The sequence below is a fragment of the Pedobacter sp. 22226 genome (assembly GCF_052045455.1).
In the GTDB taxonomy this organism is placed as follows: Bacteria; Bacteroidota; Bacteroidia; order Sphingobacteriales; family Sphingobacteriaceae; genus Pedobacter; species Pedobacter jeongneungensis.
Window position 1 is genome coordinate 57,672 of the sequence record NZ_JBQEPB010000003.1, and the last position, 57,671, is coordinate 115,342.

56 protein-coding genes and 1 tRNA gene (2 of these 57 cut by a window edge) are annotated in these 57,671 nt (G+C 39.0%); 10 read left to right on the forward strand and 47 right to left on the reverse strand.

Annotation, left to right across the window (positions count from 1 at the left end; genetic code table 11):
- The 5 genes from ACTJKC_RS07170 to ACTJKC_RS07190 all read right to left on the reverse strand — a co-directional run.
- On the reverse strand, nucleotides 1–536 hold the 5' end (the start) of the coding sequence (locus ACTJKC_RS07170; protein ID WP_440790871.1) for a peptidase domain-containing ABC transporter. 1,576 nt of this gene lie to the left of the window's left edge; only the first 536 of its 2,112 coding nucleotides appear in the window; it begins with the start codon at nucleotides 534–536; its stop codon lies off the left edge, out of view.
- A 6-nt stretch (nucleotides 537–542) separates the two neighbouring features.
- A complete protein-coding gene (locus tag ACTJKC_RS07175; protein WP_440790872.1) occupies nucleotides 543–1,700 on the reverse strand; it encodes an HlyD family secretion protein in 1,158 nt (385 codons plus the stop codon).
- 63 nt (nucleotides 1,701–1,763) lie between these two features.
- A complete protein-coding gene (locus tag ACTJKC_RS07180; RefSeq protein ID WP_440790873.1) occupies nucleotides 1,764–1,970 on the reverse strand; it encodes a bacteriocin in 207 nt (68 codons plus the stop codon).
- 304 nt (nucleotides 1,971–2,274) lie between these two features.
- Entirely contained in the window at nucleotides 2,275–2,808 is a 534-nt protein-coding gene (locus tag ACTJKC_RS07185) for a biopolymer transporter ExbD (RefSeq protein WP_440790874.1), read from the reverse strand.
- Nucleotides 2,809–3,028: 220 nt separating this feature from the next.
- Entirely contained in the window at nucleotides 3,029–3,559 is a 531-nt protein-coding gene (locus ACTJKC_RS07190; protein WP_440790875.1) for a superoxide dismutase family protein, read from the reverse strand.
- A gap of 118 nt (nucleotides 3,560–3,677) precedes the next feature.
- On the opposite strand from ACTJKC_RS07190, the gene ACTJKC_RS07195 reads away from it, so the two are divergent.
- Both ACTJKC_RS07195 and ACTJKC_RS07200 read left to right on the forward strand, forming a co-directional pair.
- A complete protein-coding gene (locus ACTJKC_RS07195; RefSeq protein ID WP_025141885.1) occupies nucleotides 3,678–4,025 on the forward strand; it encodes a hypothetical protein in 348 nt (115 codons plus the stop codon).
- A 118-nt stretch (nucleotides 4,026–4,143) separates the two neighbouring features.
- Nucleotides 4,144–4,995 (forward strand): EamA family transporter, encoded by an 852-nt coding sequence (locus ACTJKC_RS07200; RefSeq protein ID WP_440790876.1) that lies wholly within the window; start codon nucleotides 4,144–4,146, stop codon nucleotides 4,993–4,995.
- On the opposite strand, the gene ACTJKC_RS07205 is transcribed toward ACTJKC_RS07200, so the two are convergent.
- Together ACTJKC_RS07205 and ACTJKC_RS07210 are read right to left on the reverse strand one after the other, a co-directional pair.
- Complete coding sequence (locus ACTJKC_RS07205) at nucleotides 4,996–5,280, reverse strand: putative quinol monooxygenase (protein ID WP_440790877.1); 285 nt, start codon at nucleotides 5,278–5,280, stop codon at nucleotides 4,996–4,998. It abuts the gene before it with no gap.
- On the reverse strand, nucleotides 5,252–5,881 hold the full coding sequence (locus ACTJKC_RS07210; RefSeq protein WP_440790878.1) for an NAD(P)H-dependent oxidoreductase: 630 nt from the start codon (nucleotides 5,879–5,881) through the stop codon (nucleotides 5,252–5,254). The genes ACTJKC_RS07205 and ACTJKC_RS07210 overlap by 29 nt, the downstream gene beginning before the upstream one ends.
- 99 nt (nucleotides 5,882–5,980) lie before the next feature.
- On the opposite strand from ACTJKC_RS07210, the gene ACTJKC_RS07215 reads away from it, so the two are divergent.
- Both ACTJKC_RS07215 and ACTJKC_RS07220 read left to right on the forward strand, forming a co-directional pair.
- The gene (locus tag ACTJKC_RS07215; protein ID WP_440790879.1) at nucleotides 5,981–6,883 is read left to right on the forward strand and encodes a LysR family transcriptional regulator; all 903 of its coding nucleotides are present in this window, start codon (nucleotides 5,981–5,983) and stop codon (nucleotides 6,881–6,883) included.
- Nucleotides 6,884–6,981: 98 nt separating this feature from the next.
- A complete protein-coding gene (locus tag ACTJKC_RS07220; protein ID WP_440790880.1) occupies nucleotides 6,982–9,477 on the forward strand; it encodes a PAS domain S-box protein in 2,496 nt (831 codons plus the stop codon).
- Nucleotides 9,478–9,701: 224 nt separating this feature from the next.
- Here ACTJKC_RS07220 and ACTJKC_RS07225 read toward each other — a convergent pair whose 3' ends face one another.
- Together ACTJKC_RS07225 and hutH are read right to left on the reverse strand one after the other, a co-directional pair.
- The gene (locus ACTJKC_RS07225; protein WP_440790881.1) at nucleotides 9,702–11,708 is read right to left on the reverse strand and encodes a urocanate hydratase; all 2,007 of its coding nucleotides are present in this window, start codon (nucleotides 11,706–11,708) and stop codon (nucleotides 9,702–9,704) included.
- Nucleotides 11,709–11,727: 19 nt separating this feature from the next.
- Nucleotides 11,728–13,263, reverse strand: coding sequence for a histidine ammonia-lyase (gene hutH / locus ACTJKC_RS07230; protein WP_440790882.1), 1,536 nt, complete (start codon nucleotides 13,261–13,263; stop codon nucleotides 11,728–11,730).
- Nucleotides 13,264–13,339: 76 nt separating this feature from the next.
- Between hutH and ACTJKC_RS07235 the strand changes: the two genes are divergently transcribed.
- Entirely contained in the window at nucleotides 13,340–14,233 is an 894-nt protein-coding gene (locus ACTJKC_RS07235) for a LysR family transcriptional regulator (RefSeq protein WP_440790883.1), read from the forward strand.
- A gap of 41 nt (nucleotides 14,234–14,274) precedes the next feature.
- Here the strand turns inward: ACTJKC_RS07235 and ACTJKC_RS07240 are convergent, their stop codons facing one another.
- From ACTJKC_RS07240 to ACTJKC_RS07380, 29 genes are all read right to left on the reverse strand, one after another.
- Entirely contained in the window at nucleotides 14,275–14,817 is a 543-nt protein-coding gene (locus tag ACTJKC_RS07240; protein ID WP_440790884.1) for a DUF4259 domain-containing protein, read from the reverse strand.
- Nucleotides 14,771–15,418 (reverse strand): hypothetical protein, encoded by a 648-nt coding sequence (locus tag ACTJKC_RS07245; protein WP_440790885.1) that lies wholly within the window; start codon nucleotides 15,416–15,418, stop codon nucleotides 14,771–14,773. Before ACTJKC_RS07245 ends, ACTJKC_RS07240 begins: the two co-directional genes overlap by 47 nt.
- Before the next feature lies 1 nt (nucleotide 15,419).
- Nucleotides 15,420–17,381 carry a polymorphic toxin-type HINT domain-containing protein gene (locus tag ACTJKC_RS07250; RefSeq protein WP_440790886.1) on the reverse strand — a complete coding sequence of 654 codons (1,962 nt, stop codon included), beginning with the start codon at nucleotides 17,379–17,381 and terminating at the stop codon, nucleotides 15,420–15,422.
- Between the two features lie 6 nt (nucleotides 17,382–17,387).
- Nucleotides 17,388–19,226, reverse strand: a complete 1,839-nt coding sequence (locus ACTJKC_RS07255; RefSeq protein ID WP_440790887.1) for a type VI secretion system Vgr family protein — start codon at nucleotides 19,224–19,226, stop codon at nucleotides 17,388–17,390.
- A 34-nt stretch (nucleotides 19,227–19,260) separates the two neighbouring features.
- Complete coding sequence (locus ACTJKC_RS07260; protein ID WP_440790888.1) at nucleotides 19,261–19,722, reverse strand: hypothetical protein; 462 nt, start codon at nucleotides 19,720–19,722, stop codon at nucleotides 19,261–19,263.
- A gap of 46 nt (nucleotides 19,723–19,768) precedes the next feature.
- Nucleotides 19,769–20,629, reverse strand: coding sequence for a hypothetical protein (locus ACTJKC_RS07265; protein WP_440790889.1), 861 nt, complete (start codon nucleotides 20,627–20,629; stop codon nucleotides 19,769–19,771).
- Nucleotides 20,630–20,687: 58 nt separating this feature from the next.
- Nucleotides 20,688–21,083: a type VI secretion system tube protein TssD gene (tssD, locus tag ACTJKC_RS07270; protein ID WP_344852381.1), complete on the reverse strand. Its 396-nt coding sequence runs from the start codon at nucleotides 21,081–21,083 to the stop codon at nucleotides 20,688–20,690.
- A 122-nt stretch (nucleotides 21,084–21,205) separates the two neighbouring features.
- Nucleotides 21,206–21,601: a type VI secretion system tube protein TssD gene (gene tssD / locus ACTJKC_RS07275; protein WP_440790890.1), complete on the reverse strand. Its 396-nt coding sequence runs from the start codon at nucleotides 21,599–21,601 to the stop codon at nucleotides 21,206–21,208.
- A 420-nt stretch (nucleotides 21,602–22,021) separates the two neighbouring features.
- A complete protein-coding gene (locus ACTJKC_RS07280; protein ID WP_440790891.1) occupies nucleotides 22,022–22,333 on the reverse strand; it encodes a hypothetical protein in 312 nt (103 codons plus the stop codon).
- A gap of 90 nt (nucleotides 22,334–22,423) precedes the next feature.
- A complete protein-coding gene (locus ACTJKC_RS07285) occupies nucleotides 22,424–22,696 on the reverse strand; it encodes a hypothetical protein (RefSeq protein ID WP_440790892.1) in 273 nt (90 codons plus the stop codon).
- Between the two features lie 128 nt (nucleotides 22,697–22,824).
- Nucleotides 22,825–23,493: a hypothetical protein gene (locus ACTJKC_RS07290; protein ID WP_440790893.1), complete on the reverse strand. Its 669-nt coding sequence runs from the start codon at nucleotides 23,491–23,493 to the stop codon at nucleotides 22,825–22,827.
- Between the two features lie 70 nt (nucleotides 23,494–23,563).
- A complete protein-coding gene (locus ACTJKC_RS07295; protein WP_344852385.1) occupies nucleotides 23,564–24,427 on the reverse strand; it encodes a hypothetical protein in 864 nt (287 codons plus the stop codon).
- Between the two features lie 84 nt (nucleotides 24,428–24,511).
- Nucleotides 24,512–27,187: a hypothetical protein gene (locus ACTJKC_RS07300; RefSeq protein ID WP_344852386.1), complete on the reverse strand. Its 2,676-nt coding sequence runs from the start codon at nucleotides 27,185–27,187 to the stop codon at nucleotides 24,512–24,514.
- Between the two features lie 2 nt (nucleotides 27,188–27,189).
- Entirely contained in the window at nucleotides 27,190–27,675 is a 486-nt protein-coding gene (locus ACTJKC_RS07305; protein ID WP_440790894.1) for a DUF4280 domain-containing protein, read from the reverse strand.
- A 16-nt stretch (nucleotides 27,676–27,691) separates the two neighbouring features.
- The gene (locus tag ACTJKC_RS07310) at nucleotides 27,692–28,675 is read right to left on the reverse strand and encodes a hypothetical protein (protein ID WP_440790895.1); all 984 of its coding nucleotides are present in this window, start codon (nucleotides 28,673–28,675) and stop codon (nucleotides 27,692–27,694) included.
- A gap of 11 nt (nucleotides 28,676–28,686) precedes the next feature.
- The gene (locus tag ACTJKC_RS07315; RefSeq protein ID WP_440790896.1) at nucleotides 28,687–30,060 is read right to left on the reverse strand and encodes a T6SS phospholipase effector Tle1-like catalytic domain-containing protein; all 1,374 of its coding nucleotides are present in this window, start codon (nucleotides 30,058–30,060) and stop codon (nucleotides 28,687–28,689) included.
- Nucleotide 30,061: 1 nt separating this feature from the next.
- Complete coding sequence (locus tag ACTJKC_RS07320; protein ID WP_440790897.1) at nucleotides 30,062–31,102, reverse strand: DUF2931 family protein; 1,041 nt, start codon at nucleotides 31,100–31,102, stop codon at nucleotides 30,062–30,064.
- Nucleotides 31,099–31,272 (reverse strand): hypothetical protein, encoded by a 174-nt coding sequence (locus tag ACTJKC_RS07325; RefSeq protein WP_187592523.1) that lies wholly within the window; start codon nucleotides 31,270–31,272, stop codon nucleotides 31,099–31,101. The genes ACTJKC_RS07320 and ACTJKC_RS07325 overlap by 4 nt, the downstream gene beginning before the upstream one ends.
- Before the next feature lie 2 nt (nucleotides 31,273–31,274).
- The gene (locus ACTJKC_RS07330) at nucleotides 31,275–33,113 is read right to left on the reverse strand and encodes a type VI secretion system Vgr family protein (RefSeq protein WP_440790898.1); all 1,839 of its coding nucleotides are present in this window, start codon (nucleotides 33,111–33,113) and stop codon (nucleotides 31,275–31,277) included.
- Between the two features lie 353 nt (nucleotides 33,114–33,466).
- Complete coding sequence (tssD, locus tag ACTJKC_RS07335) at nucleotides 33,467–33,862, reverse strand: type VI secretion system tube protein TssD (RefSeq protein WP_344852392.1); 396 nt, start codon at nucleotides 33,860–33,862, stop codon at nucleotides 33,467–33,469.
- A 114-nt stretch (nucleotides 33,863–33,976) separates the two neighbouring features.
- A complete protein-coding gene (tssD, locus tag ACTJKC_RS07340) occupies nucleotides 33,977–34,372 on the reverse strand; it encodes a type VI secretion system tube protein TssD (protein WP_025141859.1) in 396 nt (131 codons plus the stop codon).
- A 343-nt stretch (nucleotides 34,373–34,715) separates the two neighbouring features.
- Complete coding sequence (locus ACTJKC_RS07345) at nucleotides 34,716–35,288, reverse strand: NAD(P)H-dependent oxidoreductase (RefSeq protein ID WP_440790899.1); 573 nt, start codon at nucleotides 35,286–35,288, stop codon at nucleotides 34,716–34,718.
- Between the two features lie 122 nt (nucleotides 35,289–35,410).
- The gene (locus tag ACTJKC_RS07350) at nucleotides 35,411–36,799 is read right to left on the reverse strand and encodes a DUF5458 family protein (protein ID WP_344852394.1); all 1,389 of its coding nucleotides are present in this window, start codon (nucleotides 36,797–36,799) and stop codon (nucleotides 35,411–35,413) included.
- Between the two features lie 18 nt (nucleotides 36,800–36,817).
- The gene (locus tag ACTJKC_RS07355; protein ID WP_344852395.1) at nucleotides 36,818–37,264 is read right to left on the reverse strand and encodes a hypothetical protein; all 447 of its coding nucleotides are present in this window, start codon (nucleotides 37,262–37,264) and stop codon (nucleotides 36,818–36,820) included.
- Nucleotides 37,265–37,320: 56 nt separating this feature from the next.
- A complete protein-coding gene (locus ACTJKC_RS07360) occupies nucleotides 37,321–39,837 on the reverse strand; it encodes an ATP-dependent Clp protease ATP-binding subunit (RefSeq protein ID WP_440790900.1) in 2,517 nt (838 codons plus the stop codon).
- Nucleotides 39,838–39,842: 5 nt separating this feature from the next.
- The gene (gene tssR, locus ACTJKC_RS07365; RefSeq protein ID WP_440790901.1) at nucleotides 39,843–42,218 is read right to left on the reverse strand and encodes a type VI secretion system protein TssR domain-containing protein; all 2,376 of its coding nucleotides are present in this window, start codon (nucleotides 42,216–42,218) and stop codon (nucleotides 39,843–39,845) included.
- Nucleotides 42,219–42,254: 36 nt separating this feature from the next.
- Nucleotides 42,255–43,232, reverse strand: a complete 978-nt coding sequence (locus ACTJKC_RS07370) for a PKD domain-containing protein (protein WP_440790902.1) — start codon at nucleotides 43,230–43,232, stop codon at nucleotides 42,255–42,257.
- A 35-nt stretch (nucleotides 43,233–43,267) separates the two neighbouring features.
- Nucleotides 43,268–43,753 carry a type VI secretion system TssO gene (gene tssO / locus ACTJKC_RS07375; protein WP_025141852.1) on the reverse strand — a complete coding sequence of 162 codons (486 nt, stop codon included), beginning with the start codon at nucleotides 43,751–43,753 and terminating at the stop codon, nucleotides 43,268–43,270.
- A gap of 10 nt (nucleotides 43,754–43,763) precedes the next feature.
- The gene (locus ACTJKC_RS07380; RefSeq protein ID WP_344852399.1) at nucleotides 43,764–44,285 is read right to left on the reverse strand and encodes a type VI secretion system TssO; all 522 of its coding nucleotides are present in this window, start codon (nucleotides 44,283–44,285) and stop codon (nucleotides 43,764–43,766) included.
- Nucleotides 44,286–44,464: 179 nt separating this feature from the next.
- On the opposite strand from ACTJKC_RS07380, the gene ACTJKC_RS07385 reads away from it, so the two are divergent.
- On the forward strand, nucleotides 44,465–44,899 hold the full coding sequence (locus ACTJKC_RS07385) for a GPW/gp25 family protein (RefSeq protein WP_025141850.1): 435 nt from the start codon (nucleotides 44,465–44,467) through the stop codon (nucleotides 44,897–44,899).
- Between the two features lie 26 nt (nucleotides 44,900–44,925).
- A complete protein-coding gene (locus tag ACTJKC_RS07390) occupies nucleotides 44,926–46,791 on the forward strand; it encodes a hypothetical protein (protein ID WP_344852400.1) in 1,866 nt (621 codons plus the stop codon).
- A gap of 134 nt (nucleotides 46,792–46,925) precedes the next feature.
- Here the strand turns inward: ACTJKC_RS07390 and ACTJKC_RS07395 are convergent, their stop codons facing one another.
- Nucleotides 46,926–47,864 carry a type VI secretion system baseplate subunit TssG gene (locus ACTJKC_RS07395; RefSeq protein WP_344852401.1) on the reverse strand — a complete coding sequence of 313 codons (939 nt, stop codon included), beginning with the start codon at nucleotides 47,862–47,864 and terminating at the stop codon, nucleotides 46,926–46,928.
- Nucleotides 47,865–47,980: 116 nt separating this feature from the next.
- On the opposite strand from ACTJKC_RS07395, the gene ACTJKC_RS07400 reads away from it, so the two are divergent.
- On the forward strand, nucleotides 47,981–48,874 hold the full coding sequence (locus ACTJKC_RS07400) for a TssN family type VI secretion system protein (protein WP_440790903.1): 894 nt from the start codon (nucleotides 47,981–47,983) through the stop codon (nucleotides 48,872–48,874).
- A gap of 21 nt (nucleotides 48,875–48,895) precedes the next feature.
- Nucleotides 48,896–50,035, forward strand: coding sequence for a hypothetical protein (locus ACTJKC_RS07405; RefSeq protein WP_440790904.1), 1,140 nt, complete (start codon nucleotides 48,896–48,898; stop codon nucleotides 50,033–50,035).
- 83 nt (nucleotides 50,036–50,118) lie between these two features.
- Here ACTJKC_RS07405 and ACTJKC_RS07410 read toward each other — a convergent pair whose 3' ends face one another.
- Together ACTJKC_RS07410 and ACTJKC_RS07415 are read right to left on the reverse strand one after the other, a co-directional pair.
- Entirely contained in the window at nucleotides 50,119–51,792 is a 1,674-nt protein-coding gene (locus tag ACTJKC_RS07410) for an alkaline phosphatase family protein (RefSeq protein ID WP_440790905.1), read from the reverse strand.
- A 199-nt stretch (nucleotides 51,793–51,991) separates the two neighbouring features.
- Entirely contained in the window at nucleotides 51,992–53,575 is a 1,584-nt protein-coding gene (locus ACTJKC_RS07415; protein WP_440790906.1) for a Na+/H+ antiporter, read from the reverse strand.
- 325 nt (nucleotides 53,576–53,900) lie between these two features.
- On the opposite strand from ACTJKC_RS07415, the gene ACTJKC_RS07420 reads away from it, so the two are divergent.
- Nucleotides 53,901–54,461 (forward strand): GIN domain-containing protein, encoded by a 561-nt coding sequence (locus ACTJKC_RS07420; RefSeq protein WP_440790907.1) that lies wholly within the window; start codon nucleotides 53,901–53,903, stop codon nucleotides 54,459–54,461.
- 230 nt (nucleotides 54,462–54,691) lie between these two features.
- Here ACTJKC_RS07420 and ACTJKC_RS07425 read toward each other — a convergent pair whose 3' ends face one another.
- From ACTJKC_RS07425 to ACTJKC_RS07450, 6 genes are all read right to left on the reverse strand, one after another.
- Nucleotides 54,692–55,321 (reverse strand): hypothetical protein, encoded by a 630-nt coding sequence (locus tag ACTJKC_RS07425; RefSeq protein WP_440790908.1) that lies wholly within the window; start codon nucleotides 55,319–55,321, stop codon nucleotides 54,692–54,694.
- Nucleotides 55,322–55,385: 64 nt separating this feature from the next.
- On the reverse strand, nucleotides 55,386–55,841 hold the full coding sequence (locus tag ACTJKC_RS07430; RefSeq protein WP_440790909.1) for a carboxypeptidase-like regulatory domain-containing protein: 456 nt from the start codon (nucleotides 55,839–55,841) through the stop codon (nucleotides 55,386–55,388).
- Nucleotides 55,842–56,027: 186 nt separating this feature from the next.
- Nucleotides 56,028–56,210 carry a phage integrase SAM-like domain-containing protein gene (locus tag ACTJKC_RS07435; protein WP_440791415.1) on the reverse strand — a complete coding sequence of 61 codons (183 nt, stop codon included), beginning with the start codon at nucleotides 56,208–56,210 and terminating at the stop codon, nucleotides 56,028–56,030.
- Between the two features lie 321 nt (nucleotides 56,211–56,531).
- Complete coding sequence (locus ACTJKC_RS07440; RefSeq protein ID WP_440790910.1) at nucleotides 56,532–56,675, reverse strand: Arm DNA-binding domain-containing protein; 144 nt, start codon at nucleotides 56,673–56,675, stop codon at nucleotides 56,532–56,534.
- A gap of 245 nt (nucleotides 56,676–56,920) precedes the next feature.
- Nucleotides 56,921–56,994 (reverse strand) — tRNA-Asp (locus ACTJKC_RS07445).
- A 539-nt stretch (nucleotides 56,995–57,533) separates the two neighbouring features.
- Nucleotides 57,534–57,671, reverse strand: partial view of a glycosyltransferase gene (locus ACTJKC_RS07450; RefSeq protein ID WP_440790911.1) — the final stretch only. Its footprint extends 2,061 nt past the window's final position; the window shows 138 of its 2,199 coding nt (coding positions 2,062–2,199); the start codon falls outside the window, past its right edge; its stop codon occupies nucleotides 57,534–57,536.

The window sequence follows — 57,671 nt, forward strand, 5'->3', positions numbered from 1 at the left end:
GAAGTTGATAAACCCAATACGGTATAAACAACCGCACCAAATAAAACCTGTGTTAAAATACCTTTATGCGGTTTAATCAAACTCCAGAACCTTGCCTGGATCGATTTTTTTTCATTGCCGATCTGGAAATTCTCTGAGGGCAGCAACAATATTAAAGCACCAGTCCATTCCCTTTTAAATTCGTTATGCGTTTTACGGTGCACTTTCCCATCCATGGGATCCATCACCTCTATAAACTTGCTGTTTACCTTATAAATCACTACATAATGCTGCAGGAGATCGTTAACAATAATGTGGGCAATGGCTGGCGTGGGAATTTTAAATAAACTATCAAAAGGTGCTTTAACGCCTTTGGCCTCAAACCCTAATTTCTGGGCGGCTTCTACAAGGCCTAAAACGGTGGTGCCTTTTTTATCCGTTCCGGCTAGCTGCCTAATGCGGGCAACCGCCAGATCTAATTTATAATGGGAGGCAATTGAAGCCAGACAAGCCGCCCCACAATCTGTAATATCACGTTGCTTTACTTTTGTACTCATGGCCTGTTATATTTTTTGAATCAGGTTTGGGTTAACCCAATCATCCACTTTATCGTAAAGCAACTGATATAAGCTTCGGTCTGTTACCTTAAAACGGGCCGTAAAGTTCATTCCTTTTTTAAGGTAGCCTTTGTAACCGTTTTTTAATTTCAGGAAATTTTTATCCATTAAACATTTTACCTTAAAAGCGGGCTGGTTTCCATTTAAAATGACAATATCGTCCGAAATATCAATTACTTTACCCACCGCAAGGCCCCATTGGTTGTAGTTGTAGGCGTTAATCTGGAAATGTACTTCCTGCCCTTTTCTGATCAGGCCTATATCTGCCGGATTGATGTAGCAATAGGCTGCCAAACCTGCATCAGGCGAAACTTCCCCAACTTTTTGATTGGCAAATACGTAGGCACCTTGTTGTAAACCGATCAGGTTCTGTACCGACCCATCAATCGGTGCCCGTAAAACATATTGTTTTTTCTGTTCGTTCAGCTCGGCCTGTTGACCGGAAAGCTGACGCAATTCGTTTCTGAAGCCATTTGCTTCGGTTTGCCACTGGGTTTTATATTTGGTACGCACCATTAAATAAGCAGATTCGGCCTGCTCCAGTTCGTATTTGTATTTTTCGTACTCAGATTGCGTAAGCACTTTATTCTGATAAAGTTTATTGTAACGCGCAAAGGTGCTGGTGGCCTGCCTTTTGGCAATACCGGCATTTTTTAATTCCTGCACATATTGTTGCCATGAAGCCGCGTACTGACCGGTTTGTAAATTAGAACCGCCATTAAATGCCAGTAATGCATTAATATCTTTTAAAAATTGGGTAACCTGGTTTTTGCGGGTTTCTACCAAAGCGTCCTGCTGTTTGGGCAGGCCGGCATCAATGGCCAAAAGGGTATCACCCTGTTTTAATCTTTTATTATCCGCAAGCCGGTATGCTATCAGGCGGCCATTAACAGGCACAATAAGTTCTGTTTTTTCGATAGTAGATTGTAAAATGCCGGTACCATTAATACTTATGGGGATTTTAATAAAGGGAAGCGCCATCAAAACCGTTAATATTGCTACCACGGTAACAATGTAGATTAACTGGCTCGATTTACTGATTTGAGCGCGGTAAACAAGAGCGGTATTCGAAATTCTTTCTGTAGAGTAGCTGGTTAGCGCCATTAGGGTATGTATTTTAAGGTATCCACCATCCCGGCAACCGGAACAGCGGATACGATAAATTGCTTATAGACTCCAAACAAGTTTCAAAACATTGGTTACTGTTTTGTTCAAAAATGTTGAAGTATCTGCGCCAACTGAGTTTAAAGCTCCTGAAAGTGAAGCTAAAAGTTCGTTTAAAGTATTGTTAACAATACCGCCACCTTCTACTTGCGACATTTCAGTTGTGTTCATTTCTTTAACACCAAGATTTTTTAATTCTAAACTTTTCATACTAGATTTTTTTTGAGTTTAAGATCCTACTCTTTTGAAGGCTTTTCGGGATGCGCCTGATGCCTGGCCAAACACTTCAACGAATGTAATCATATTAGCTATACAGACGTAGTATTAAACATCCGGCAAAAACGCTACAACTACTTGATAACCTATATAAAAATGCCATAGCGCCTCAAAAACGCAATCTCTACTAAAAAACTAGTGTAATAGTTTTTATATTCAATTTATTCATTAGCAATAAAAGATTCTATATTCTTTTTATTCGCTTATTAATGAGTAAGATTGTCAGAATAAACAGTATCTAGAAGTTATTCTTCTCCATAAACGTGATCTCTTTTTCTGTAATATGATCATCGTCAATAGCATAGGATTTGATATTGGCAATTTTCATTTCATCAATTACATCAACAAAATTTTGAAACTTTGCTGTTTTGCCTGGTTTGATAATCACGATCATGTATTTAGCAGGATTATTTTGATGCGCCGCTGCAACCAGTAGTTCATTCGACTTAATTTCTTTCTGAAGATCTGCAACCAGAACCACTTTCATATTGGCCTTTTCAATCGTGCCCATGTACGAAACCGCTTTGTTATCTTTTCCCAGTACAATGGTCATGGTGCGCGATTCGGGATACTTTTCTATTACATCCGGCAGTGTCTTATCTGGCTTTGCAATATCTGCAGCATTTAATTGGCCCAAGGTTGTGGTGAGCATAAAAAATGTAGTTAATAAAAACATCAGGTCTACCATGGCGGTAAGATCTACTTTTGGGGTTGCTTTTTTGGTTCTTCCTTTTACGGCCTTGCCGCTTTGAGATTCGTTTAAAGTTGCCATAATGATTTAGATTTTTTTAATGATGATGACAACCTTGATCAAATTGCATAAAAAAAGCGGTTAAAAATTAACCGCTTTATAAAAGTTGTCATTGCAAGAAGAAATCCCGAATCTTAAAACTGTGGTTTATAGCTACCGCATTAAGATGGCTTCCCCAAAAAGCGGGGCATGCTGTCGGCTGAAAAAGCCTTCTTGCAATGACGATCAGATTAATACAAAATTATTTCACTGCCTCAATAACACCGCAGCCTACCCGTGGTCCGGAGTTGCCTGTTGGTTGTGTGGTATAATCATCGGTACCGCCATGTACAATAATTCCCCTGCCAATAATATTTTTAACATCGCCGTCTTTAATGCTCCATCGGTCGGTAGTAACCGAAAGCGTGGCGTGGCCTTTACTATCTAATTTAATATTACCAATATCGCCGCTATGGTATGCTGCCGATCCCCATTTCCCATGAGCCTCTTTAGTCGGGTTCCAGTGCCCATGCGTATTTTCGCCCATATTGCCGCAATCGCCATGTTCGTGAAAATGTACCGCTACATTGCTATCCGCACGGGCAGTAAAATTCATCTCGATATCCATTTTAATTTTTCCGTCGCTCAGTTCATAAAACTTTGCTGTGCCGATGGTTTTACTGTTATCGGCCGTTTCTATTAAAGTTGCCTGGGCAATCTCTTTTTCGGTTTTGGTACAGGCACTTACTAATGCCACAGCCGCAATGGCTAAGCTTAAAAGATATTTTTTCATTTTATTAAATTTAGTTTACTAACGAAACACATTGACAATCATTTAGTTTGATCTAAAATAGATGCTGGTAAAACCATTTCCAGTGCCACTTGTTTAATCAGTATAAAATCGTATAACTATGGAACAGCCAATTGCAATGAACACTTTGAGTCAAATTTTAGAGAAATTGAGGCTGAAAGGAAAAGATAATGAACTAAAAATGTCCGATCATGGTAAAATGCAGAGTAAATCGCTCGGCAAAATTTATAAACCTGAGGATTTAACCATTGTTAAAACCTATCGCTTTGAAGGCGATTCGGATCCTGCAGATAACTCTGTTTTGTATCTGTTAGAAGATCAGGATAAAAACATTGGGTATATACTAGACGCTTATGGTATCTATTCTGATAACGACGGACCATCGTTTGATGACTTTTTGAAAAAAATACCTACCGAAAACCGAGACGAGCAGGAATTATTCTGCTAACAAACGTCTGAGCTTTAACGAAGGGAGAATTGGTGTAATCTGATTCTCCCTTTTTTTATTTAAAAAAATTGGGAGATTATAATTCCGTAATTTTGCGCCTCGATTTACTGGCGCCCTGATGAAAAGCAAAATTAATATTCCACCAATTCCGGCTGTTTTACTGTCTATTATCAGTGTACAGTGTGGTGCGGCAATTGCAAAAGGGCTTTTTCCACAAATTGGTGCCGCTGCTACCGCATCCTTACGGATAGGTTTATCAGCCGTAATTTTACTCATCGCTTTCAGGCCCAACCTGTTTAAGTTAAATGCCAAACAATGGAAATATGTTATCCTTTATGGGGTATGTTTAGGCGTAATGAACATGGTATTTTACATGGCCATTGCAAGGATCCCGATTGGTTTAGGCGTAACTTTAGAATTTGTTGGCCCATTGGTTTTAGCCATTTTTGGTTCTAAAAAAGCTATTGATTTTATCTGGGTAATATTGGCCGCAACGGGTATTATACTCATCACCCCGTGGACAGGCACCGGATTGAACATAAGCGGTGTATCACTGGCACTTTTAGCCGGTGTGTTTTGGGCAGGCTATATTATTTTGGGCGGCAGAATTTCGAAAATAATGAAAGGTGGTGATGCCGTTGCCATCGGGATGCTATTTGCCACCATTGTAATTTTACCTTTCGGCATTTTAGGTGGCGGTTTAAGTAGCTTAAATCCAAAATTACTGGGTTTGGGAGCAGCGCTTGCGCTACTGTCAAGCGCTATCCCGTTTACCCTCGAAATGAAGGCCCTTAAGCAAATTCCTGCACGCACTTTTAGTATTTTAATGAGTCTCGAACCAGCCATGGCTTCGCTGGCAGCCTTGGTTTTCTTACAAGAATACCTTACACTTAAAGAATGTTTTGCTGTAGCTTTTGTGGTTATTGCTTCAGCGGGTTCTGCCTTAACTTCGCGACGTGCAAAACTGTAATCAGGCCAGTTTTTCAGTTTTATAAATTATAATGTCATCTGTAAGGGCACCTGCCTGTTCTACAAAAGCCAGAATATACGGCTGTTGATTATGCAAATCCAAACCCGACTGATCTTTCCATTCTTCCTGGAAGATAAAAGTTAAATCACCGGCAGCTTCGTGCAGATCGTATTGGATACAGGCTTCTTCCTTGCGCGAATTAGCAACCATATTCAATAAAACAGTTCTTAGCGGATTTACGGTATCCGGTTTACCCTTAACTATTGCTGTCAGATAAATGCTCATATACTTCGGTATTTAAAAAATTTCGGGTTAAATGTTCCTCGTGTTGTTGCAGTGCACTATTGATATCGGCATTTTTTTCTACATCATGAAAATGGATGCCATCAATCCGTTGCATTCCTGTAAAAGCGTTCATTCTATGGAAGCCGAACAGTACGCCATCATCTACACTGGTTTCCATAAAAAACTCTTCTGGCAAAGTAAATGCTTCTTTTGGTGCATTCCATGAGGAGGTTACCATGTATTTACGGCCATGTAACATGCCGCCCGTACCATAATTTCGGGTGGGGTTATCAGCCTTGCGGCCATCGCTTACATAAATTCCTTTTTTATGTCCCTCGGTAAAAACCACATCAATATATTTCTTAAACCCATGAGGCAACTGGAACCACCAGATTGGTGTATGGTAAATCACTACGTCGGCCCACACATATTTTTCTACTTCCCCTTTGGGATCGTAATCATGGTTGATATTGGTGGTTTTTACCTCGAAACCATCCTGTGATGAAAAAAAATCAGCTGTTGCATTGGCTATAGTTTCATTAAATCTTCCGCCGGAGTGTCCAAACTTTTGTCCTCCGTTGATGATGAATATTTTTGTCATTTCGTTTTTTCTATTTTGATAAGACAAAATTACCGCACTTAAAGCTATTATCAAAACAAGTTAATTCATAGCTTTGTATCAGAATTATAATAGCAAAATATGGTTAATTTAGAATGGTACAGAAGTTTTAAAGCGATTTATAAAACAGGAACTTTAACGGGCGCCGCCGAAAGCCTGTTTATTTCGCAGCCTGGGGTAAGTTTGCACTTAAGCTCTTTGGAAAGTTATGTAGGGTACAAACTATTTGAACGTACCGGCCGGAAAATGATCCCGACCGAAAAAGGAAAGGTGCTTTATAATTTTATCGTAGAGCCACTGGCCAAACTTGAAGATGCGGAAAAACACTTTCAGAAAAGTACCGAGAAACATACGCCAACCATTAGTGTGGGCATGTGCTTTGAAACTTTTCAGATTACCCTCGAACAGTATATCTCTACCCTGCCCTTTAATGTGATTATCCGCTTTGGCGAATATCCTGAAATGCTCGATCAACTGGATAAGGGAATTTTAGACCTGATTATTACGCCACAGAAAGGAAATTCGCCCAATATAGAACATGAAGCCTTTTCTTCTGAAACGATTGTTTTGGTAGGCGGAATAGAAACTGACGGACAGGCTTTTGCAGGGCTGGCAAAGAAAAATGATTTGTCGGCGATGGAAGAATGGTTAAAACAGCAGAAATGGTATGGCACGGCAGGCGATATGGAGCACCTTTTACGTTTTTGGCAGCTTAATTTCGGTAAACGGGCCGATTTCAGGCCAAATTATATTGTACCCAATCTCAACTCCATTGTCAGATGTCTTTCTGGTGGAAAAGGCCTGGCCATTATCCCGGATTTCCTGTGCAAAAAAGAAGTGGAAGAAGAAAAAATCAAGGTGATTTGGCAAGGTACTACTCCCCTAAAAAATATATTATATTTTGGTTGTAGGAAAAACACGCAATACGCATCAGAAATTCATGTAATTAAAAACCTTTTTAAGGAGGTTATGGTTAGTATATAGTTTATATCAAAAAAATATTGATACGCAGGTTTATGATTTAAATTTATTTTGAAACTTAGATAAATATTTATTTTAGATTAGCCCCTTAAAGTCCCGTAATGAGTCAGTCAAGTCATTTTTTAAATAACGATAAATTAATAGAAGTTTTTAACCTAACCTATACAGCAACAGCTGTTCATGTTGGAGAAACGGCAATAATCCAGGCTGCAAATGATGCCATGCTCAGGATCTGGGGGAAAGACAGGAGCATTATCGGAAAATCGTTAGAAGATGCTTTACCCGAACTAAAAGGCCAGCCTTTTATCGAAATGTTCAGAAAAGTATGGCTGGAGGGATTGGTCATTTCCGGAAAAGATACGGCTGCTGATATCATGATTGAAGGCGAGCTCAAAACTTTTTATTTTGACTTTGAGTACCGCGCAATTAAAGATAATGACGGGAAAACCATTTGCATTTTACACACTGCAATTGATGTAACCGAACGGGTACTCAGAGAGGAAGCACTGGAAAGAGAACGTGAAAAAGCCGAAGCACTTGAACGTGAGCAAGCTTTAAATGAGGAACTTGCGGCAACTGTAGAAGAACTTGCAGCAACGAATGAAGAACTGGTGGCCACAAATGAAGAGCTCCAGGAAACACAAGAAACATTACACGTTTTAAATAATGAACTGGAATTAAGGGTTTTAGAACGCTTTAACCAGCTTTCGGAAAGTGAAAAACGCTTTAAAACCATGGCAGAAGGCACAGATATTTTTATTGCCGTTGGCGATGAAAATGGAAATGCAATATATTTTAATAAACCCTGGACAGATTTAACAGGCCGGTCGGCAAATGAACTGCTGGCTTTCGACTGGACGAGTTTAATCCACCCGGAAGACCGTGATCAGTACAAACAAGCTTATTTATCTGCGCTTGCTGAGAAAAAATCATTTGTGGGCGAATTCAGGATCCTGAGCAAAAAAGGCGATTACAGGTGGTTGCTGGCCAGTGCGCCGCCGCGTTTTCATGCCGATGGATCTTTTGCCGGCTACATCAGTTCGTGCGTTGACATTACCGAACGAAAACTGATTGAGCTGGAAAGGTTAAACCTGAGCAAGCTAATTGAGGCCAGCTCAGAATTTATAGGCCTGGTAGAGTTGGATATGTCTATCCAGTACCTCAACCCTGCTGCAATAAAGAAGCTGGGATGGAAAAGCATTACCAACAGAACAATTTTAGATTGTGTTTTTCCTGATGACCGGTCAGCTGCAGAGCAACTTTTACCGGGGATTCTGCATAATCAGAATTTTAGGGAGGAAATCCGTTTCTGGAATGAGGAAACAGGAAAACCTTTTTGGATTGAATGGAATGGTTTCGCAATTAAAAATGAAGAAAACGATGAAGTGATTGCCATGGCTACGGTAAGCCCTGATATTACAGAGCGAAAACTTCATCAGGAAGAACTTCAGGACATTAACATGGAAATGGCTGCTGCAAATGAGGAACTGGCCACCACAAATGAAGAACTGGCCCAAACACATGAAGACCTGATCCAGTATGTAAATAAACTGGCTGATAGCGAAGAAAAACTTCGCCAGGCAATAGAAACCGGTAGAATGGGCACCTGGAGTATAAATCCAAAAACGCTTGAGATAAGTATGTCCGGATTTGTTAAGGAATTATTAGGCTTACCTATTGATCAACCTGCAGAAATGGAGGCAATTATGCAGGCCGTTAACCCTGATTATCATAATATGCTCAATATAGCTCTGGAGAATGCCTTAAAAAATCATTCATCAAGCGATACCGAGTATCCGATCAACAATTTAATTACAGGTGAAGAAAAATGGGTGAGGGCCACGGGAAGGGTATTTGTAGATCAACATGGAAATGCAACCGAATATTCGGGGTTATTTATCGACATTACAGAGCAAAAATTAGATGAACTCCGTAAAAATGATTTCATCGGAATGGTGAGTCATGAATTAAAAACGCCTTTAACCGCTATAAATGGTTTTGTGCAGGTTTTGCAGCGTAAAGCCAAGAAAGACGAAGATAATTATGCGATTGTTGCTTTAGATAAGGCACACAGCCAGATCAGAAAAATGACGACGATGATTAACGGTTTCTTAAATGTATCTCGATTGGAATCTGGTAAATTATTAATCGAAAAAACCGATTTTAGCTTAGATGAATTATTGAAAGAAACCATTGAGGAAACTTACATTTCGCAATCTTCACATCAGATTATATTAAATCCAACCTGTGAAGTAACCATACATGCCGACCGCGATAAAATCGGGAATGTAATTTCGAACCTGATCAGTAATGGCTTAAAATATTCAGATAACGGTACCCGTATCGAAGTTACCTGTAAATTGCGCGATACCGAGGTCGAAATCCAGATTAAAGATGAAGGCATAGGCATAAAACCTGATGATATCGATAAACTTTTTGAGCGTTATTACCGTGTAAAGGGCAACCATACCATTTCAGGGTTCGGAATCGGACTTTATTTAAGCGCCGAAATTATCGAAAGGCATCATGGTAAAATATGGGCAGAAAGCGAAGAAGGCAAAGGTTCTGTTTTTCATTTCACACTGCCATTAGGGTAAAGTTATTGCATTTTTTTCGTCATTGCGAGAAGGCTTTTTCAGCCGACGAAGCAATCTTTCCTGCTAGCGATCCTCGTTAGAAAGATTGCTTCATCGTTCCTCCTCGCAATGACAACTTTTCTATAGGAATCTGTCAATGGTAGTGAAACGAAGAATCTTTTTTAAACCCCAAGATTCTTCACTACGTTCAGCATGACAACAAAGGTATTCTCTAGAGTAGAAATCTACCTTATCCCCAATCCATTCAACACTCCATCATCAACCAAATTCGGAAGCGTAATTTTTAAAGTACCGGTGCGTTGCATTTCACGTTCTATAGCAAAGCGGGCTTCTTGATTACGGGCCCAGCTTCTTCTGGCAATTCCATTATTTACATCATAAAAAAGCATGTTCTGTAATTTTTCTGCAGCTTGTTCAGTTCCGTCCAGTACCATTCCGAAACCACCGTTAATTACTTCACCCCAGCCTACACCACCACCATTATGAATTGAAACCCAGGTTGCGCCTCTGAAACTATCACCAATCACATTGTGGATGGCCATATCTGCAGTAAACCTGCTTCCATCGTAAATATTGCTCGTTTCCCTAAAAGGCGAATCTGTTCCGCTCACATCATGATGATCCCTGCCTAAAATAACCGGTGCCGATAATTCGCCCGTTTTAATGGCTTCATTAAATCGCAAAGCAATTTTTGCCCTTCCTTCAGCATCAGCATATAAAATACGTGCCTTAGAGCCTACTACCAATCTGTTTTCTTTTGCTGCAGTAATCCAGTTGATGTTATCCTGTAATTGCTGTTGTATTTCTGGTGGAGCAGTAAATTTGATTTCTTCCAGCACTTCTTTCGCCATGCGATCAGTTAAATCGAGGTCTGCCTCATTGCCCGAAGCACAAACCCACCTAAAGGGACCGAAACCGTAATCGAAACACAATGGGCCTAAAATATCTTCTACATAAGATGGATACCTGAAATCAACTCCATTGCCCGCCATCACATCAGCCCCAGCCCTGCTGCATTCCAGCAAAAAGGCATTTCCATAATCGAAAAAGTAGGTTCCTTTTGCAGTATGTCTATTAACGCTGTTCGCCTGTCTTTTTAATGAATTCTGAACGTTAAGTTTAAACTGATCCGCTGCATTCGCCATCATTTCGTTAGATTCTTCGAAACTTAAACCTGCAGGATAATAGCCACCAGAATACGGATTATGAAGCGAAGTTTGGTCAGAACCGATGGTAATTTCGATATTTTCCTGATCAAAACGTTCCCAAACATCCACCACGTTACCAATATAGGCCAATGAAACTGTTTGTTTTTCATGTTGAGCCCATAAAACCCTTTTTACCAGCTTATCTAAATGATCAATCAGCTCGTCTACCCAACCTTGCTGGTGTCTTTTGGTTGCAGCCTTAGGATTAACTTCTGCACAAACTGTAATGCAGCCCACAATATTGCCGGCTTTGGTTTGGGCACCGCTCATGCCACCTAAACCTGCTGTAAGAAAAATTTTTCCGGCCACATCTTTTCCGTAAAAACCCTTTTTACGAAAAGCATTCATTAAAGTTATTGCCGTACCATGAACAATGCCCTGTGGCCCGATGTACATATACGAGCCGGCGGTCATCTGCCCGTATTGGGTTACTCCTAAAGCATTAAATTTTTCAAGATCTTCGGGCGAAGAATAGTTCGGCACCATCATACCATTGGTTACCACCACACGCGGTGCCGCAGCATTTGAAGGGAATAATCCCTGTGGGTGCCCGCTATAAATGTTCAGCGTTTGCTGATCAGTCATGGTGGCGAGGTATTGCATGGTGATTAAATATTGTGCCCAATTCTGGAATACACTTCCATTCCCACCATAGGTAATCAGTTCTTCAGGATGCTGTGCGATGGCCGGATCTAAATTATTCTGGATCATGAGCATAATGGCGGCAGCATGCTGTGTATGGCATGGGTATTCTGTTATCGGCCTGGCATAAATGGCGTAATCAGGCATAAAACGGTACATATAAATGTGCCCGTAGTTTTCAAGCTCTTGTAAAAACTCTTGTGCAAGTTCCTGATGCCAGGCTTCAGGAAAATAACGTAAGGCATTTCTGATACTTAATTTTTTCTCTTCTGCATTTAAAACCGTTCTCCTCACCGGCGCATGGCTTAATTGTGGAGTTCTTATTTTTTTTGCTGGTAAAACCGACGGAATACCTGCCAATAACTGTGCTTTAAAATCCATTTTTCTGCAATTTTAAATCTTAATTTAAATCCTGTTCTGCTTTGGCTACTGCAGCAACAATTTCTCCCCGTTGTACCATGCGGATGGCATTTTCCATCATGTTATACATGATCTGATCTTCTTCAAAATGATCAATTTCGGTGCGGACAAAATCATGAACCGCAGCCAATATTTTTCCAGGTTTTAATGGATGGTGATAATCAACCGCCTGAGCAGCACAAAAAAGCTCGATGCCCAGTATTTTTTCTACATTTTCGATTACCTGTAAGGCTTTACGTGCTCCTATCGAGCCCATGCTTACATGATCTTCCTGCCCCAGCGAGGTTGGAATACTATCGGCACTGGCTGGGAAACAAAGCCCTTTATTTTCGCTGGCCAAAGCCGCCGAAGTGTATTGAACAATCATAAATCCTGAATTTAATCCGGTTTCTTTCATCAGCAATTTCGGCACACCAGGGGTATTTCCTTCTAAAGAGAGGTAAATCCGTCTATCGCTGATGTTTCCAATTTCCGAAGCGGCTAAACAGGCGTAATCAAGTGGTAAAGCCAATGGCTGCCCATGGAAATTCCCTCCGCTAATGGTTAAATCATCATTAAAGATGACTGGATTATCAGTTACCGAATTAAGTTCGATTTCTAAAGCTTCTTTTAAATGCAACCATGCCGTTCGGGAAGCACCATGTACCTGCGGAATGCACCTCAGGGAATAAGGATCCTGCACTTTGGCACAACCGGCATGCGATTTCATAATTTCAGAGCCCTGCAGTAGTTTCCGCATTTGTTCTGCGACCGAAATATTTGCCGGATATGGCCTTAACTGATGAAGTTGTGCATGAAAAGGCTTTTCTGATCCTTGCAAACCTTCGATCATCAAGGCAGCGATAATATTAGCAGAATCCAGCACATTTTCCAGACGTTGTACCACTTTAACGGCGTGTGCGGCGATAAACTGCGTACCGTTAATTAAAGCCAGGCCTTCTTTTGGTCCCAATTGTATGGGCTGCATCTGATGTGCTGTTAAAAGTTGGGCGGTAGAAATAATTTCGCCTTTGTAATGAACCTTACCCAAGCCGATTAAAGGTAAAAAGAGATGAGATAAAGGAGCAAGATCGCCAGATGCACCAACAGAACCTTGTTTAGGCACAACCGGCGTAGCACCGGTTTCTAAAAACCAGATCATCAGGTCGAGGGTTTCTACATTAATGCCTGAATATCCCTGAGCTAAAGCCTGTAGTTTTAAAACCAGCATCAGTCTTGATATTTCAGTATCTATAGGTTCGCCAACGCCAACAGCATGGCTTTTCAAAATATTTTCCTGCAATTTACGGGTATCAACAGCCGAAATCATGGAAGTACATAAGGGTCCGAAACCAGTATTGATGCCATAAACGGCCTTGCCAGAAACCGCAATCCGCTCTACCACTTTACTGCTCTCAATTACTTTTTCGCGTGTGCTTTCGCTTAAAACGCCCTTTATTTCACCATTACTGATGGCTAAAGCCAGTTTAGCAGTTAAATGGTCTGTTCCGTAATTAAAAATCTGTTGCCCGCTCATGTTATAAAGGTTTTAAACAAAAATAAGCCCTATATTTGATACCTATAAATACCAATTACATCATCATGTAATAACCATGAGTTATCAGATAGAACTTAGGCACCTAAAATATTTTCAGGTTTTGGCAGAGGAACTGAAGTTTAGAAAGGCTGCTGACCGCTTATTTATTTCTCAACCAGGATTAAGCCGGCAGATTAAACAGATGGAAGAAATTTTTAACGCCCCACTGTTCGATCGGAACAAGAAAAAGGTAACCCTAACCGCAGCCGGCCTTTACCTGAAAGAAGAAGTTGATTTTCTGTTCAGCCACATCGAAAACATTAAAAAACAGTTAACCAACATTACTGAGGGCAAACAAGGTGAACTACGGATCGGTTTTTTAGGCTCGGCAGCACAGAAAATTGTACCTGAGGTAATTTTTAAACTGAACAAAGATTTTCCGGAAATCCGGACCAATCTGGATGAAATGCCCAATAAACTACAGATCGAACTCCTGGAAAAGGATATGCTTGATATGGGGTTTGTGCGGATGCAACAGTTTAAGCCAGGCATTTCCAAATACATGATCCACCAGGACACTTTCTCGCTGGTATTGCCCAAAAGCCACCCGATGAAGAAGGTAAGTTTTGAAGCGGTAAAAAAACTGGGTGATGAGCCTTTTATATTCTTCTCTAGCGACGACAGTCCATTTTATTACGACCTGATGATGAGCATTTGTGAAGACCATGGTTTTAAACCCAAAACCTACCATAAATCTGTTAATGCTTTAACCATTTACAAACTGGTAGAGGAAGGTTTAGGCATTGCCATTGTACCCACGGGCCTTCAATATGGCTATCAGGAAAATGTGAAGTTTGTAGAGCTCACCCATATTCCACAAAGAACAGAGCTATATATGATCTGGAAAGAATCGAACCGGAATCCGGCGTTAAAGAATGTAATTAAGATGCTATTACAGGATAATACTTAGTTGAGGGCTCCCTAATAATTGAAATCAAAGATTCCATAAAATCAATTCTTATTCCAGTCCGTTGATAACCATGGATTGTTCTTATCTACAGGGGGCAAATTATCATCAGGTTCGAAGCCTGGCGCAATCGTTTTAAGGTAATCATTTAAAATTTTAACCAAAAATAGTTGATAATCCTGCCATTCAGCATACTCTTCCGATTCTTCCCATAACGATCTTAATTCCGAATGATTTTCAAAGAATAAAATTTTGTGCGTAGCCTTAATTGTCTTTTGAATTAAATTGTAGGTGATATGAAGGGAAGTATTAATCTTGATTGTTGGGTTTATGAGCCCTTGTTTAATTGCCAATAATTCTAAATAACCTAAAGTAATAAAACTCTCCTCATCATCTATAAAATCGGGTTCATTTAAAAGCCCGTCTAATACTAATTCTATCGCTGTAGAATCTCTTTCTTGCTGAAAGTCGTTAAGCCAGTCAATAGCAGTATCGTTTTCAAAATTTTTTATCCCCCAGGCACCCATAATAACATTATTGTTAATAAAATCTAGCCAAATCAAAGCCCACTTCCTTTGATAATTCATAATACGATTTCTTAGGATCAAGTCCTAAATCTGCATATACTTTATTTCGTAATTCTGGAAAATTCCGAAGGTCCATTCTTTTAAAGCTTTCGCTATAGTGCTCTCCATCAATTAAGCCATGCTGGTTTTGTAAGTAAGCACATTCATTAGCCAATACTTCCGGAAATTCGGCACTCCAATCTATTTCAAATTCATCGGCATCTTCGTATTTTGTTTCAAAACTTAATTCGCCCCTTAGAAGATTAACATGACCTAATGAATTTGCTAATATTTCTGGAAATTCGAGGGCTTTATAATCAACTTTATTATTGCCAACTTTCCCCCATTTCAACTTATTATTTTTTGAATCTATTCTATATATAAAAACCCCCTGAATAAGAATGTTTAATGCATCAGGCATGCTTATACTATCATAAATTCCAGTATACATTTCTAACAATTGGCAATCTTCATAAACATCGAAGTATGCTTCTTCATTTTTTGTATCTTCTTTATTTAAATATTGTTGGTCAACATCAAATAATACTCTACCAAAAATGTACTTATCAATATTCGTTAATTTTAAATAGAAAATATCTCCAGGATTTAATTTTTCTTTCATCTTAAGGGCATTTTATAATTTTGCTAAAATAATCAAACTTTTTTCTTGATAATGCATTGATCTTGTTCTTGATCTGTGCACCTAGTTTTTGTAATTTCGTGCCGTTTTTCATAATATAATGCTGCTCTCTAGCGGCAGTTTGAAATGCATTCCAATTACCCTTATCTAAAACTTTTATACGATATCTCTTAGGATCCAATTTTTTTTCAAGAACATGCTGTGATAGCCGAGTGCCCTCTTTTTGAACACTCTTCCCAACATACACAATTTTATTTGTGCTCTTATCTACAATGCCATAAATTTTTGTTGGTCTAGGACTTAAATCATTATATGAAGAATTAGGAAAGGGGTTACCATTGTGCACCAATATATCCAAAGGAGATACATAATAAGTATGTGCATCTTTCACTTCCAGATTAAAAGTAGGAACACTAATATCCACATGTTTTATAGCATTTACCAGTTTTCCCCCTCCATTGGCATCTCTTAAAATACATCCTTCGGTAATTTCTCCTGCAATAATCCAATCGTTATGGGTGAGAGACCAAAATCTGTGAGAAGAGGTACACTCAAGCACTTCATCCTCAATATATAAACAGCAAATTTTCTCCGTATGACTCTGATACACTTTCAATATTTTTTTCAGTATATTTTCATTCTTTTCAGCATCAAAAGCCAGTACAAAATCTCCAACTGCAAGCGTTTCAATAGGAGCATAACCATTTTCTATTTTAACTAAAGTTTCGGCCGTAAAGCAATGCACAAATTTGGCCAGATCATCCCAGGTTTTAGCAATATTCTCAGCGGCCTCTGCTGCCATCTTACTCACACATTTTCCAGTATTATGCACCAGGAAATTCATTTCACTTACAAAATATGTATGTAAATCATCAACTTCGAAATTATAAACCTTTTTCTTTTCGTATAAAAAGTCGGAAGAAATCAAGGTCACCCAATTGCCGCTTCTTGCCAGGATTTTATCATTTTGGGTAAGGTCGGCAGCTTCTTTCCAACCTTTCTGCGTATAAAAAGGATGTTCGGCAGTAGTTTCTATATTTTCGGTTTCGAATGTTAAAACAATAGTTGCATCAACATCATTTTCCATTGTATTTAAGACTTCCCTGAGTTCATTTTCTCTGGTTTCTTCGTTGTATGCCCAAACAAAATCGCCTATTTGGATATCTTCGATATTTTTGTATCCATTTTCTATTGCGATTTTAGTTCCTTTTATAAAACAGGCAAATACACAAACTTTCATGGTAGCCTTAGCAATGTCATCCACATGTTTGGCTACGCCTTTGGCCAATGCTTTGGCTCCTTCTTTGGTAAGCACTTTCCCGGCGGCCTCCAGCGCAGCTTTCCCTGCAACTTTTAAGCCTGCCTTTAAACCTCCTTTTGCTGCGGTAGAAGCAGCCGTTGTTGCACCAAAACTAACTACACCAGCAATATCAAGCGCTAAGAATCCAACATTGGCCGCTACCATCCACCAGTTGCCTTTTGCTGCCGAGCGTACAATACCGATTACACTGCCCACTACCGGGATCAATTCTGCAGTATCCCACCAGCCCCAACCTTCATCTTCTTCTTCTTTTTCGCTATGCTCATCGGTCATTTTAGCCAAATCTTCTTCGCTAACAGGAATCTGTCCACTCGTCATGAATTCGATTTTACCACCAATACTACAGGGTAGTTTGGATTTAAAAAGCAAAGTTTCTTTCCCTTTGATTTTTACCTTATAAGTATCTGTCCAATCTACTGGTGCTGGCGCACAGGCGGATCCCGTAACACTACAAACCCCAAAAGAAGGAATATTGGCAATGGGAATTTTATCGGCCTTAGTGCAGGCCATACAGCCGTTTATTTTAACATTCTGATTGGCCAATCCCTTAAAAAAATTGGGAGTAGCGCCTTTATCACAATGGCATACGGCTTTATCAACAATATATTCTAACTCATCAGGCATAATCTTTTAGGTTATATCGGTATCATTAGAGTTAATTCTTATAGTGGCAGTTCCGCTCATTTTAACATCAGCACCATCAATTTTGGTTTCGGTACTTCCCTTAACTGATGCTGATGCTGTTGTACTTTCTACGCTTACATCTGTTTTACCCTTAATGGCCACCCCCATTTCCGTAGCGTCTAAAGTAATGCCTTCTGTATCTGCCGTTGCAGCAATGGTTTTTTTGGCGCTAATGGCTATTGTACCTTCTCCGCCGCCTTCTTCGCCGGGCTGGGCATTAATGGCAATGCTGTTGCTGGCATTCACGATAAAATCTTTGGTATTAATGGTAAAGGTATTGGGCGCAGTTAAGGTTATGGTGCCATCTCCATGCATTACCAGTATGTTACCGCTCGGATCTTTCACGGTGGCACTTCCTTTACTATCATCTAATATCACCGAGCAACCGCTCCTGGTGGTTAAGCTTTTCGTTTTGTTGGTTTCGCCACCACCGGCACCAATTTTACCGTGGTACATGCTGCCCATTACAAATGGCCGGTTGGCATCGTTATACCTGAAACCAATTAACACCTGATCGCCGGTTTCGGGTACAAATGCAAATCCCCTGTTCTTGCTTACCTTGTCGCTGCTTCCGGCATCGGGCGTAAGTACCCTGATCCACTCTGTTTTGTCGGTACCGGTTTGCCAAAGCATCTGTACTTTTACGCGGCCCATGCCTTTGGGGTCGTTATTATCAACCACTTTGGCTATCTGGGTTTCAGCTATCGGAATCTTAATATTGTACACAGGGATTACATCGGCTCCGGCATCTATTCCGTAAAAATGGTTTTTATATTCATTATTCGATTGGATCTCGTGGGTAACCGAGAGTACCAGGTAACTTCCTTCATCCTTTTCTACAAAATTCAGTTCTTCGCGCTGCGAGTTGATGATTTTAACAATTTTGCCAAGGGCAACTGCAGGATTATCGCCCACAGCATTAATACCTACGAGATCATTTGAAACAGCAGCTTTTTTTACCTTTAGGATATCATCCAGCTCCTTTTGCGAAGTAATGCGGTTACGCAGTGGAGTATTGTTTTCTCCATTAAAAGTTTCCTGTGATTGCTGGATGGCGAAAAGGCTGTGCTCAGATAAGCCACCTGTATCTGGTTTTGCGGTACCACTTAATACCTGATCGTTTTCGGAGTTATAGGAATAATTGGAAAAATTAAGGTGGGCAACCCTCATAGAAAAATCCATCTGCTCAATATCGCGGCCATAAACCAGCTGGATTTCTTCCAGTTTATCGGGCATTCCAAAGCACAATTGCTCGCCATTGTAGAAAAACCATTCGCCATATAATGCCGAAATCCGGTTTATAAAATCGAAGTTACTTTCTTTGTACTGTGTAAAATATCCCAGCGTTGCATTACGGTTTACATTAATCTGTACCTCAACACCGCCGGCCTTTAATACCTTAGCAGTTATTGCCTCCAGATTAAGCTGGTTAAATGAACGCATAATGGCTCCACCATCAAGCTTTATAGTAGGGCTATAACCACTCAGTACGTATCCTCCGCTCTGTCCGTGTGCTTTTATCACACTTATTTTAGTAACCAGCCCTTTAAACTTGTTTGCAGATTGACCAAGTGCAGAAAAAAGTTCTATAGTAATATCCTTGCCAATCCAATTTCTCGACTGGTAAACATCAAATGTTCCGGCAAAACCAAGATCGAACAAACTGAGGTGCAATTCGAATTCATGGTGGTTGTTAAATGACTGTGACAGCTTAAGATAGGTGAAGTGGCTGATTTTTCCACCATCTACAAATATTTCTGCCCGTACTTTATTTGCTGTAGACATGTTTTTCGGTTTAGAATTGATTATTGAGGGTTAATTAACATTTTAATATAAAACCCAATTGGCCGGTATAACTGCCTTTACCAAACGATTTGGGTAAAACCTGCTTTTTTAAATAGATTTCTATCGCATCATGAAGTGCTGTAATATCATTGCTGCTCAGCTTTTTGCACTGTATGGTTTCAGACTCCCGCCTTACGTTTATCACTTCTCCATTTTCATTTGAGGTAAGGGTATAGCTAAAAGAAATCTTATCGCAATCGCTACAGTTGGTAGCAACTTTTCTGGCCTTTAAAAAAGGATTCAGGCATTCGCTGATAAACTTCAATTTGATATCAGCCCAATCCAAATCCTTTTTTACTTTTTCCATATCTACCGTTGTTGTATCCAACTGCGGGGCTTTTGTTTTATTCGCCATATTTGTGTCGGTTAAGTCTTCAGATTTCTTTTTCACCTGCTCTCTCTCATTATTTCCGCCTGATTTACAGGATGATGCCATTATAAAACAGCAGCACAGTATTCCTATATTCTTTAATATTTTCATTTTAATCGGAGAAGTATATATTGTTGCTATTATTATCCGGAGAAAATAATTTTTCATACGCCTGCATTGTTTTTACAATATCGTCCATGCTTTTACCGGCCAGAATCTGTTTTAAGATAGGTGTTGCATCAGATCTAACAGATTGTTTTGTGCCAAAAACAACTAAATTAGCCTTCGATTTGATTTTTCCTGTTTCGGTACGTACGAGGCCAAATTTTTGCATTTTATCCTTTACCGACCATTTTCCCCTGATCTCGTCCAGGTAATCGATAGATGAGCAAGCATTAAAAAACCAGACCTGGTATAAGTTTTCTCTAAAAAGATTCTTTTTGGTAATACTTTCTAAATCGTTATCCTTCCGGGAGTGCATCCCTTTTACATATTTTATTCGCAGGGCTTTATCGTGGGGAGAATTTTGAAGTTTAAGCTGATTATTTGCATGGGCAACCGTATTCAATCCAACAATGAAATTTTCTTTACTGCTTTTCTCATCGTCAAAATCGGGTCCTATACCTATACGCCCATGGCCGCTATAAATTACAATCTCTTTGGTGGCTAAAAATGAGGCAAAGGTGCTTGCCGGACTTTTCTTTTTTGAACTGGTGATGTAAACATAGATATCAACATCAACCAGCTGTTTGGTGGCGGTTAAATAGTACCTTTTACGTAAATAGTAAGTATCGTAATATAAATCTGATGATGATTTTGCTGTTTTGCGGAAGCCATTGCCGAGCAATACTGTTATGATATCATTCAGTTCATTAGAGAAATCGGGCTTTTCACCAGCAAATTCATAGCCCACTCCAATAGCAATATCCAACCGCTTATCGCGGAAGAGCTTTGCATAATCAATATTTCCCATAACTTAAATGTTTATGAGATAGAAATGTATTTCAATTTCTACCTCATTTATAGAAAATTTAAGCTTTTGGCCAGTCGTTTTCGTGTTCTGCGTTACCCACCTTTAATTTACGGGCAGATACCACAAAACTTAAAGTCATAGGTGTATTGTCGTTTACCGCAATACCCTCGTTATACTGGATGATATAGGCATCTTCAAAAGTTAGTTCTTTCATCTTTGCATCTTCTTCACCTTTTTTGAAGATAATGCTACCAGCCTGTGGCTTATATTGGTTGTTAACCATTGATTCGATTACCGAGGTATCTTCGGTTGATTCGATTTCGATGTTGATGGTACCACCATAAACACCTGACGATGGACGGCCTTTTGCGTCAACATCTCTGTTTAATGAAAAGCTGCACTGTAGTACATCAAATTCTTTTGATCCTAAGTTTAAACGGGTTTTGAATGCCATTGTAGTAATTTTTAATGTTTTTAAATGAATGAATTGCGTTGAGCGGTTGCGATAAGCGCATGGGGTTTGGCGTAAGGCGTTCTATTGCCTTGTACCCTAAACCTTATGCCTTAGACCTCTCTTTAGGCTTTTGGCCAATCGTTAATGTGCTCGGCGCTACCTAATTTAAGCTTGCGCGCTGAAATCTGGAATTTGAGCGTCATCGGGTGATCGCCAACAATGTTAATCCCTTCGGAATATTTAACAATGTAGCCGTCTTCGAAGTTAACTTCTTTCATTTTGGCATCTTCCTCCGATTTTTTGATCAGCAGGGTTCCTGTAATGGGTTTGTACTGGTTGTTTACCATCGCCTCGATAATTGAGGTGTCTTCGGTTGATTCGATCTCAATGTCGATGGTACCGCCGTAAACTCCGGAAGAGGGTCTTCCTTTAGCATCTACATCACGGTTTAACGCATAGGCACAATGAAGCACATCGTACTCCTTGCCTGAAAAATTTAATCTAGCTTTGAAAGCCATAGTTTTAAAATTTAAAGGTTAAAAAAAATTGAATTTTATGTAGCGTCCACTACTGTATATTATTAGCCAAATATTAGGCCAAATATTGTGTATCTGCCTCATATATAACCAGTAACAACCCCGAAATAATTTAGAAATCCTGACTCACGCTATAAAAAATGCAGATTATTGCACAGAAAAAAATTGTATTTTTTTTCAAATTATTTAATGTCTTATTTTTATTACATGCAATAGCTTAAAACATTGTAGCATTTTAGGGCAAAGTGTTGCTTTTTGCAACAGCAATTTATTAAAAGCAATATTTTTTAAAATACTCCTTTAGAACCCGTTTGCTTAAAGGATTACCGATATTTTATGATAACACAGTGTGAGGTTGGATTTTACTGCAGGTAGCATTAAAAGTTTTGTGTTAAAGATTATTTAACCACCTTTAAAATGTTCTTTCTGATAGAACAGAAAATTGATATTTCTTGCCAATGTTATTTTCATTTTATCATCCAGCAGTGCTTTGTTAAAAACAGTTAACTTCACGTGGCAGGTTTTCTTATCAACCCATTTACCATTAACATTGGTACTCTCAACTTCCTGTTTCGTATCTCTTTCAAGCTGTACAATAACATCATTAAGAAACCATTGATAAACGATGGCTCCGTCTATCAGTTTTCCAATTTTTGGAGTACTGCTTTTAAATTTATTTTTGAGCTGATTAACCAAGGCATCAATTTGCGACATTGGCCGATCATAAAAATTAAAGGCAGCAAATGCAATGATCTTGCTTTTATCATTGCTCAGGATTCTGACATTATTGAATGTAAACCAGTTCTAGTAGGTAATGATTTCAGGATTTTTACCCTTGTCATCCTTAAAAAGGAAAAATGTTTCGTAAAGTTTGGTCTGATTATTTTGCTGCTGCCCTGAAAGTACAGTTTTGCTTTTATTCTGAACGGCTAAAACATTAATATCTTCACTGAAATTTATTTTGGCTAAATCAAAACGGCCACAAGTGATGCAAATGGATTTTGGATTTTGAGCATTTAGTACACCGTGTATGAAAAAGCTACTCACAATGGTTAAAATAACAACAATTCTTTTCATATAAATTTTATCTGATGATTTCTGAATTAGATCCGGGGGAGTGTTACACCACTTATTAATCCATTTTCTTTTCACAGTAGATCGAAGAAAAATATATTGCTGGTTCGGTCTATTCTATGGGTGTTCGGTTAATTTAACTTCCTTCTTCCCCTATAGCCCATAACCTGTAGAAAAAGAAATGAAATATTGAATGCCAGGCAGATAATGATCAATGCATCTGCTTTCAGCTGTAATACTACAGTAATCAGATACAGCACAACAGCAATGGGAACTGCCAGCATAAATGAATATAAAACCCTGATAAACTCAATTTTTGCATGACCGAAAGCATTTTTAAAATCGTAGTAAAAGCCCAGCATATTAAGGCCTAAAAAAATCATAGCCATTATGAGTAAGCCTGTATGTTCAACGATATACTGGTTGGCTCCGGTAAGGATATCAAAAACACCTGCCAAAGCACTCTTAAATATCATGAACGGAATTCCAAAAACAACAAGCAGCACTCCAAAATATACGGTCCAAAAAAAAGCCTTTTTTGAAAGTTTTTTAGGTTCATCCACACGGTAACTTTTAATAATTGTTTCATTAAAACGCGATGGCCGGAAACCGTAAATAACGATCAGGAAAAAATAAAACTCTAACTGGAAAATGGTAAGCTGAAAACCATCGTTTGTTTTTCTGATCAGGTTTTCGTTAGATGCCTGAATGATGAAGGAATAAAATAAAGCACATACAGCATAGAGCCTAAAAAAAAGGAAATAGCAAAATAGTGCAATTGAAATTCTTTTGGCTATCATAGCTTGTTCATAAAAAAGAACTACCTGTGCAGTTCTTTTTTAATTAACATAAATTTAGATGTAATATTTACTACCAAACCTGCAGTCCTTCAGCATTCTTTGGCAGGTATAGAAAAATCGGATCTCCAGCTTCAAATGACTTCGCTTCTGAGCCTTCTTTAGAGGAAGCAACTTCACCTTTTAAATGTAAAACAGGGTGATGGTTTTTTTGCCATAAAGCTACTATTTTTCCGTTTGCATAATATTGAACTGAATAGTTCTGGATGGGTGTAAACGATCTTTTCTTTACCTGCGGATCAACAAGGGCAAGCAAATCACCAGAACTTTCCTTTTCTTCGATCTGCTCCTTACTGGTGTATGTTGTATTGTAAACTAAGGCTGAAGAGTGTACCAAATATTTATTGTACGCCAATGAATCAAAGTTTTCGCAGGCATTGCGTATCTCATTATATTTTTGTACTACTTTTTGTTCAATGTTGGGAACAGTTTTTAGGTCTTTTGCTTCGGCCAGTTCTTTACTGTAATCAAAAGGTACCGTGGCCGCAAACTGGATCCTGGTTTCGTAATACGGAAGTTTTTTTTCCTCCAATCCAGAAGGAAGTTCAAATTCTGTTATTTTTTTATACTCAGACAACCTGCTGTTTTTATTGGGTGCGTGATAAAAAGTCAGTGTAACATGTGCGTATTTAGATATAAATTCGTCCCCATCTTTTGGATAAATTTTAACAATAGCCGTTTGTGGACCGCTCTTGGTAATCATTGCATTAAGAGGCAACATCATACTTTCTCCATTGTTCTCCACCATCCTGTAATCTACGTTATCCTGCATTTCCAACACCATTTTGCAACCCTGTTTATTCATCTGAACAGTATAAACAGGTGTTTCGCTATATGTTTTTACCTGGGATTTGATATCGTTAATAATTTGTTCCATTGTTTTTTTATCATTTTGTGCCTGACATCCAATATTCAAGAATTGAATTAAAATGGAGATGCCGAGTATAATTTTTTTGCCCATTTATTTGTTTTTAATATAGTAATAACGTCCTTTAAGCATATCTGGTTTAGGCTCTACCAATTCGTGGGCTTCATTGTCGACCCCAACCTTTGCCCGCCATATTTTTGCCTTTGCAGTTACATAAACCAACAGCCCTCCAAATCCTATGCCAGCTTCAACATACATGCCTTCGTTGCTTGCACCGGTTTTACCAGAAAAGATAAGTGAAGTTTCGCCTCTTGCAGAGGCTTCAAATTCGACGCCAAAACCTTCACCTGAAGGACGTGAGTTAAAACTGATCTTTGGGACATCAGCTGCCGCTTTGATCCCCAATTCAGCCCCGATACCTACCGTAGTACTGGCCTCTAAGGGTTCCATACCATACTCTTGTCCTAATGTAATATTTGCCTTTAAATCTATCTGTCCGAACGCAAGGAGGTTAAACCAGATTTCTATTCCTGCAACATCGGCAGCGGTACGTATTGCTTTGATAACCTGCCCTGCAGCAGGGATAAATTCGGCACAGGCGATTAAATCGAGTTTACCTGTTCCTTTTATCAATGGCGTAAAACCAAGGGATATGGTCCCTGTTCTCCTTACATTATATATTTTTTCCTTGTCCGGTTCAAGTTTCCAGGTTCCCGCAATCGATATTACGGGGTAATCCATCTGGAAAGTAATGGGCAACATTTTTATTGGCAGTTTTGAAGCCAGTTTTGCCGCCATTCCATTTTTGGCTTTGGTAACACCAGTTATATCATCCAATGTTTCTTTTACCTTGATTAAAGCCCTTAAAAAAGGTTCTATTTTTGCCGCATACCCGCCTGATATCTCCCTGGTAAAATCACCTGATTTTGCCTTAATAGCCAGATCGAATGATACTTCACCATTTAAAAACCTGCGGTTGTTGGAAGCAGCCAAAGTTTTTATCCTGTTCTGCCTTGAAGTAACACCGGCAGGCATATTTGTGTGCGAATAAACCTCTGGTGTATCGGAAGATAGCTTTAAACTAAACTCCCATTCCATATCCGGATACACGTTTATTTTTGCAATCTGGTTGGGGTATCTACAAGTGCTCACCGGGAGATAATAACTTTGCGCCAACGAATCGCTCAACCAGAAATAGTTGAACATCCACATAAATTCAGAAGCTGCATTATCCCCTAAACTCCTTTCCAGCCAAACTTTATTATAAATATAATTGAGCTTTAAAACAATCTGGTTTTCACCTTTAAATTCACTTTGTAAAACCTGTACTTCCGATACGTCCTCAGAAGGCGCCTTGTTTTTATCCGGAATTACATCGGTATCATTCTCTTGTGTAGGATCTTTAGTAGTAGTATAGCCTTTATCTGTTTTTTCTGCCGCAATGGCCCTATCCAATAAGAAAACATGGTCAGGAGAATCATGCTTTTGTCCGCTTGGAAGTAGCAGGCCGTTACACGGTACATTTTTATTATGCAGGTTTTCTACCGTAATGGATACATCTTTCCTCTTTTCTCCGGCAATGATGGAAAACGGCTGACCGGTTTTGTCGCCCCCTGTGGTTAAAAGGTCTTCATCAAAGCAGGTAAAAGCACTTCTTTCTTTGTCTCCATCATCTTTAATCACGATTTTTGAATAACCGCAGGGGTCGAATTCTTTTCTGGTGTACCTGATATCACCAATGTACTGGATCTGATTTACTTTTTTCGCTTCAATCCTGTCTAAAAAGTCGGTCATCAATTCTTCAGATACGATAAAGCGGCTAGAAATAGACGATTTATTGTCGATATCCTTTAGCCCTAATACTTTAGCATCATATGTAACCAGATCGGTGGTAGGCTCATCGGCAAAGTTCCTGAAAACTACCCGTTCTTCTTTTTCATTTGTACCGTATATTAATCCGGGTTCGGTATGATATTTATATATTTCGAGTACTACGGTAAAATTTTTCTTTGCTTTTTGGTCCTTTTTCCAGGCAATTTCTATCGGAAAAGAAGTTTTATAATAGCTGTTGCAATTGCTTGAACTTCCAGCATCCTGAGATATGGCAAAAACCTTTGGTTCTTTCCACAGGTTATTTTTTTTAAAATCATCTGTACCGGTTAAACCTTTCGCTTTATCTTCTTCCAATAGATATACTTTTCCGCGATATTTGTTTTTCTTATCCAGGTTATAGCCGTGCAGCATGATTTCGAGGTTTGCAAAATCGCCATAACGCTTTACATCTTCACTTTTATTAAAGTAGGCATAACAGATGTTTGATTTGGTTACCGGTATTACATAAAAATAAAAGCCGGTACCCGGACTTTCGCTAAAAAGCTCTACTCTTTGTTTAAAGCCGTAATAATAGCTATAACCCGAAGGATTAAATAAAAAAGTGCTGCCAACTTTATATTTAAGACCCAATCCGTATTTACTTACCGGGATTTTTCCGCCGCTTAATGGGCCCCAGAGGTTATCGGTAATTTCGCCGGACTTTGCTTTTTCCAGGCTTTGAAAAAACACATCATATATGAACGCCCATCGGGCATTTTCGATGGTGTGTTTAGGATTGGTGGTTTTTCCGCCTACACACCTTTCATCAACTACAAATTCATTTTTATTTTCGGTATTCAGGTAAATTCCCATCCCTTTAGTAAGCGAATAAAGTTTGCCGTTTTCCCTCCAATAACAATGCTGCAATCCTCTTGTATCTTCTATTTTATCTGGCATGACTATTCAGCGTTTAAAAATTCGTATAAACCGGCCTTATCCAGCTCCTTCATATTCACCAATGGATTAATCTGCGATTGTTGTTCCTCATCAGCATTATCGATATTCTGCTGCGAAGGCTGTCCTTTTTGTCCTGTTTTAGCAAAAAAGATACAGGGTGAACCGCTAATGGTGCAAACTCCTTTACTGTCTTCTACCAGCACCTGCCCGTTGTTGATCAAAACCATATCCTTGTACATGCCTTTCCATTCGGTTAGGGCGGGCATACAGGGTTTAAAACCGCCTGGCGTGGGTTGTAGCTTACATTGTCCGAAGGTATTTTTTTCAAAAGTCATCCCGATATCTACATGAGAGGCAATTAATTTTTGCGAGCCATCTTTATCGTTCACATAATGCTTTTGCTGGGTAAGTACCTTCAATTTATCGGTTGTGGTACCAAACTGGCATTGGCAGGTGGCACCTTGTACAATGATTTCTTTCTGTGACATTTCTCTTCTCCTTTATTTAACCCAATACCCTTGCCCAAAATCCCTTTTTCTTTTCAACAGGGAAACTGTTATTTCCCTCCTGAATTAACAAATGCTGATCTGTTGCCGGAATGCTGCTTTCAATTTCATAAGCAGAGAAAGCAATGCGTTTAATGCTTATTTCTTCTCCCTTTTCCTTTTTATATAAATTCCAGTTTACATGCGCATGTTTAAGCAAACCTCCATCCTGATCTAAATCAAAGTCGGCATTTAATTTCATTTTTAAAGCCCCTTTTTGCCCCATCTGTATTTTTTGCTCTTCGGTAATCTCACCTTCTGAAGAAAAATTCACTTTGAATGTCCCATAACCGGTATAGTTGGGCTCAACAGATTGAACACCTTCGAAAGCCATGTTTTTATAAGCGATAACAGGGAAAAATAATGTGCTTTGCCGGGATAATGAACCATCATATTTTAGATACTGGGGATGAAAAAACACATTCCAGAACATATCTGCTCTTAATGCATATTCAAGCTCAAACCTATCTGATATCTTTTTCTCCATCTTTTCTAAATATAGCTCCGCATAGCTGCCTTCATATTTATCAGAGATTTTTTCGGCTACCTGTTTCCAGCGGCTTAGGATTTCTCCGTGATTAACAATTCCTCTGAATATTTCGTTCCTGGAATTCACATCAACCTTTAGGGGATATATTGCACCCATGCCCATGCTGGCCAATTGTTCCCCAATAAAATCAGGCTCATGCCTGTCTATAAAAAGATCCGTTTTATCAAAGCATAACTGCCAGACTTTATTTTCATCTCTAAATTGGTTCACTTTGAGGTGGATCTGGTAATCTAATCTTTTTGCCACTTCCGCTTTTCCATCGTTATAGTATTTAATGGTAATGCCATAATTCCTAGTAGAACGGGGTTTGGGTGCAAAATCAATCGCATGGTCGATATTGAGCTTAATTTTGCCCTGAGCTGCAGAATTTGAAAGGCTACTTACTTTTTCCATAACCGAGCGTATTAATAAGTAACCCTTTTGCCATCGGCATTTGGCGTCATAGGCTGTATGATGCCGTAAGAACTTTTTCTATCTGCCGACCAATGCAAATACTGGTTTCTCAATTTGCGAAGGTCTTCCTGCTGTTGCCGCTGCGCAGGATCTTTGGGTAATTCTGCAGAAAAAACATATTGTGATCCGTTAGCCATTACATAATCTCTAAGCCTGGCTTTAACCCTGAGTAGCAAAGGATTGCCGTTTATGGTGTATTTTGTTTCAGTTTTACTTTTAGCAAGTGGCAAACCATGATTATGACTATGCTCTGCCATATACTGTAAGGGGATATAACTGTATTCTTTGTAAATAAACCTTCTTCCCTCAAGGGCCCAGTACATATTACCACCGGTAACTTTCAATTGATTTTCCTTATACCAGGCTTCTTTTATAAGTTTTGCTTTAAAAGCATCAAGATTGCCTTTAAGGGTCCATGAGGTAGCCAATTCGGATACTACTTCTGTATCTGTTTCGTAACTTCCTCCAATATCACTGTGTACACCCGGAAAAACCCGTTCTCTCCCAACATTTGTATGTGTTAAGGAGAAATTCTTACGGTGCTCATTTTCAGCTACAAAATGGACAACATTTTGCGCACGACCAATCTGGTTGAGGTGTAATTCTTCAACATCGTTGAAATTAGGAGATACACTAAAATATTTTGAGTACGACGATACGGTATCAAAAATGCCCAAGAACCTTACCTTAATTTGGTTAGGAGTTATTTTAAGTCCGGCAGCGCTAAACATTTCGCCTAAACGGCCGCAGGCTGGCATTACTTCTAAACTTGTTGCTTCTCCATCCGAATCATATCTCGATACGATTCCGGTATGTGGGTCTGCAGTCATCCTAGACCGGTATTCATTTTTACCGATCTCATAAACAAAATTTCTTGCTGCCGCAGCCCCCCGGCTAAAACCAAATACGTCGAAAGTAATGCTTCTTAATTTCTTTTTTCCGCTGCTCTTTATCGCACTTTTCAGTTTATCTGTAAAAATTTTTTCGCAGGCCTTTCTCACTTTTCCCCTTATTCCTGTGCTACCGGTACCGAAGGCATAACCCATTTGACTGTCTTTTTGCCCATCTTCAGTACCAATACCCTCTAAATAAATACTTTTACTCTTATCGTAAATATCCCAAAGTCTGGCAACGTTCGACCAATCGTTCTGGTAACTGCTGTCGCTGTCTGTTCCGTTACGCTGGTAGGTAGGTGTATTGGCTCTACGCTCTTCAGAGTTATTCATATTGTTTTTTGTTCCATCAAAAAACACACCTACTAAAAGATCTAAATACTCTACTTTATCGTTTGGCGGTACATAACTGCCCAATTTAACGCTCGTCATACTAATCCACTTTACTGATATCAATTTTCGCCCTGTTGAGCTGAATTTCTTCTGTACTATTTTTTAGCGATATTTTTGCTCCTTTTCCGTCCGCATTTAGCGATACAACCAGGTTTATCTCACCTGATGTTCCAAGTTTCTCAAAAGCAGCCATTGTTTCCTTTTCGTCAAAAGGTTTTATTTCAAGCCCGTATTTCGTTCCGTTTTCCTTTTTCCAAACCAAAGTGATGTATTTGGGTACGGCCCTGGAAACGTATGGATTAGCTGTAAGATCTGCTCCAAACCGATTTTCTTCTTCGCCGTTAAGGAAGTTGTAGTAGCATAATATCAACTGATCTCCAACGGGTAAATGAACTTCCGGATGCCAGGGATATTTTTTGCGGTAAAGTTCATAAACAGCCGGGTCTGGCATGCCTTCAGTTTTAATGCGTTCTAAAATTTCCGGTTTCATAATCATTTTATCTTCCAGTGTAAGTGTGATAAAATTCGGCTCCAGCATATACTTTGCATTGGGATAAGCCTGTTCTTTTGAAATAGTTGTTTCATTGGCCTCAAAAGCACCCACCTCCGTCTGGAAACCTGGGCCGCTAAGCCAAACCACTACTTTACCTTTTGGCGCAAGACCAATTTTGATCAACGTGTAGTTATCTTTTTTATTGGTCAGGTTATCCTTAAATCCGTCATGGAATAACTGGGCAATGCGGGCCTTATCTAATTTCCATTTACCGGTATAAAATTTCTTTTCCATTAGCGATAGCCAGGTAAAACTTAACGAATCCGGTGCTTCCATCTGCTTGGTCGTTACGCTCATCACGCCGCCGTCGTTTCCCCATCCAGTATTCTGCGTTCCCCAGATGGCATCAAAACTATAGGTAAAATCATTAGCAATTAAAGCCCCCTTGTATATTTCCATCGGATATTCTTCGGGAGCCGAAACCGTACCTGTCCACTCAAATTTTTCTTCCATTTTTTGTCCTTTGCAACTTGTTATCGCCAGTAAAACGAACGCCAGCAATAAATACCTGTTTTTTCTAAAACTCATGATTTGTTACCGCTTGATACAATTTTTTTGCTACTGGCCAATGACAGGTTCTGTGAAGTAGCTTCAACATTCATTACCTGGGCAACTTTTTCCAATTTAACACCAACACGTAGTTCATATTTTTGGATTACCTCAATGCTGATATTTTTAGCTTGTTTTATAATTGCCATTGTTAGAAAAGGTTAGATTTTTCGGCGCTATTAAGCTCCACAATTTTACCACTCTGCATCGTCATGTTCTCTTTTGCACTGAACATGCTTATTTCTGAAGCAATTTCGTTTGAAGTATCAGCCGTTCTTTTAAAATCTTTCATTGCCAGTTCTGTACGGTTGTTGGATGTTTCGGAAACATCTCCAACAGCACTTAACGAATAATTATTACCCGCTGTAGTGACAATATCCTTACCCGCATTGGTAGATTGGTTTTGCCCTACCTGCACATCCATATTCTCCTGTACGTTAATCTGCATGTTCTTACAGTTTAAACTCATGTTTTCAAGAGCGGTTATGGTAATATTATTACCTTTGGTATCGATGTGGATGATATTGTTATGGATATCGGTAATTTTTATCCCCTGACTGTTGGCATCATCGTCAAATTCGACCAGATGCCCGCTCCGGGTAATGATGCTTTTAAGGTGATTTTTAATTAACGGACTGCTATCAACACTGGCGCTGTGGTAAACGCTTCCCATCACCACCGGGCGAGCAATATTTCCTTCTTCAAAGGCGATCATTACCTGATCATCAATCTCTGGAATAGCGAAATAACCGCGGTTGTTACCCCTTTCGCCAATACCGGCACTTGGTGTTACCACACGTAACCATTCGGTAACATCGTTGGTTAAACATTCCCATTTAAATTTTACCTTGATACGTCCCTGCCCCTGTGGATCGTTGTTATCGACTACATCGGCCAGTTGCATATCAGGCTGTGGCTTTTGGAAGTTTTTTACCAGAATGCGTTCGGTAGTAGCTATTTTCCCTTCGAAAGTATTATGGTATTTACCATTCTCATCGATATGATGTTTAATTCCGGTGATGAGGAATTTACCAAGGCTTTCGGTTGTAAAAGCCAGTTCTTTCCTCAGGCTCATGGTAATTTCGGCAATACTTCCTATACTTAAACCGGCATTATCGCCCCTTGCTGTTACCTTTAAAAGTTCGCTGGTATTGGCTTTTTCTTCATTTTCGACCAGATTTTTAATATCATTGTTATTATCTACGCGGATTAAAGAAGGCTGATTGAAAGTTTTGCTAAAAGTAAGGTTTGAAGCTTTAACAGCATGCGATAAATCGGGTGTTCCATCTACGTTTCCGCTGCTTTCGCTCAACAACATTTCGTCCTGTTTTGGATTATAAGAGAAACGTTTGTTTTTAATCGGGGCAATTTCCATGGCATATTGCATTTCCTGTACATCTCTGCCATAAAACAGCGATATATCTTTTTGCGTATTGGGCTTACCGAAATTAAGCTGCTTGCCATCATAGAAGAACCATTCGTGGTACTCAGCCGAAAGACGGTTCAAAAAAGCAAAATCGCTCTCCCTGTATTGGATGATATAATCGATGGGATTGGTTCTGGCTGCATTGGCAACAACTTTAAGGTCGTTTGCAGGTGTATCTTTGGTTGCCAGTTTTACAATCTCATTCAGGTCTTTATCTAAATAAGAACCTAAATCAGGGCCGCGATCTATTAAAATAGTTGGGCTATAGCCACTTACAATCAAAACACCATGGTAGCCATGACTTTGCGATAGTTCGACTTTTGAAACCAGACCTACAAAATTCTGCATACCTTCTGATGAATGCCCGAAAGAAGCAGTTAGGGTTTTACCTACAAAATCGCGGCTATCGTCCAGGCTGATTAAACCAGGTGCGCCCATCTGGTCGTGGTTAAAACGCAGCTCGAAATAGTGATGCTCGTTAAAAGCCTGATGTAAGCTGAAGGAAGCAAAATGCGTAATTTCTTTCCCTTCTATATTGATCTCTGTAATGAGTTTCTTTTCCATATTGATTTAATCTTATTCACAACAAATTACCCCAGGTTAAATGCCGGGTATGCACATGCGCTTATATTAAAAATGGATCCATTTTCAGCCAACCGTATGTCCGGATGATTATTGTGTATTGATGCCGAACCAAACGTTTTACCAGAATAGTAATGATTTTTTACTGCAATATGTTTGGAATGGCTGGACATAATTGAGCATTAATTTTTGAGGTAGCTTTTTAAATTAATATACACATCAAAAAGCAATATTAATTTTGGGATGATAAGGTAGATGCGGGATAATAAAATAATAAATAATTAAAAGCGCTCCGATAAATCGGCGCGCTTTAATTACTATATGTTTAGTGATGACTAAGCTTTTGGCCAATCGTTTTCGTGTTCTGCATTGCCCAGCTTTAGCTTACGGGCCGATACTACGAAACTTAAAGTCATTGGTGTATTGTCGTTTACTGCAATACCCTCGTTATACTGGATGATATAACCATCTTCGAAAGACAGTTCTTTCATTTTAGCATCTTCTTCGCCTTTTTTGAAAACAATTGTTCCGGAAAGCGGCTTGTACTGGTTGTTAACCATTGATTCGATTACTGAAGTATCTTCAGTTGATTCGATTTCGATGTGGATGGTACCACCATAAACACCTGATGACGGACGGCCTTTTGCGTCAACATCTCTATTTAATGAAAAGCTGCACTGTAGTACATCAAATTCTTTTGATCCTAAGTTTAAACGGGTTTTGAATGCCATTGTAGTAATTTTTAATGTTTTTAAATGAATGAATTGCGGTGAGCGGTTGGCGATAAGCGTGTGGAGTTTGGCGTTTTATTGCCTTGTACCTTAAACCTTTGCCTTAACCTCTCTTTAGGCTTTTGGCCAATCGTTAAGGTGCTCTGCGTTACCTAATTTAAGCTTGCGGGCTGAAATCTGGAACTTAAGCGTCATCGGGTGATCGCCAACAATGTTAATCCCTTCGGAATATTTAACAATGTAGCCGTCTTCGAAGTTAACTTCTTTCATTTTGGCATCTTCCTCTGTTTTCTTGATCAGCAGGGTTCCTGTAATAGGTTTGTACTGGTTGTTTACCATCGCCTCGATGATTGAGGTGTCTTCGGTTGATTCGATCTCAATGTCGATGGTACCGCCGTAAACTCCGGAAGAGGGTCTTCCTTTAGCATCTACATCACGGTTTAACGCATAGGCACAATGAAGTACATCGTACTCCTTGCCTGAAAAATTTAATCTAGCTTTGAAAGCCATAGTTTTAAAATTTAAAGGTTAAAAAATTGGTTTAATTGTAGCGTCCGCTACTTCAGCAATATAACCAAATATCAGGCCAAACGTGATGCATATTCCTCACTGATAAGTGATAACCAGATTTTAAAAAAATGACAATTTAAGGCTCATCGCCTAAAAACGAAGTTATGCAATATGTTTTTGTGGAAAAGATGTGGAAAAATCCGAATCTATCTTTAGTGTTACAAATACATTAGAACAGCCATCACCACTACGATACTGTAGCAATTGTACCCAGAGTGTAGCGTTTTAGGACAAATTGATGCTTTTACATGAATGGTCTGTGGAGACACAGACCATGGCGATTTTAAATCAGCTGTGAGCCAAATTTTTCCATTTTTGCCAGCCATTTTTGGCTGTAGTGGTTTTCAAGGGAATGAAGTTCGCCAATGGTATTGGTAAGTACCGGGCTCATTCTACATTTTTCGAACACTACTTTTTTGATGGAAAGGTAAGTGGTTTTTTTATTTGCCTTCCATTCTTTAAATGTTGCTTCGTCTAAAATAGACACAATCCTTGCCGAACGACCGCTAAAATTGTTGTTTACGTTTTGCAATTGAGTAGTAAAAATCTGATCGGGCATAAAAAGGCGGTCGAAAAAGCCTTTAATTTTTGCAGGGATATGGTCTACATATACAGGGCAAAAAAGCACCACATGGCTACTCTGCCTAATGGCCGTTAAGGCTTTCTGCAAATCGGGCTCTAATTCAGCAATCTGCCTGTTATTAAACAGCTTGTTTGAATTAAATATCAGATCGATAATGGCCAGCTCCCTTACGGTAGCGCCAACACTTTCTGCACCTTGCTTATAGGCGTTAATCAGGAAATTTGTAGATGCGTTTTTTTCAATATCCCCATTCAGGATAAGTACTTGCTTCATTTTTTTTGATTAATCTGATCTGGCCGATGCATTACAAAATTATAAAGAATTTGTTAAGTGTTATGCATAACCATAAAAAAACCCAACGCTAAGGTTGGGTTTTTATTTTCATCAATCAAAAACTATTGTTGATTGTACTCTGTATTCCAGGTTGTATTTTCATCTTCTCCTTTATGTCCATCCAGTTTTACCACAAAACTTTTTGCAGGAAAATATGGTGTAATGTGGATATCAAGGTGGATTCTGTCTTTTTGTTGCTCGTCTCTTTCGAAGCGCATAATCTTAAATCTTTCGATCAAACGGTCTGCACCCTGTATGCCATCCAAAAACTTAACAATCTGCCCGCGAAGATCCTGTTCTGTTTTAGAAGTCCAGTTTTCGAAAGCCCTTCTGTTTAAGAAATCGAACAATACTTTGGTTACGTAATCGAATACACGCACAACAGAATAAGTTTGTAAACCAATGTTATCGCCATTAAACAAAGTTTTAGCAGAGAAAGCCATTACCTTACCATATTCGTTAACCATTGGCACTAAACCAACGCGCTCTAAATGAGATATTTCACTTTTCTTCAGATCGAATTTTACACCGTCTACCTCGTTTATAGCACCATGTTTTTTACCGGCAGTAACCTGCGACATCAGGGTATAATACATTTTACCGGCAAGTGCAGCAGATCCCGGCACGGTTAAATCATCTTCTTCGCCAACTTCGGCAACTTTACCACGGCCAACCAACCAGTTACAGGTCATGATTACGTTCGATCTGAATGCATCAGCGCCAGTAAGATTAGCAGCTGTAAATAAATCAAGTACATCATCAGGCTGATCAAGATCGGCAAAATCAGTTACCAGCATGGCTTTGTTATTGTGGGCTATTTTACCCCATCTTTCTACCACTTTATTAGAACCCATGTAACCTGGCACTACCATCAAAGAATAGTTTTTACGCAGGTCTAAACGGTCGTAATTCTGTTTTAACTCATCATCTACATATTCGATAAAACGTGGGTTATCCAAATCTTTAATCTGATCCATTGATGCATTTAACAACACCACATTTTTAAGCTTGTCAGATTCGGTATTTTTATAGAATAAATGAACTGAACGGTAGGCCTGCTCCAATTCTCTGGTACTTTCTAAAGCTGTACCGATATTTTTGCTCAGGTTTTGTTCTGCTGCATTCAGTTTTTCAGTACTTTTTTCTACCATATCTGCAACAGAGTTTGAAGATTCGAGCACATCAATCCAAAGCTGGATTTTCTTTTTCAGTTCTTCGCGTTCTTTTTTCTTTTCATCACCGGTTAAAAAGATCTGCTTACGGGCTTTGCGTTCAGGGTTTAAATTCTGAAGGCCATCAACCGTAGCTTCCAACAAATCGAAACCGCCAACACGGGCCAGTTTTTCTAAGTTATCTTTAAGGGATGTTTTTTCTATGGTTTTAACTTCGGCCGGTTTAAAACCTGCTTCAGATGTATTTTGGTCTGCTTTTAATTCTTGAGGATTTGACATGTTTTTTCGGCGTTAAGATTATTTATTTTGCTCCAATTCGTCAACAAAATTCTTTAAAGCACTAATGAAGGCCGATTTTGTTTCTTCGTCATCAAGTGTAGCTTTTAAAGTTTTGTTCGATTTTAACTGTTTGATTACGTTAAGCGACATTTCTCTCTCGATGTTTACATTGGTGAGGTAGTTGCTTTGATTGATGATGTTTTTTACACCAAAATCGCTTAAATCGGTAAAATTGATGGTTTCGGCAACGGTAGATCCATCTTCTTTTTCGAAGGCTACCCTCACATTTGGTTTATAATGTTCAAATACTTCTTTTACCGTTTTTAAGCCCTCTACCTTTTCGGGTTTGATGGGTTCGTTATCGGTTAGTTTTTGTACAAAAAGTGTTTTGTTGTGGGCAATTTCAGCGAAAGCTTCTGAGGTGTCAATTTTTCGCTCGTTACCGCCAATTTCATAATTAAACATAGTATGTAGATTTAGGTTTACGATTAATTTTTTCTAATAATATAATAGTTAACGTTTTAACTCAATTTTTGTTCCAATGTAACAACTTCTGGCTGAATAATGTTCCATTCTAGTTTATCTTCTTCGGGATGTTTGCTAACAACGATCTTCGATCCTTTTTTTAACTCTCCGGAAATGATGTATTTGGAGATCGGCCTGCGTAAAAGGTTGCGGATCACTGCCGATAACTGCCTTGCTCCATATTTTGGTGTAAAACCATCTAAAGCAATCATTTTCTTGGCGTCATCTGCAATTTCGAATTCGATTCCCATCTTGTTTAACGATTGTACCAGACTGCTTAACTGGATTTCGAAAATGCGTACCACATTGCTTTCGTTAATTGGTGCAAAAGGAACGATTTCTGAAATCCTGGCTAAAAATTCGGGACGGAAATGCCCGGCCATCACTTCCATAAGCTGGTTGGAAGCCGGAATTACGCCTTTACCAATTTGTTCTGCAATCCATTCGCTACCGATGTTGGAAGTAAAAAGGATTAATGAATTGCTAAAATCGCCTTCTTTGCCCAAACGGTCGTGCATGTGCCCTTCGTCCAGAATCTGTAAAAAGGTATCGAAAACGGAAGGGTGCGCTTTTTCAATCTCATCAAAAAGCAATACGGAATAAGGTTGTTGCCTGATTTTATTCACCAGCAAGCCCCCTTCTTCGTAACCCACGTAGCCCGGAGGCGCGCCATAAAGTAGTGCAGCACTGTGCTCTTCTTTAAATTCGGACATATCGAAGCGGATCATCGCTTTTTCGTCGTTAAATAAAAATTCGGCGATTGATTTGGCAAGTTCGGTTTTACCGGTTCCGGTTGGGCCCAGTAAAAAGAATGATCCAATGGGCTGTCCTTTTTTGTTTAAACCACTACGCGATTCGAGTATGGCATCAGAAACAGCTTTTAAAGCCTGATCCTGTCCTACCACACGCTTTTTAAGGTACTGCTCCATATTAAGCAGTTTTTCTTTTTCGCCTGCCTGCAGTTTTCCCATTGGGATGCCTGTTTTATAGGCTACAATTGAGGCAATATCCTGTTTGCTAATGCGGTCGCTTTTTTCTGCAGCGTATTTTTTTAACTCCTGCAAGCTGCTGTTGATGTATCCCTGATATTCATCAGCAGTTTCGAAAGCATCCGTTTGTGTTTCATCGGTTAAGCGGCCTAACAAAACCGGACTTAATTTATTCTGCAATAAAGAGAAAAGCCATTTGTAATCGGCAAATTTATCTGCTTCTGATTGTTCAGAATTACTGTTTAAAACTTGTAAATCGGCTTCCAAACTTTCAATTACCTGATCGGAGGTGTCGTTCATCATTTTCATGGCGGCCATCGTCCGGTCCAATAAATCGAAGGCAGAATCAGGAAGGCGCCTGTCTTTCATGTAACGTTTGGCCAGGCGCACACATTCGCCTAAAGCATCAGGTTCGATGGTTAAAGTATGGTGCTCTTCGTACTTTACGGCCAGTTTCTGCAACATTTTGATGGTACTTTCTTCATTTGGCTCGTTAACCTGCAATACTTCGAAACGCCTGCTAAAAGCCTGCTCGGGCTCAATAATTTTGCGGTACTCGTCAATGGTTGTAGCACCAATTACCGTAATTTCGCCACGGGCGAGTTCTGGCTTTAATAAATTACCGATACCTGCACCCAGCGGGCCTTTGCTATCTAATAAAGTATGGATTTCATCAATAAAAAGCACGGCTTTTTCAAACTGCTTGATTTCTTTGATGATGTTTTTTAAACGGTCTTCTATTTCACCTTTGTAAGATGCGCCTGCAATTAATGAACCTAAATCGAGCTCAAAAAGCTGAACAGGTTTTAAACTTTCGGGCACATTCTGGTTTACAATGTCAATGGCGAAACCATCAACCAGGGCGGTTTTACCTACGCCTGCATCACCTGTTAAAATTACATTTGGTTTGGTGCGGCGACAAAGGATTTCCATCATCTGGCGGGTTTCTCTATCACGACCAATGATTTCGTCCGTTTTACCATCACGAACGGTTTGCAAGCGGTCGATACAGTATTTATACAAGGCATTGCCTGTACTTTTATTTTCGGTACCAGCGCTGGCTTTATCAGGCGAAACCACCCTCGAAATTTCTTCGTCTTTAACATAGAGGTCTAAAATTTCGCGTTCTTTTATCGGGAAAGATTTCAACTGATCAGGCTGAAAACCAATACCCGGCTTTGCCAATGCGGTTAAAACACATACCGGAGTAATTAAATCCAGTCCGAGTTTAATGCGCACATTATCTGCTTCTTCAAATATCACTGCAATTTCTGGTGCTCCGCTTACGGTATCGGTAAAACTTGCCGATTTCGGCAGTTCATCAATCCGCACTTCTGCCCATTCGCTAATGTATTCTTCATCCTTACCAATGGAGGTAATGAACGACCTCAGGCCAACATCTTTATGCATTAAGCCTTTTAGCAGGTGAGCCGCAGTAAAAACTTCGTTTCTGTACTCTTTGGCTAAAGACTGTGCAATGTGGAGCGCTGTTTTTACCGATTCGCTTAAATTTGTAACTGCCATATGCCTTAGTTGGTTGTAGGCAATACTGCCGGGTTAAAATTATTTTCGGTGATGTAGTAATATATTTTGCCGTTGGAAATAAACTGCTGCTCAATTTGCGTGGCCCTTTTAATTTGCTGTACCGATTGGCTTAACAGTTTAATATAGTTTTCAAACTGATCTAAAGGCATTTTTGAAGTGCTTTTTAAATCGTTTACGGTGTATTTAGCAAGGAATTCGTTAGTTAAAGGCAAACCGGTTACCAGTTTGATATAATTATCCAAAGTCATTTTCTTAATATCGCCTGATGATATTTTTATGCCGAGCATCTGTTTTGGCATCCTTACATAATTTTTAACCAGCTTGCTTCTGAAAGAAGATTGATCAGCCTGAAGGTTTTGGCCTAACATGATCGAAAACACATCTACAATCTGTTTGTACTCCATATTATTTAAAACAATGGCATATTGCAAGGTAGAGCGGTTATTTTTTACAGCATCGGCTGATAGGTTTGCGGTACTGTAATATTTAAAAGCATTGTGCGGCATGCGGTCTGCAACTTCTGCACCAACCGGCTCTGGCAACAAGCTTTCTACCTCAGGTGACAGGTTTTTACGTGAAATACCCGTTAAACGGAATGCACTATCTAATGAACTGATCTGGTTATAGATATCTGAACTGGTTTCTTTTACAAAGCGTCGTAAGGCAATCGTCATGCTCTGGTTAGAGTTAACCGAACCTTTGGTCGGGAAAACCACACCACCCTGGATTAAACTGTTTTTAGGATAATCTAAATAGTAAGAAATAGAATCCTGCAAACTGGTATTATAAGGCTGGAAGCTTTTTAAGCCTTCGCCTTTTACCATGGTATTTTTTCTGTACTCAGCAGAACGGATAGCTGATTCTGAAACGAGTTTACGCGATTGGATTACAAAATCGTTAAACGACTGGTTAAAATCGCTGTACACCTGCAAGGCTAAAATACGTGCATCTGCTTGTGCAACCTGCTCGCTTAACTCATTAATGAGGTAATTGTTGGTTCCGCCGGTATTTCCGGTGCTACCTACGAGAATAATTAAATTGGTTTCGTTCTTTTTTGCTTTAAATAAACCCAAACCTGTTCTGATGGCCTGAAAAACAGGCTCTTCACTTACCTCTCCATTACATCTAACCGTATTTTTGGCCTGATTTGACAGGAAAGTCATCAATTGCCTGTAATCATTTTGGATCGGGCTCACAAAAATTCCTTTCAATGCACAACCACTTTCACCGCGATACACCACACCTCCATAGTTCACTTTTGTTCCTTTGCCAAAATCGCCCATTATATTTTCGAAAGAAGCAATAGTGTTGGTCATTCCGGAAAAATACTTGGTCATTGGGCTACCGCCGTCTACTACAAAAACTACGTTTACCTTGGTTTTATTTTTACGTAGTTTCAGGTAGTCCTGATAAGAAAGCGCTGAACCATTAATGGTTAATATTTTATTGTCTTTTTTATTGTAAACATCAGCAGCAATACCTACCACATTCGTACCCTCATCGTTCGAAACTACTGGTACACTTCTTAAAATCAGGTTTTCTCCCGGCAATAATGGGTCGATTACAAAAGACGTTCCTTTATCGATTCCGTTTTTGATTGATGTTGCGGTAGAATCATCATTGTCGTAATTTCCAGGCTTAACCGAAGTAATGTACAAACGGTCGCCCCAGCTGTGTACGGCCTCGGCAGAAACCCAACCATATATACTCTTTAAAGCAGTATCGGCAACCAGCTGATCATCAGAACCGATCAGGTATTTTTTGCCATCTTCTGATTTTTTATAGATATAGGTAATTTCGTGTAACCTCACTTTAGTGCGCCTGTCTTTAAGTTCAGGTGTATTGTAAACTAAAATAGAATCGGTAGTATCGAAATAGAATTTTGGTTCGGTTAACGCATTTTTTCCGTTAACAATGCCGATGGCTTTTTCTGCATAACCTGTTTTCTGGTTAGAGAAAGCGCGTTGCCATAAAAGCAATTTCGATTTTGCGATCCAGCCATAGCTGATGGCACTTTTTTTATCGTTAATTTTTCTTCCCCTGATCATTCCGGCTTTATATTTAACCAGTTTCAGATAGCCGTTTTCCTCTTTAGAAACATAAAAAGGTTCCATAAAGCTGATTTTTTTCATAATCAGGCTTCCGCCGGGCGCTGTGGTGGTATAATTATCTTCGCGGTCGGAAAAAACGATCCATGGCAAACTGCTGCTGCTGGTATTGTCGTTAACGTTTATGGTTTCAGAAGGCCTTTCATACGATTTAGGCATGTATTTCACTTTTTTGCCAAAGGATGCCGGCGACTGTGCGTAGGCAAACGATATTCCTAAAAACAGGATGGTTAAGGCATAATATTTTTTCATAATCTGTGGATGAGCTTAAAATTAGGAGATGTTAATCTATTTTGTTTTGGCCGGGGCATCAGCATTTGTTGCCGCTGGCTGGGCCGTTCCCGAATGTTGTTTAATGTTTACTAAACTGGCACAGGTAGAATTTGGCTTGATGGTGAGCTGCGCTTCATCAACGGCTATTTCGCCTCCAAAAGTAAGTCCCATACAATACGAATAAATATCCGTCTGTTTTTTCTTCCCGTTCATTTCTACATTAACCGTTACTTTTTCGTTGCCGCACATGTATTTGTTAACGAGGTAGTAATAATTGGAATTAAAATCGGCACCGTTGGCAATGGCCTGTAAGCGTGCCCTGATATCATCGATGGTTTTACGTTCACCATCGCCGGGCGCAACAAGATCTTCTACAATTTCTGCGTTAGGATCGGTAATCAAAATGTTTAAAAATGCAGGTTTGCGGCTTTTATCAGAACGTAAACGAACCACATATTTTCCTGGTGCACGGTAGGTGTATAAGGCAGTTTTTCCCTTAACATCTACACGGCCGGTTTCGCCGAAAGACCATTCGAAATCTTTCCCCTCGCCATCGCCTTCCAGCCTGATTTCTTCGTTAACCAAACCAGCAGTTGGCCCGCTAATGGTTAATACACTGTCTATAACCGGTGTATGTACGGTATCTCTTACCGTTACCGGAAACTCCTGGCGGAGTTCGCCATCAACGGTCAGGCGTACAATGTAGGTGTCGGGTTTTGTGTAATGGTAAGCGCCGGTTTTGGTCGTGGCTTTTTCGCCATTTCCGAACTCCCATAACCATTTTGAGGCTTTAGGTGTATTATCGGTGAAAACTAAATCTTCGTTTAAATAAATTTCATCTTTTAAAATCCGCGCGTCAATTGCTCTTTTTTCGAATAATGAGCTTTTAAATAAGAAAATGAGGCCTGTTAAGAGCAGTACAGCTAATAGGATGTAGAGAATAACATAGCCTTGCGAATTTGAATTAACTTGCTTGGTGTTTGTGTCAGACATAGGTAGCGTTTTTTTATAGGTTGTTTTTGGGATATTTATCGTGCAGACATGGTTTGCTGCAACTGGCGCCTGTTGGTAATACAATCATCCAGTTGTCTTTTGTGCAATTCAATATCTGTAATGTTTCTGTTCTGTTCTTGCCTATCGTAAAATAATCTGTCGTACAGCTGGGCGGTTTGAACAAATATTTTATAGCGTGAGTCTGACGCCTTACGGTCAAACGCAGCCCTGATAGAGCCTAATGAGTTTTGTATATCATTTTTTAAGAAAACCGCCTGTACATTTGGATTATAACGGGTAATCTGTTTATAAGTGGTATCGATGGTAGGCGAAGTTTCCTTCACCATGCTTTCGAATGCTTCGTTCTCATTAATCTTAACCTCAAGCTCTTCTTTCGAAATTTCGTATCGCGAGGTATTGCTATAAAAAATACCAAAGCTTAAAAGCCCAACGGTAAAAACAAACAGCGCCACAAAAAACAAGAATTGTTCGCGCCTTTCTTTTATGCTTAATTTTATCATAATTTTTTAATTACCGGCCGAATCTTCCGTTTTTAATTTTGTTTGCTGCAGCCTGGTTTGCGCGGTGGCAATCGTTGATCTGCTCTTTGTAGCGTTGAATGTCGCCCCTGGTATTGATCAGCGAATCTTGCAGATCGGCCATTGCACCAACATTCTTGTTTAGCTTTTCGTAAAGATCGAAACTCGGACTGGTTTGTGTTTTTTTGGATACAAGATCTTTTATCCTGTTATTGGCACTCTGGATATCGCCAAGCAAAATACTCTGTTTGCTCATTTCGTTAGCGTTATAATCGCGGTATTGGGCAAGTTCTTTAAAGCGGAGCAGGATAAGGTCGAAATTGGTATTGATATCTTTTCTTAGATAAGACAGCTTTTCGGTCTCTTTTACCTTTTTATCGAGCAGGGTGTACTCATAATCGGATGCTGCAAAAAAGAGATAAATAGCAAGGATGGAGAAAAGCGTCAGAAATACAAAGTTTAAAATAAACCTGGTATAAGCAGTTCTAATTTCGATGGCGTTAATGGGTTTCATAGAGCATTAATAATTTCACATAGCATTAGTTATCATATTAATCCGACATCAACCTCACACAAAATCACACAAACCTTTTCAAATTAACATTGTACTATAACAATTTTTAATATTTGTTGTTTGGTTATTAAAACGATTTTATTTCTTTTACTTTTAACAAACTTTAAGCCAAACCATCTATGTCTGAAAATTTTTACAACAAACCCTTCAGATTTAAGTCTGTTTTCTCAGGCACTGGCCTTCAGCCTGCTGACCTTGGGAGATCGATTTCAAACCACATAGAACTGATCATTTTTACCCGCTTTGGTGAGCACCGGTACCACAATGATTTCGGGTGCGAGATATGGGACCTTGATTTTGAATTAATCGTAAGTGAAAGCATCTGGGAGGAAAAATTCCGCAAATCGCTGCTAAAATCGATCACTGATTATGAGTTCAGAATCTATAATACCGCGGTAGAAGTGCGCATTACCGAAGTAGAGAATGTTTATCCGCTCCGTAAGATCACGGAGATCAAAAAAAAGGTAGATATTAGTGTGCGGGCGCTCATAAAAACCACGGGTGAAAAATATTTTTTTAATACCGCCTTATTCCTCAGCCCGCTATCAACCTAATCTAAAACGCCCAAAATATCCTACACATGAAACCAGTTTTTTATTCATCCAAAGACGAAATCCGCAATAGAATTGTAAAAAATGCCGAAGATTTCTGGAATGTTAAAGACAGTAACGACTTCGATCCATTAGTAAGGCTGATTATTGAAGCCCTGAGCAACGAGCTTTTTAATGTTGCCAATGATGTAAAAAACCTGGAGAACCGAATCTTTGATAAAATTAGCCGCATTTTAGCCCCTGATCACTTAACATCATCCTTACCTGCACATGCCATTATGCATGCGAGGCCCATTGAACAGGAAGATTACCTATCGCCATACAGCCAGTTTGCCTTCAAGAAAAACATCCAGCAGGAAAATGATAAGCCAAAGAAAACCGATATTTTTTTTAGTCCGTTGCACAATGTAAAGGTTAACAATGCTGCTATAAGATATATCGCTACCGGAAATACCCTTTTTGATGTAGAACAAATGGGCAAGCAACCGGCTTATAATACGCTTCCGGGTACTTTGATGGAGAAAAACACCCTCTATATTGGCTTTAGCGGCTTAAATAACTGGATGGATTTTAATAAACTGAATTTATTTTTCGACTGGAAAAATTATTCGGTGCCCGAAAACACTTACGACCTGCTATCGTTAGGAAAATGGTTTTACAAGGAAAACGAACTCACAGGTTACACCGAACGGTTTATGGATGAGCCTTTAACGGGTAAAATACAGGCTCCTTTTCAACACAAACAACTGCTTAACCTGATTAAAGCCGACGTGTTGCAGTTTTACAGCAACAGGTTTATTACGCTTGGCGACCTGAACGATTTCAATATTGACGATACCAAGGAGCTCCCTGCCGAATTTGCAAACTTATTTCAACCCGCAGCGCTTAATAAGATCGATGATTCGGTAAAATGGCTTAAAGTAGTTTTTCCAGCCGCCATTAACCAGGAAATGCTGAATGAGCTACACATTTATATTAATGCATTTCCGGTTGTAAATAAACGTTTAAGCCAGATTAAACACAGGCTTAAAACGATGAACAACATCATCCCTATTAAAACTGAAGCGCTCGACCAGATGCTGGCCGTTGAAAACCTGAAGGATAATAAGGGGAAAAGTTATAATGAAATTCCTTATACCAACGAGAACGAAAAAGGCGATGGTTCTTTTTCAATCAGGTACGGGGGTACGGAGCGTTTCGACACCAGAAATGCGAAAGAGCTGGTAGATTATCTTTTTGAATTATTACGCGATGAAAAAGCAGCGTTTTCTGCCTACGGACCTGATTTTTTAAGCACAATTCTTAAAAACCTGGAACAAAACATTGCACTTATTGAACAAAAAAGCCGTTCGGCACTTAAAGATATAAAAGAACTGCCCAGCTATATTGTATTGAAACCGATTGATGATGCGGATATTTTATTTTTAGACATCTGGGTTACGCAGGCCGAAGAAGCCAATCATATTAATGCAGGCAGTCGTTTAGCGGTGTATGACAATAATAAGGTTAACGCAGAGAGTATTTTTTTATTGAGCCAAACAAAAGGAGGCCGATCGAGATTAAACGCAACCAACAGGGTACAGGCTTATAAATATGGCTTAACAACTGCCGACCGGATAATTACCAAGGCCGATGTTATAAATTTTTGCCGCTATGAACTGGGGAACAAATTAAAAGGCATTACCCTGGCTAAAGGCTTAATAATGGATAATAAACCAAACGCAGGCTTTATTAAAACCACCGATATTCTGATTGAGCCGGCAGAAAACCTTAAACTTGATGCGCAGGATTGGGAAGAATTGCTGAGTTTAACGCTGGCGAAATTAAATTTAAGAAGTACCATGAATGTGCACTACAGGCTAATGCTAAAGCCAGCTTTGTATAGGGCAGTTTAATAAAGAAGTCGTCATTGCTAGAGGAGGAACAACGATGCAATGTTACTACTACAGGCGGGATTAATCAATTTCTAGCGCTCGTTGTAGGATTGCTTCGAGCCTCAGCAATGACGATAAATAATTTGAGAGAAATATTATATATAAACTGTATAACCCAGAAAAGCATTTTCTCCATCTTCGCTTAATACCGTTTCCTGATAATCGGGTGCGGTAAGCAATTCTACATTTACCTCAGCATCTACCGGCATTAAATAACTAATAGCCATATCCAGAATGGCCCTGTTTTTTTGCCCGGGAATAAATTTAATCAGTTCCTGCGGGGAAGTTGGACCGATGTTTACATTGTAAGCTTCGTGTTCGGGGCTAAAGCTGTCGCCAATAATGGTATCAATACCCAATGCACTTTGGCCTAGCTGCATCTGCATTTCTTCTGCAATTTTTACCGGGGCAATATTTGCTGTGGCGTCTACAATGGCGATAGGCAGGTTAAACAAGGCGGTTAACACCTTTGATACAAAATCGATATCGTTTCTTTTCTGCTGGATTTCGGGTAACAGGTGCATCCAGATAATGCTCTGCTCTTTATTCAACAGGTTAAATTCATCCCAGCCAAACTCAAATATCTGGCTCAGATCAGCATAGGTTGTTTTTTTATCGAGCATGTTTTCATACAGCTCGGTCATGATCCTTACATAATTAATTTCAGCATCAAATGGAGTAAAAAATAACCTGGCTTCCTTTTCTTCCTCTCTCCTGTCCCTGATGTCTTTAATCATCGATTCCTCATCCATCCCCGCGCTGCCTGTTGGCGGCCTGTGGAAAAGTCCTTCGGGCAGCATATCGTACAAACCTTCGCGGTTAGTATTAATGCGGATCCGGTCATGCCTTCTTTTTTCCGAATAATAAACATTGGTAGTGTCAATATCTTTGGCAAAAGCACGTTTATCAGGCCCAAGGGGTATAATTTCAATCCTATCAGCATCAATTACTTTACGTTCAATCAGGTCTGCAGCATGCGCAACAGCTTTGTAATCTGTAAAGAGTTCGTTATTAATCAAAGTTTCTTTTTTCATTTAAACTTTAAGCTTAGTTATTTGTTATAGGTTAAATTTATATTATCGAAAAAAATAGGATTATAATCAAATACTAAAGATACTATATTTGTAGTACATCACATCTATAAAAATTAATGGACGTTCAATCATTTTTTATTCGCTTTCTCTTATTCCCGCTGATCTTTTTGGTTTCAACGGCAGTACTTTCTATCATTAACAAGAAGAATCAGTTTCTCAACAACAAAAGACTCATCGTAAGTGTTCTGCTTATTGGTATTATTTTAGCAATTCCGGGTTTTTTAGGCTTTCTGAATTTTAATTTCATGCCCTGGGGCTACATTATCTGCTGTATTTATTACATTTTAACGGGCTCGGTTTTTGTTTATTTATTAACAAAATATTATCCGAAAGATCTACTTGAGCGTAAGGTATTTATCTTTTTTGCCACTTTGGTTTCGGCCATTTTATCGGTATATCTGTTTCAGCTGGCCTTTAACTGGTTAAGCTCGGTAAACTTTGGCTGGTTTGGTGCCGGCAGCATCACCTGCTTTTTTGTACCGCTTATTTTTTGGTGGGCCTATGTTTCCCTACTGGGTATTCCTTCAGAAATTTATAAGATCTGGAGATATCCTGATACGCCACTGGATATCAACATGGACCATGTAGATTTTAACCGTTTACTGGTATTGGAGCTTGAACTGTACAAAAAAAGCAGCGATCCTGAACCTTTAAAAGTAAAGGTAAAGGCGGTAGAAAATATGAACTTTGGTATCTGGTTCCATAAATTTATTGATGATTACAATTTAAAGTTTGCCAAAAGCCCTGTAGAGTTTAAAGGCGATGATCTGGAAAACTATAAATGGATTTTCTTTATCAAAACTTCCTTTTTTAAACGGAATATCTTTATTGATCCGGACCTGGATATTATTGAAAACGGTATTACCGAAAAAATGACGATTTATGCGAAACGCGTATCGGAAAACGTAAATAAGCCTAACGAAGTTGGCGAAAGTGCTATCTTTATCTAATCTATAATAAAAACATCCATCATGATAAAGCCGCTAAAATATAAATCCATTAACTGGATTAATGGCATGAAGCTCTCCAGTGATCACTTTACCGTAAGCGATCTCTATTTACAGGATTTTGTACGCGATGCTGTATCGCTACAGCTGAACAACAGTAATTACGGATTTTTACCTCCATTTGCAGGTTATAAAAGTTCGCACGATATCGAAATCATTGAAAAGGCAACCAACCACATTGAAGTACGTGTAAGGTATTGTAATGCGGTTACGCCAGAGGGTTGCCATATCGATATTACACAATCTGATAATATGGACACACTGGTTCATAACCATTATTTTGGTCAGTCAGAACCCCGCAACTATGTTATTTTATTGGTAGTTAGCCCGTTTAACCGTGTACCAACCGGCACTCCAAGCCCTGATGAAAGTCCGATCCGTTACCCTGAACTGGCAAAAGGTTATTCTATTGCGGTTTTACCTGAAAGTGAAGTAGGCTCGCAAACGGCCGACAGCTATTTTTTAACCATCGGGCAGGTTTATTATGAGAACGGAAGGTTATCGATCAATAACAGCTACATCCCGCCGAGCACAACAATAACCAGCCACCCTGCATTAATCAGGTATTATGAATCGTTTAGCGTTTTATTGAACGATTTACAATTGGCCGCGTTTAAGATTATCGATAAAACGGGCGGACGTGATAATATCACACCGCTTGGCAAAAACATCCGCCTGATTTCGGAAAAGATTGTAGATTATATTGCAGGTTTGTTTTATGAATATAGAAACATCGCGCACCGCGAATCGCCAGTGGTTTTGGTCGGTTATTTTTCAAGTCTGGCACATATCTTTTTTACGGCAATCAAACTGATTGATCCACGCGAAAGAGAAGAACTGTTAAAATACTTTTACGAGTGGAAAGATGTAACGCCTGGAAACTTTGAAGAACTTTTAGCTAAAACCATCGAACTGGTGTACGATCATAAACAGATTAATAACAGCATGGTGATGGCCAGCGAGTTTATGAACGTACTGGTTGCACTTTGGAATAAATTAAGCGGACTGGAATACATTGGTCAACGCAAAGAAAACATTGTGGTTGCCGAACAGCAGGTGGTACAACAGGTACAGGCCAGAAAAACCTGGACATTGCTGGATTAATATTATTTCCCGGTCTAAATTTTATAAAAAAGCTGTATTCTCAGTGAGGATACAGCTTTTTTGGTTGATATGATGGTGTTGGTTTAAAAATTAATCAGCGTATTGCCATCGTAATAAGCAGGCTTAGTTATGCCCAGGAATTTTAATATGGTGGGTGCTACATTGTATAAATAAGGCGCGCCATGATAATCTGTTGTTTTACGCTTAAATATCGGGGTAGTTAAGGCACTCCAGGTAATGGTTGCGCTATTTTTGGTTAGGATATTTATTTTAGGCGTTACCAGACTTCCGTTATAGATAGCTCCCGTACCTTCGTTTCCTTTAGTGTACAAAACAAGGTCAGCATTTTGCGGATGCGACGAAGTTAAAGCCGTAAAACTATAGGCACTAATGCTGGTTGCAGGCAAAGCCGATTTAAACAGCCTGATTTCTGAAATGTTACCGGTAAAGTAAGGATTATAATTACCTGTACCATCCTGCCCTATTTTAAATGTGGTGCCGCTTTCTAAATCGCCCACAGCAGAAATATTACCTTCAGCAACTTGTACACCTCCATCATAAATGGTTACTTTTTGCGTGCTGCGGTTAACTACGATGGCTACCTGGTGCCAAAGCTGATCGGTTAAATCAACCCCATCAACATCAAGCCTGTGGGTACCATCGCCAAAATTGGCCCTGATTACGCCGTTCCTGTTAGAAATAATAATTCCTTTGTTATAACCACTTGCCCAGTTTTTATTTCCGATAATTACCGGATCGCTTGTAGCAGATGTTGCCCTCGCCCTAAACTCGATCGTGAAACTACTGGTAGCACTCAGGTTAAAATTACTCAGGGCAGGTAACTGACCATAAACATTGGTTTTAAAATCGACTGTGGAGATGCTATGTGGTGTTGATTCTGTTGCTGTGGTTGGCAGGGCATTTACCAATTGAGGTGAAATGGCACTGTTATTTAAAATAATAAAAGCATTTTGTTCGGGATAGCTGGCTCCGCCGTGGCTGGCATCACCACCATGATCGGTAGCCACTACAATCAGCCAATCTTCATTGTTATAGGTTGGTCTGGCTTTTAAAGCCGTTAAAATTCTTCCTACACGTGCATCTACCGCTTTTACCGAATCCATATACATTTGAGTGGTGATTCTATAATTACTGGCGTGCCCGGCATGATCTACATCATCGAAATGGCAAAATGAAACATCCGAATTGCTGGTGGTAATTTCCTGGATAATCCGGGTTTCTGTTGCGTTATCGCTTGCGCTGTTCTGTTTTACCGTTACATCCTGCGTGGCCACGATAAAATCATTAATGGACGACCAGGTTACTATTGACGCGGTACGCAAAGCAGGCAAACTGGTTTTGATCTGCCTGAAAAAAGAAGGATAGTTTACAAAGTCTGAGCCTGAAAAACTATTATCAGATGCTTTGTGCTTGGCCACACCAACCCCGGTAAACAAAGCTGACCATCCGTTTGACGACCAGGTGGGAACCTGCGCCAGCGCGTTGGTACTGGTGTACGATTGATCCATCAATGTTTTGAGGTTAGGTGCATTTGAAGCGGTAATGGCTTTCCATACACAGCCATCTATACCGATAAATAATACTTTTTTGGGCTTTGCAAGCAGAGCATTGTTGGCTAAAGATTGTTGATCCGAAATCTTTTCTCCTGCTGAGGTAGCCGTGTCGGCTTTTTTACAGGAAAAGGTTGCCAGGATCATCAGGTAAGTGAGGGATGTTAAAAGCTTTGATGTTTTCATAGTTAAATTAAGGTTAAAATAATGTTTACATATAAATGATTTTGTTTAGCTAAACTAAACAAAATATCCATAAAAAAGAAGCCCTTAAAATAAACTATTTCATATGGTACACTGATTAATAGGAATTGCTGTAAGCCGGGATTTATCCAGGTTTATTAACAACAAAAAAGCCTGACTTCATAGATATACCAGGCACGAATCAAATAATCCTCAATCTTTCTTCTTCAAGATCCATCTGATACAATTGATGGCGGATGATTTCTTCATTAATTGCAGGATCTTTATTCAGTTCGGTAAGGTAAGCCCGCTGGCTTTCGAGCATCTCAATAAAAATGGTTTTGATCTGATCGTTCATCCAGCTTTCATCGCTGGCTTTCGATTTTTCTTCCCAATGCTTTAACAACTTTTCCATTCCCGCATGTCCGTTTAATTCCTTCTCGTATTTATTTTTAAGGAACTGATAACTGTGTTGTTTTAAGCCTTGTTTCATGTTTTGTTTAACCGTTTCTTCATTTTCCTGCTTAAATATAAAACCAAAGGCCCTTGTACGTTTTATGATAGACGGAAGCGTAAGCCCTTGTACCAAAAGCGTAAGTAATATTACCACAAAGGTGATAAACAAGATTAAATCTCTTTGCGGAAAGGCTTTTCCATTATCGAATGTTAAAGGTATAGCCAATGCTGCAGCTAATGAAACCACTCCGCGCATACCTGTCCAGCCGAGCAATAGAGGCATAAACATCAGTGTACGCCTGGAACGTGCCGCGGGTGCTACACCTGGGCGGAAGATAAGTGTGGCAAACATGGCAGCATAAGAGCTGATGATGCGGGCCGCAATCAGTACGCCGGTAACCAGTAAGCCATAGCCGATGGCGGTACTTAAGGGAATACCTTGTGAACGCAATCCATCCCTGATTTCAGGAAGCTCCAGACCAATAATTAAAAAGACGACACCGTTTAGAATAAATATAAAACTTTCCCATACACTAAATGCCCTGATGCGGCTGGTGCTGCTCAAAAATACCAATCGCCTGGCCGACATAAACAATCCCCCACTTACCACTGCCAGTACGCCAGAACTATGTACCTGCTCGGCTATCCAGTACATAAAATAAGGCTCAATGAGCATCAATGCGATATCAGAAGGTGCATCAGTAGGTAAATACTGATGCAGCCGGACAAATACCCAACCTAATAATAAACCAATGCCTGCACCGCCAGCTACCATCCACAAGAAGCTGCCAGCCGCATCCTGCCAGATAAACTGACCTGTGCCAACCGCAACCAATGCAAAACGGAAGATAATTAATGAAGAAGCATCGTTCAATAAACTTTCTCCTTCTAAAATGGCAGCAGTAGATTTTGGGATTTTTACAAATTTTGTAATGGCTGCAGTACTCACGGCATCGGGCGGAGAAACAATACCTCCCAATAAAAACCCTATAGCAATTGTAAACCCCGGAATAAGATAATTGGTAACCAACGCTACAGAAAGTGCAGTAAAAAATACAACGAGGAAAGCGAAACTACCAATAATGCGCCACCATTTTTTCATCTCCTTAAAAGAGATCGACCAGGCAGCTTCAAATAACAGCGGGGGAAGAAATATAAAAAATATGAGGTTGGGATCGATTTTCACCTTCGGCAACCCAGGTATGAAACTGATTAGTAAACCACCAACAACCAGTAAAATAGGATAAGCAATTTTGAGTTTGGTAGCCCACATATTCAGTAGCACAATGATGGCTACCATGGCAAGTAAAAAAGGTAAAATGGTATGCATTACAGGTAATGGTTAAGGTAACGTAAAACTGCACTGAGTTTCAATACGTCAATTTATAAAAAATACCATACAAACTGGCCCATTCCGCAGCAATTTGAAATCTGCGCTGATTATAGCCGTTCATTGGCGCACACATACTGTTCGATAATGAACACTTAAATCGATCAAAAAATAGCTAAATACCTGATTATTAAATAAATATTTATAATTAATTGTTTTGGCACTTCCTTCGTTAACATGCAATTGAACGATATGATCACCGAAAGAAACAATGGCTTCATATTATTTAACGAATTATTAATTAACATTCAAATTAACACACGCTATGAAAGCTTACTTAAAATCCCAAATTGCCACGGTATCAGTATTAGTTTTATTATTGACCTATATTTTTCCTTCAACCGCCAGCGCTGCAGAAGATAAACCTGTAAAAACTGATAAGGTTGCGCCATTCAGGAAAATTTTAATAAAAGGAAATATTGATGTGATCCTAATCCAAAAGCCTGATGCTGGGGTTTCTTATGCTGATGATAATGAAGGAACCGCCAGGGTAACACAACAGGGAGAAATATTAGCCATTACAGGAACCAGTGCCATCCGGGGCAAAATTATTGTTTATGTAAATGATCTCTACAGAATAGAAGCCGACGAAAATGCTATAGTAAAAACACAAGGAATTTTATCTACGAAATTTCTCCAGATTATTTTAAAGGGAAACGCAAGTGCTGATATTAACGCAAACAGCCAGGAACTTTATACAGCCATTTATGATAAATCGGAACTGTACTTAAAGGGAAATACTGATACACATTTCCTCTTTATGGATAAGAACCCAAAACTGACTTTTGATCAGTTCGCAGCCTTGCGCACACAAGCAACTGAGTGATAGAATTTTGAAAGAATTTATCAGAACAAAAAAGCCTTAACTTTATAAGTTAAGGCTTTTGTTGCGGAATGGACGGGACTCGAACGTTTGCAGTAGTCATTTCTAAAAGCAACTATGCTTACAATTATACCATTGGAGAAATTAAATAATCTAAATATTTAGAATTCAACATAATTCGTTCTAAGTTTAATTGTCATTACTCCCTTAACTAATATCTTAAATAGATATTATTAATTCGCCTCGATGTAGAAGTTGTATTGATTATTACCGTTTACGGGAGTCATTTTTTTTATAGAAGATCTTTTAAGAATATTGTTGAGCATATTTGCTTTAACTATTTTCTTGCCATTTATAGATATGGCATCCGTTTCCGAATAGAGTTTTATCCATCCTGTATCGCTCACAATAAATGCCATACCAGCAATATTAAAAAAAACATTCTCGTTATTTTCTTTAGCAGCTTTCAAAGCATTTTCAAAGGACTTTTTATTTTTTACTTCGGAAAATCCTTCTAACACATTTTTGTATCCGTTATTCAATTTACCAGAATAAAACTCAGAAAACCCGGCCACATCGCTTACAGAACTTTTAAGCCCAAAATATAAGACTAATCTTGTATCACCCTTCAGGTCTCCCCAGTTTTCTCTCTGTCTGAAAGAAACAAACCCATCTTTTTTTAATTCTATTTGAAATTTTATGCTTCCCTTATCGATATTTTTAATTTTAACCTCATAGTAACCAGCTTTATCTGTTGCTCCCAATCGATTGCCATTTTCGTCGGAAATTATAACAGAATCTATGGGCTGAAGTGTTCTGGAGTCAACTACGATGCCCGAAAGGTGTATAATTCTTTGTTCCATGAGAGGATTTTTAGCAAATGTTATTGTCGATATGATAATGGTGAATAAAATCACACTGATACTTTTATAAACCATGATATTTTGACTTTCGATTGTTAATATAAATGATAGTATTCTCTTTGTTTAAGATTGAGAAAATCTCAGATTTATTGTCAAATTGTATAAAAGGGGCAAGTTTTAATATATCGATAGCGGCGGCTCCTTGAGTAATCGATTGGTTTGGCGTAAAGATAAATCGATCGGCTCTTCTGGAAATTATCTGATTCGTCCCTTGAATCTGAACTTCATTAAGCATTTTTTCCCTTGAGGCAATAGTTAAGATAATATTTGTTTGTTTACTCATCTTTACTGTATCAGATCTCTGAGCAAGATAAGTTGCATAAATATAGATTGAAGATGAGTCTTCTGTAATATTAAAACTACCATCGGCTGTTGACAGAGTTGATGAAACAATATTTTTTTTCCCATTTAAAATTATAATCGTGGCGTATTCAATCGGCTCACCCTTAATTGTGATCACCTTTCCTGATAAAACATTCTATGCAAATACAGAAATAATACACACATAAAATATTAGGAATACAGTAGCTATACAAATTTTCATCACAGATTATTAATTTTTAATGGACGTAAATATATTATCTATATTGAAATAAAAATATTTTTCTGAAATTTATTTTAAACAATAATTTAGGTTGATTATTATTTAGGTATGAGACCAATTCAGACACTGATTAACAGCCAGACATCCGTTACCTAAACATATACGGACGATTTTGCCGAGATTTTTGATGTATTTGATCGCTGAGTTATTCCCACAGTTGCAGACGCTACTAAGATAATATTCAAAATCAACGAAGAAAGCAAAGTTGATCTTTGTAACTGGAATTTCTGAAAAATTATAATTTAACTACATAAAGCCCTTAACGTGCATCAGACAGGTCTCGTAACACTCAAGGGTACTCTTTTCAAATTCTTTGCCGATGAGGCTTTTCATCTTTACGTTGTGATCTTCAAATATGGCAACGAGAGTTCTTGACGGAAGAGCCTTCCCAATAAAACGGTTTTTAACCGTTTCTGCCGTAACGGTTTCGTTTCCTACCGTCATTAATTGGTGAAGCTCCTGAGCCTTTGACTGCAACTTATCTAGATAAACATTTAAAACCCTGGTTTCTTCTTTGGTACCAGCAGCACGCCCGGCATGTGCGTTTCAGCGATTGGGATCACAAGATTTTCCCGTTGAGGTTTCTGCCCGTCGTCCGTCAACTGTAAACCGCCAGTAAATGGTTATTGGACCGTTTTTGTAAGTAGAGCGCTTTTTTAAATAAAAAAGCAGATTCATGTTTGTTCTCATGACAAATGAATAAAGTGAAACAAAATTGTTAATTCTGTCACTTACAGTCAAGATGTTTAATGATTGAACCAGCTTATAAACAACTGTTTAAGCTATAATTGGTGAGCATTCATACCGTTTATTGTGCTCACCAAATTGCTCACCTTTTTCTTACGAAAAAATGAATAATTTGGTATTTCCAGAAAACGAAAAAGCCTGCAAACATTTAATTTACAGGCTTTTAGTTGAATTTAAAACTATTTTCGCGGAATGGACGGGACTCGAACCCGCGACCTCCTGCGTGACAGGCAGGCATTCTAACCAGCTGAACTACCACTCCTTTTGTTCTCCTTTAAAGTTTGAACCTCTTTCCCCTTTCGGGATTGCAAATATAAAGACAATATTCCGTTTATTACCATAATAAGCAACATTTAATGCTATAATTATGTAACTCACTGATGCTCATTCTAAATAATTTTAAGAGAGCGGTTTTAAAACAAAAAAGCCTCAACTTTTGCAAGTTAAGGCTTTTGTTGCGGAATGGACGGGGCTAACCCACCCACACATAAGCACTTATAAATCAATAAATTAAAGAATAAATATAAAATCTGCTCACCAAATGCTCACCATTTTTTTGATACTATTTGGCTGTAAATGATTATTTAAAGATAACAGTTAATTAATATTTTTGCAATAAAAATCCAACTTGGATTTCAAATTTTTAGCAATAAATTTCTTTTTTAAATATTGTTCAGTTGGACAATCAGTCGCCTTTTCTTTATACGTTTTAGCTATTAATTCAAATGTTGCAACATTTTTTCATTATACAGCACTAATTATTTAAATCTCGCCCTTTAAATGCTACAATATCTACCGATATTAAATTAGCTCGTTTATTAATTCACAACAGTTTTCTACCAAATGCTTTCTGATTTTTTCTAGCTTCATTTTTGTGTATTTGGTACTTATGTAATTACTATTAAACACTTTATCAAGCCAGGTATTTAAATCATTAAC

Excerpts from the sequence above, each read along its gene's own strand:
- ACTJKC_RS07175 (WP_440790872.1), bottom strand. The coding sequence starts at position 1,700 with ATGGCGCTAACCAGCTACTCTACAGAAAGAATTTCGAATACCGCTCTT.
- ACTJKC_RS07180 (WP_440790873.1), bottom strand. The coding sequence starts at position 1,970 with ATGAAAAGTTTAGAATTAAAAAATCTTGGTGTTAAAGAAATGAACACA.
- ACTJKC_RS07185 (WP_440790874.1), bottom strand. The coding sequence starts at position 2,808 with ATGGCAACTTTAAACGAATCTCAAAGCGGCAAGGCCGTAAAAGGAAGA.
- ACTJKC_RS07190 (WP_440790875.1), bottom strand. The coding sequence starts at position 3,559 with ATGAAAAAATATCTTTTAAGCTTAGCCATTGCGGCTGTGGCATTAGTA.
- ACTJKC_RS07195 (WP_025141885.1), top strand. The coding sequence starts at position 3,678 with ATGGAACAGCCAATTGCAATGAACACTTTGAGTCAAATTTTAGAGAAA.
- ACTJKC_RS07200 (WP_440790876.1), top strand. The coding sequence starts at position 4,144 with ATGAAAAGCAAAATTAATATTCCACCAATTCCGGCTGTTTTACTGTCT.
- ACTJKC_RS07205 (WP_440790877.1), bottom strand. The coding sequence starts at position 5,280 with ATGAGCATTTATCTGACAGCAATAGTTAAGGGTAAACCGGATACCGTA.
- ACTJKC_RS07210 (WP_440790878.1), bottom strand. The coding sequence starts at position 5,881 with ATGACAAAAATATTCATCATCAACGGAGGACAAAAGTTTGGACACTCC.
- ACTJKC_RS07215 (WP_440790879.1), top strand. The coding sequence starts at position 5,981 with ATGGTTAATTTAGAATGGTACAGAAGTTTTAAAGCGATTTATAAAACA.
- ACTJKC_RS07220 (WP_440790880.1), top strand. The coding sequence starts at position 6,982 with ATGAGTCAGTCAAGTCATTTTTTAAATAACGATAAATTAATAGAAGTT.
- ACTJKC_RS07225 (WP_440790881.1), bottom strand. The coding sequence starts at position 11,708 with ATGGATTTTAAAGCACAGTTATTGGCAGGTATTCCGTCGGTTTTACCA.
- hutH (WP_440790882.1), bottom strand. The coding sequence starts at position 13,263 with ATGAGCGGGCAACAGATTTTTAATTACGGAACAGACCATTTAACTGCT.
- ACTJKC_RS07235 (WP_440790883.1), top strand. The coding sequence starts at position 13,340 with ATGAGTTATCAGATAGAACTTAGGCACCTAAAATATTTTCAGGTTTTG.
- ACTJKC_RS07240 (WP_440790884.1), bottom strand. The coding sequence starts at position 14,817 with ATGAATTATCAAAGGAAGTGGGCTTTGATTTGGCTAGATTTTATTAAC.
- ACTJKC_RS07245 (WP_440790885.1), bottom strand. The coding sequence starts at position 15,418 with ATGAAAGAAAAATTAAATCCTGGAGATATTTTCTATTTAAAATTAACG.
- ACTJKC_RS07250 (WP_440790886.1), bottom strand. The coding sequence starts at position 17,381 with ATGCCTGATGAGTTAGAATATATTGTTGATAAAGCCGTATGCCATTGT.
- ACTJKC_RS07255 (WP_440790887.1), bottom strand. The coding sequence starts at position 19,226 with ATGTCTACAGCAAATAAAGTACGGGCAGAAATATTTGTAGATGGTGGA.
- ACTJKC_RS07260 (WP_440790888.1), bottom strand. The coding sequence starts at position 19,722 with ATGGCATCATCCTGTAAATCAGGCGGAAATAATGAGAGAGAGCAGGTG.
- ACTJKC_RS07265 (WP_440790889.1), bottom strand. The coding sequence starts at position 20,629 with ATGGGAAATATTGATTATGCAAAGCTCTTCCGCGATAAGCGGTTGGAT.
- tssD (WP_344852381.1), bottom strand. The coding sequence starts at position 21,083 with ATGGCATTCAAAACCCGTTTAAACTTAGGATCAAAAGAATTTGATGTA.
- tssD (WP_440790890.1), bottom strand. The coding sequence starts at position 21,601 with ATGGCTTTCAAAGCTAGATTAAATTTTTCAGGCAAGGAGTACGATGTG.
- ACTJKC_RS07280 (WP_440790891.1), bottom strand. The coding sequence starts at position 22,333 with ATGTCGCAAATTGATGCCTTGGTTAATCAGCTCAAAAATAAATTTAAA.
- ACTJKC_RS07285 (WP_440790892.1), bottom strand. The coding sequence starts at position 22,696 with ATGAAAAGAATTGTTGTTATTTTAACCATTGTGAGTAGCTTTTTCATA.
- ACTJKC_RS07290 (WP_440790893.1), bottom strand. The coding sequence starts at position 23,493 with ATGATAGCCAAAAGAATTTCAATTGCACTATTTTGCTATTTCCTTTTT.
- ACTJKC_RS07295 (WP_344852385.1), bottom strand. The coding sequence starts at position 24,427 with ATGGAACAAATTATTAACGATATCAAATCCCAGGTAAAAACATATAGC.
- ACTJKC_RS07300 (WP_344852386.1), bottom strand. The coding sequence starts at position 27,187 with ATGCCAGATAAAATAGAAGATACAAGAGGATTGCAGCATTGTTATTGG.
- ACTJKC_RS07305 (WP_440790894.1), bottom strand. The coding sequence starts at position 27,675 with ATGTCACAGAAAGAAATCATTGTACAAGGTGCCACCTGCCAATGCCAG.
- ACTJKC_RS07310 (WP_440790895.1), bottom strand. The coding sequence starts at position 28,675 with ATGGAAAAAGTAAGTAGCCTTTCAAATTCTGCAGCTCAGGGCAAAATT.
- ACTJKC_RS07315 (WP_440790896.1), bottom strand. The coding sequence starts at position 30,060 with ATGACGAGCGTTAAATTGGGCAGTTATGTACCGCCAAACGATAAAGTA.
- ACTJKC_RS07320 (WP_440790897.1), bottom strand. The coding sequence starts at position 31,102 with ATGAGTTTTAGAAAAAACAGGTATTTATTGCTGGCGTTCGTTTTACTG.
- ACTJKC_RS07325 (WP_187592523.1), bottom strand. The coding sequence starts at position 31,272 with ATGGCAATTATAAAACAAGCTAAAAATATCAGCATTGAGGTAATCCAA.
- ACTJKC_RS07330 (WP_440790898.1), bottom strand. The coding sequence starts at position 33,113 with ATGGAAAAGAAACTCATTACAGAGATCAATATAGAAGGGAAAGAAATT.
- tssD (WP_344852392.1), bottom strand. The coding sequence starts at position 33,862 with ATGGCATTCAAAACCCGTTTAAACTTAGGATCAAAAGAATTTGATGTA.
- tssD (WP_025141859.1), bottom strand. The coding sequence starts at position 34,372 with ATGGCTTTCAAAGCTAGATTAAATTTTTCAGGCAAGGAGTACGATGTA.
- ACTJKC_RS07345 (WP_440790899.1), bottom strand. The coding sequence starts at position 35,288 with ATGAAGCAAGTACTTATCCTGAATGGGGATATTGAAAAAAACGCATCT.
- ACTJKC_RS07350 (WP_344852394.1), bottom strand. The coding sequence starts at position 36,799 with ATGTCAAATCCTCAAGAATTAAAAGCAGACCAAAATACATCTGAAGCA.
- ACTJKC_RS07355 (WP_344852395.1), bottom strand. The coding sequence starts at position 37,264 with ATGTTTAATTATGAAATTGGCGGTAACGAGCGAAAAATTGACACCTCA.
- ACTJKC_RS07360 (WP_440790900.1), bottom strand. The coding sequence starts at position 39,837 with ATGGCAGTTACAAATTTAAGCGAATCGGTAAAAACAGCGCTCCACATT.
- tssR (WP_440790901.1), bottom strand. The coding sequence starts at position 42,218 with ATGAAAAAATATTATGCCTTAACCATCCTGTTTTTAGGAATATCGTTT.
- ACTJKC_RS07370 (WP_440790902.1), bottom strand. The coding sequence starts at position 43,232 with ATGTCTGACACAAACACCAAGCAAGTTAATTCAAATTCGCAAGGCTAT.
- tssO (WP_025141852.1), bottom strand. The coding sequence starts at position 43,753 with ATGATAAAATTAAGCATAAAAGAAAGGCGCGAACAATTCTTGTTTTTT.
- ACTJKC_RS07380 (WP_344852399.1), bottom strand. The coding sequence starts at position 44,285 with ATGAAACCCATTAACGCCATCGAAATTAGAACTGCTTATACCAGGTTT.
- ACTJKC_RS07385 (WP_025141850.1), top strand. The coding sequence starts at position 44,465 with ATGTCTGAAAATTTTTACAACAAACCCTTCAGATTTAAGTCTGTTTTC.
- ACTJKC_RS07390 (WP_344852400.1), top strand. The coding sequence starts at position 44,926 with ATGAAACCAGTTTTTTATTCATCCAAAGACGAAATCCGCAATAGAATT.
- ACTJKC_RS07395 (WP_344852401.1), bottom strand. The coding sequence starts at position 47,864 with ATGAAAAAAGAAACTTTGATTAATAACGAACTCTTTACAGATTACAAA.
- ACTJKC_RS07400 (WP_440790903.1), top strand. The coding sequence starts at position 47,981 with ATGGACGTTCAATCATTTTTTATTCGCTTTCTCTTATTCCCGCTGATC.
- ACTJKC_RS07405 (WP_440790904.1), top strand. The coding sequence starts at position 48,896 with ATGATAAAGCCGCTAAAATATAAATCCATTAACTGGATTAATGGCATG.
- ACTJKC_RS07410 (WP_440790905.1), bottom strand. The coding sequence starts at position 51,792 with ATGAAAACATCAAAGCTTTTAACATCCCTCACTTACCTGATGATCCTG.
- ACTJKC_RS07415 (WP_440790906.1), bottom strand. The coding sequence starts at position 53,575 with ATGCATACCATTTTACCTTTTTTACTTGCCATGGTAGCCATCATTGTG.
- ACTJKC_RS07420 (WP_440790907.1), top strand. The coding sequence starts at position 53,901 with ATGAAAGCTTACTTAAAATCCCAAATTGCCACGGTATCAGTATTAGTT.
- ACTJKC_RS07425 (WP_440790908.1), bottom strand. The coding sequence starts at position 55,321 with ATGGAACAAAGAATTATACACCTTTCGGGCATCGTAGTTGACTCCAGA.
- ACTJKC_RS07440 (WP_440790910.1), bottom strand. The coding sequence starts at position 56,675 with ATGAGAACAAACATGAATCTGCTTTTTTATTTAAAAAAGCGCTCTACT.